The following is a 55,414-nucleotide window of genomic DNA, read 5'->3' on the forward strand; positions in this document are numbered from 1 at the left end:
CCGCGCCGCTACGACGAGCCGCGCCGCCCGGAGGAGCCGCGCCGCTACGGGGAGCCGCGTCGGCAGGAGGAGGGCGAGTCGTACCACCGGGCCGAGCCGACGGACCGGCCGGCGCTGCCGGTGGGCGGCGTCCCGGTGCCGGACGAGTGGCGCCCGCCGCGCCCGCGCGGTCAGCAGGCCGAACCCGCGCCCGAACGGACCGGTCGGCGCCGGGTCGACGAGCGCTACGGCTACCCGCCGCAGGACGATGCGCCGCGCGCCGGAGGCGCCCCGCCCGGCGACCGCTGGCGCTGACCGGTCAGCCGGCTCGCGTCACTTGTCGATGTCGCCGACCACGAAGAACATCGAACCGAGGATCGCGATCAGGTCCGGCACCAGGCAGCCGGGCAGCAGGGTGGCCAGCGCCTGCACGTTCGCGTACGAGGCGGTGCGCAGTTTCAATCGCCACGGCGTCTTCTCACCCCGGGACACCAGGTAGTAGCCGTTGATGCCGAGCGGGTTCTCCGTCCAGGCGTAGGTGTGCCCCTCCGGCGCCTTGAGCACCTTCGGCAGACGAGTGTTGATCGGCCCGGTGAGCTGGTCCACCCGGTCCAGACACTGCTCGGCGAGGTCCAGCGACGCGTACACCTGGTCCAGCAGCACCTCGAAGCGGGCATGGCAGTCCCCGGCGGTCTTGGTGACCACCGGCACGTCCAGCTCGTCGTACGCCAGGTAGGGGTCGTCGCGGCGCAGGTCCAGGTCGAGCCCGGAGGCGCGGGCCACCGGCCCGGACGCGCCGAACGCGGCGGCGTCGGCGGCGGAGAGCACACCCACGCCCACGGTACGGGCCAGGAAGATCTCGTTGCGCCGGATCAGGTGGTCCAGGTCGGGCAGCCGTCGGCGGACCTCGCCGATCGCCGCGCGGGCCCGACCGGTCCAGCCGTACGGCACCTCCTCCTTGAGGCCACCGACCCGGTTGAACATGTAGTGGATCCGGCCACCGGAGACCTCCTCCATCACCGCCTGGATGGTCTCCCGTTCCCGGAAGGCGTAGAAGATCGGCGTGATCGCCCCGATCTCCAACGGGTACGAGCCGAGGAACATCAGGTGGTTGAGCACCCGGTTCAACTCGGCGAGGGCCATCCGCAGCCAGGTGGCCCGCTCCGGCACCTCCATGCCCATCAGGCGTTCCACCGCGAGCACCACACCCAGCTCGTTGGAGAACGCCGAGAGCCAGTCGTGCCTGTTGGCCAGCACGATGATCTGCCGGTAGTCGCGCACCTCGAAGAGCTTCTCCGCCCCCCGGTGCATGTAACCGACGATCGGTTCGCAGGCGACCACCCGCTCGCCGTCGAGCACCAGCTTCAACCGCAGCACACCGTGCGTGGAGGGGTGCTGCGGGCCGATGTTCAGCACCATGTCGGTGCCGAGCTGCTGATCGCCGGTGCCGGCGACCAGGCCGGCCCCGGTGCCGACGGTCAGTTCACGGAGGTCCCCGGCGTCGGTGGTCATGCCCGTCATCGTGCCACGGCCGGGCCGAGCGGGATGCCGACCGGTTGGCGCAACCACAGGTGCCCACCGAGCCCGGCCGGGTCGGTCAGCTCGGCGACCGCCGACGCGGCGGCCAGCGCCCGCACGTACCCCGCCGGGTCGGTGCCGGCCATGCTCAGCGGCGGTCGGCCGCCGTCGGCCCCGAGCGCCCGCAGCGCCTCGGCCTGCGAGACCAGGGAGTACGCACACCTGGCGACCGCCGCACCGGCGGAGGCGACGGAGTCCATGGCCACGTGGGCGGTCACGTCACTCGACCCGTCCGGCACCGGAGGCACCTGCCGCCCAGCCCGGTAACCGGTCAACGTCCCGTCGACAGGCCGTGCGTCCCTCAGGTGCCCGTAGTCGACGGCCAGCGCCAGACCGCATTCGATCCTGCCTATCGCGTCGGCCCACGCCTCATCTCTGCTGCGGCCGATCTCGGCTCGAAGGTGGTCACTGTGGGGGGTTTCGGGGCAGCCCGGCCGGCTCCGGGCGGTCAGGCTTGATCCCTGCGCCGGCCGGGCTGCCCCGAAACCCGACTCGCTCTCGCTTGTCGGGTCTGTCCCGGCCACCCCCGGACTCGGGTCACTGTCCGTGCTGGGCGGGCTCGCGGGGTTCAGCCACCACTTCGTCAACCAGTCGAGATCAGCGGGACTGACCAGGTCACCGATCGTCTCTGTGCCGCTCTCGGGGTCGACCAGCAGGTATCGCCAGCCGTCCTCGGTGTGTGCCGCTATGTCCAGGGGGACGTTGTCAAGCCACTCGGTGGCCAGTAGCACTCCGGTGATCTTGGTTGGGATCTCGGCTGTCCAGTTGATCTCTTGGGGCAGGTTTTTCGGGCGGTGGGCGTACTCGACCGCTGTGAAGCGGATTCGTTCCGCGAGCGGGGGTCGGACGGCGACCGACGACGGCTCGTCGGGTGACAGACGGGCGGACGCCGTGGGGGTCGGGGTTTCCGGGGAGCCCGCCCGCGGAGGGATCAAGCCTGACCGCCCGGAGCGGGTGGGCTCCCCGGAAACCCCCACCGTGCCCTCGACGGCGGTAGCGGTTCGGACGAGCCCCAGCAGGGCCCGTAACAGCTCCCCACGCCCCGCCCCCACGTCGACCACGTCAAGTCGCGAGGGGTGCCCGAGGGCGGCGTCCACCTCCGTGACAAGGCGCAGCAGGGCGGTGGCGAAGGCCGGTGAGGCGTGCACGCTGGTGCGGAAGTGGTCGGCCGGCCCGGTGCCGGCGACGAAGAAGCCACCCGGCCCGTAGAGGGCTCGGCTCATGGCGTCCCGCCAGGCGATCGACATCAACCTACTCCGATTCGGCCCACGTCACGATCATCCGCGCCGTCCCGCTCGGCAGCGGAGGGGCGCGCGGTGATCAGTTGCTGAAAAGTAGGCCAGGAAAGCTCCCAACACCTACTTTTCATCATTTGATCAAGGTGGGCTCCCCGGAACCTTTGTTCAGGCCTGGAAGTAGTGCCCTTCGTCCAGGTCCGCGATCAGGCCGGGGTGGACGGGGGACCAGCCCAGCAGTTCGCGTGTGAGCGCGGCTGACGTCGGGTTGTCCATCTGCGCGAACGACCCGAGGAAGCCGAAGAAGTTGTCTGCCTCGTCGGGGCTGATGCTGCGGACCGGGATGTCCAGGTTGCGGCCGATGGCGGTGGCGATCTGCCGGAAGGAGACTCCTTCGTCGGCGGCTGCGTGCAGGCGTGCACCGGCCGGGGCCTTTTCCAGGGCGAGCCGGTAGAGCTCGGCCGCGTCGAGCGTGTGCACGGCCGGCCACCGGTTGGTGCCCTCGCCGACGTATGCGGCGTACCCGTGCTGCCGGGCGGCAGCGATGATGGCGGTGATGAAGCCATAGTGGTCGAGCGTGCTGTGCACGGTGGGCGCGAGCCGGACGATGGAGGAGCGCACACCGCGGGCGGCGAGGTCGACGACGAAGTTCTCCGCGTCGATCCGGTAGCCGCTCGGGAAGGCGTCGCGCTCGGTGCCGGGGCGACCGACGATGCCGCCCATCGCGAGCATGGCTGTCCCGCTGGTGCCGACCAGGGGTTTGCCGGAGCCGTCCAGGCCGTCGGCGAGTGCCCCGAGGGCGGCCAGGTCGGTTTCGGCTGCGCCGGCCATGTCGCCGTTGATCATGAGGTCGTGGCGGAACGCCAGGTGGATCACCCCGTCGGAGGCGGCGGCTTCTTGCCGAAGCACGTCGAGGTCGGACAGGTCGCCGCGGCGTACGTCAGCGCCGAGCTTCTCGATCGCGGCGGCGGACGTGTCGGAGCGGGCCAGGCCGACGACGTCGTGTCCGGCGGAGAGCAGTGCCGGCACGACTGCGGAGCCGAGATGGCCGGAGGCGCCGGTGATGAATACACGCATTGTCGTTCCTTCGTGGGTAGGGATCATGTCACCTTGCGACATAACCGTACCTCGCGATGTCGCAAGGTGACATGGGTCGACGAAAATAATGTCGCAGCGTGACATCGGTTACTATCGCCGCATGGCTCGCTGGCAACCAGATGCGCGCGGCCGCTTGGACGCGGCCGCCTTCGACCTGTTCCGCGAGCGCGGCTTCGAACAGACAACTGTCGCCGACATCGCCGCCCGTGCCGGCCTCGACAAACGCACCTTCTATCGACACTTCGGCGACAAACGCGAGGTGCTCTTCAGCGGCAGCGAGCACCTGGAGGAGGTCCTGGTCAAGGCGGTGGCCGAGACGGGCGCCGCCCCCTTCGAGGCGGTCGTCGCCGCGTTCCGCCGGGCGGCGGCGGAAGTCTTCGCCGACCGCCGTGAGCTGGTCCGGGTGCGCCAGTCGATCATTGAGAGCAGCCCCGAGCTGCAGGAACGTGAGCTGCGGAAAACGGGCTCGATGGTGGTCGCGGTCACCGCTGCCCTACGCGCCAGGGGCGTCGGCGAGACCACGGCCACGTTGGCCACCGAGTCCGGTGTCACGGTCTTCCGGGTCGCGTACGCCCGCTGGGTCGCGCTCGACAGCGACGTCTCGCTCGCCGACCTGATCGCCGAGGTGGCCACCGAACTACGCACGATCACGTCGGCCCCGGCCTGAGCCCGACCGGTCACCACCGAGCCCTTCCTTCGGTGGTGAACGTTTTCACACTCCTGTTTCGGCCCAGTGGCGCGGGCGCATACTTGCGATCGACCGGTACCCCTTCTCGAGGACTGGATCGTCGTCATGAGCGCACCGCTGCGCCCGCGCCCGGCCGCCCAGTTTGGGCCCGCCACACCGCGGGACCGCGCCGTCACCGGCGCCCCACCTTCCCGTCTGCTCACCGTCGGCGTCGTCGGCGCCGGTCGGGTCGGTGCCGTCCTGGGCGCCGCGCTCGCCGCCGCCGGGCACCGGGTGGTGGCCGTGGCGGGCGACTCCGGGGCCAGCCGCGCTCGTCTCGCCCTGCTGCTGCCCGAGGTGCCGCGCAGCCGGGTCACCTCCGTCGCCCGCGCCGCCACCGACCTGCTGCTGATCGCGGTGCCGGACGACGCGCTGGCCGGAGTCGTCGCCGACCTCGCCGAGCGGAAAGCCCTGCACCCGGGCCAGGTGGTCGCCCACACCTCCGGCGCGCACGGCCTGACCGTGCTGTCGCCGGCCGTCGCGGTCGGCGCCCGCCCGCTGGCCCTGCACCCCGCCATGACCTTCACCGGTACGCCGGACGACCTGCCCCGCTTGGCCGGCATCTCGTACGGGGTGACCGCCCCGGCGGAGCTGCGCCCGCTTGCTGTCCGGCTGGTCGCCGACCTGGGTGGCGTGCCCGAGTGGGTGGCCGAGTCGGACCGCCCGCTCTACCACGCCGCGCTGGCCCACGGCGCCAACCACCTGGTGACCCTCGTGAACGAGGCGACCGACCGGCTGCGCGACGCCGGGGTGGCCCGGCCGGAGAAGGTGCTCGCCCCGCTGCTGCGGGCCGCCCTGGAAAACGCGCTGCGGCTCGGCGACGACGCGTTGACCGGCCCGGTCTCCCGAGGCGACGCGGGCACCGTCCAGCGGCACCTGGCCCGGCTGGCCGCCACCGCGCCGGAATCCGTCCCCGCCTACCTCGCGTTGGCCCGGCGTACCGCCGACCGGGCGATCGCCGCCGGCCGGCTACGGCCGGTGGACGCGCAGTCGCTGCTCGGCGTGTTCGCCGACACCGCCCGGGAGGTGGCCGCATGACACAGCTCGTCCACACGCGCGCCGAGCTGGCCGAGGCTCGGGCCGGGCTGAAGGGCACGGTCGGGGTCGTGATGACCATGGGTGCCCTGCACTCCGGGCACGAGACGTTGCTGCGTACGGCCCGGGAGCAGGCCGACCACGTGCTGGTTACGGTCTTCGTGAACCCGTTGCAGTTCGGGCCGAACGAGGACTTCGACCGTTATCCGCGCACCCTCGACGCCGATCTGGAGGTGTGCCGGCGGGCGGGCGCGGATCTCGTCTTCGCCCCGTCGGTGGCCGACATGTATCCGGACGGCCAGCCCCGCGTACGCCTCGACCCGGGCCCGCTCGGCGCGGAGTTGGAGGGCGCGAGCCGTCCCGGCTTCTTCCACGGGGTGCTCACCGTGGTGCTGAAGTTGCTCCAGCTCACCCGGCCGGACCTGACGTTCTTCGGCGAGAAGGACTACCAGCAGCTCACCCTGGTCCGGCGGATGGCCCGGGACCTGGACGTGCCGGTCGAGGTGGTCGGCGTGCCGACCGTCCGGGAGCCGGACGGGTTGGCGCTGTCCAGCCGCAACCGCTATCTGAGCGAGTCGGAGCGGGCCGCGGCGCTGAGCCTGTCCGCCGCGTTGCGGGCCGGCGCGCGGGCCGCCGAGGACGGCCTGGACGCGGGAGCGGTGCTGACCGCCGCCCACGCCGCGTTCGGCGCCGGCGCGCCGGGTGCGCGCCTCGACTACCTGGTGCTCACCGACCCCGAGTTGGAGCCGGGGCCGGTCAGCGGGCCGGCGCGGCTGGTGATCGCCGCCTGGGTGGGCGCCACCCGGCTGATCGACAACGCGGCGATCCACCTCGCCCCCCGCCCCTGACCGGGCCGCACCACCCTCCACCACTTCGTGAAAGGCCACCCCGATGCTGCGGACCATGCTCAAGTCGAAGATCCACCGGGCCACGGTGACCCAGGCCGACCTGCACTACGTCGGTTCGGTGACGGTGGACGAGGATCTGCTCGACGCCGCCGACCTGCTCCCCGGCGAGCAGGTGGCGATCGTGGACATCACCAACGGCGCACGGCTGGAGACGTACGTGATTCCCGGCGTGCGGGGCAGTGGCGTGATCGGCATCAACGGTGCCGCCGCACACCTGGTGCACCCCGGTGACCTGGTCATCCTGATCTCGTACGCCCAGATGGACGACGCCGAGGCACGCTCGTACCGCCCCCGGGTGGTGCACGTGGACACCGACAACCGGGTGCTCGAGCTGGGTGTCGACCCGGCCGCGGTGGCTCCCGGCACGGCCGGCCACCCGGTGCCCAGCCCGTTGGCCGTGGCCGGAGTCTGATCCCGCACGAGGCGATTCCGGTCTGTCACCGGAAGGTCATTTCCGGTTACCCTTGGCGCGCTGGCGAAAGCCGGTCGGTGGCTGGGGGAGGCCGCTTTGCGCAGTGCCAGGACGACCGTGTTCGCCGCTGCCGTGACGGCAGTGCTGCTGGTGGGCTGCGCCGGGTCGGGTGACCTGGACGGTGACCTGACCGACGACTGGGCGGCGCTGCCGCAGGCGTCGGCGTTCACCCCGGCCGCGGGTGTCTGCCAGGCCGCCGACTTCACCGATGTGGTCACCCTCGCCGCCTACGAGCCGGTGGACTGCGCCGGCCCACACCGGCTGGAAACGGTGCATGTGGGGGCGTTCCCGGTCGAGCGGGCGAGTGCGCCGGCGGGTGGCTCGGCGGAGTTGCGGGGCGCGTTCACCGAGTGCGACACCCGGGCGACCGGGTACGTGGGCGACGACTGGCGGGCCGGCCGGCTGCGGTTGTCGGTGGCGTTGCCCTCGGGGCCGGGCTGGGCGGCCGGTTCCCGGTGGTTCCGGTGTGACCTCACCGAGCTGACAACTGTCGAGGCCGCGGCCACAGTCGTGGCCCGGTCGGGCAGCCTGCGGGACGCGTTGAAGGGGGCGGCCGGGCTGCGGCTCGGTTGCCAGCAGACCCGTACCGGGGCCGGTGCCGGGGTGCGGACGCTGATCCCGGTGGAGTGCGCGCAGAAGCACGACGCGGAGTTCGTCGGGGTGTGGCGCGCGCCGGACATGGCGTATCCGACCCGGGACGCCGACTGGGCGCCGCTCTACGACGGCTGTCGCAGCGTCCTCGGCCGCTACGTGGGCGTGCCGGACGACGTCAACCTGCGCTTTCGTAGCGGGTTGGTGGTCCGCCCGCCGGGCGCGGGGCGCTGGCGGGTCGGTGACCGGGGTGTCCGCTGCTACCTGTGGCTCAGCGACCGTACGGTGACCGCCTCGCTGAGGGGCACCGGCCCGGCCGGCCTTCCGGTCCGGACGAAGTGACCACCGGCTGACGGTCGGCGCGGCGCCGGACGGGGTAGCCCAAAACACTCGTCCCGCCCCCGCCGCCCCGGCCGAGGATGGTTCGGGTTGACTGGGGGGATGGACCTTCCAACCGTCGACCTGCCGGCCCTGCCCGCGTTGCTGGCCGCGCCCGCGCCCGGCTGGGTGGAGACCACCGACGTGATCGTGGTGGGTTCCGGGGTGGCCGGGTTGACCGCGGCGCTGCACCTGCGTGAGGCGGGCCTGCACGTCACGGTGGTCACCAAGGTCAACATCGACGACGGCTCGACGCGGTGGGCGCAGGGCGGCATCGCCGCCGTGCTCGACCCGACGGACACTCCGGCGGCGCATGCCCGCGACACCCAGATCGCCGGGGTCGGGCTCTGCGACCCGGCGGCGGTCCAGGTGCTGGTCGAGGAGGGCCCGACCCGGCTGCGGGAGCTGATGCGCATCGGTGCCGAGTTCGATCGCCATCCGGACGGCTCGTTGATGCTGACCCGCGAGGGCGGGCACCGGGCGGACCGGATCGTGCACGCCGGTGGTGACGCCACCGGCGCGGAGGTGCAGCGGGCCCTGCACGCCGCGGTGCAGCGCGACCCGTGGATCCGGCTTGTCGAACACGCCCTGGTCCTGGACCTGCTGCGGGCGCCGGGCGACGGCCCGAACGGGCTCGGCCCGGCCTGCGGAATCACCCTGCACGTGCTCGGCGAGGGCAGTGAGGACGGCGTCGGCGCGCTGCTGGCCCGGGCGGTGGTGCTCGCCACCGGCGGGATGGGGCAGATCTTCGCGGCCACCACCAATCCGGCCGTCTCCACCGGCGACGGGGTGGCGCTGGCGATACGGGCCGGCGCGGCGGTGACCGACGTGGAGTTCGTCCAGTTCCATCCGACCGCCCTGATCACGCCGCCCGGCGCGGGAGTGCCAGGTGCCGGGCACGCGCAGCAGCCGCTGGTCTCCGAGGCGCTGCGCGGTGAGGGCGCGTACCTGGTGGACGCGGACGGTAAGCGGTTCATGGTGGGCCAGCACGAGTTGGCCGAGCTGGCACCCCGGGACGTGGTGGCCAAGGGCATCCACCGGGTGATGCTGGCCACCGGCGCGGACCACGTCTTCCTCGATGCGCGGCACCTGGGCGGGGACTTCCTGGCCGGTCGGTTCCCCACGATCGTGGCGTCCTGCCTGGCGATCGGCGTGGACCCGGCGACCGACCTGATCCCGGTGGCGCCGGCCGCCCACTACGCCTCCGGCGGTGTCCGCACCGACCTGCGCGGCCGCACCACGATCCCCGGCCTGTACGCCTGCGGCGAGGTGGCCTGCACGGGTGTGCACGGCGCGAACCGGCTGGCCAGCAACTCGCTGCTGGAGGGCCTGGTCTTCTCCCGGCGGATCGCCGAGGACATCGCGGCCGGCCTGCCCGAGCAGGTGCACCCGGCGGACACCGGCGCCTGGCGCGGGGGTGCGGGCTGGGTGCTGCCCGCGGCGGCGACGCCGACCCTGCAACGGGCGATGACCCGGGGGGCCGGGGTGCTCCGGTCCGCGGCGACGCTTGCCGGGGCGGCCGGGACGCTGCGGGAGTTGGGCGTTGCCCGGGGCCGGCCCCGGCTCGCCGACTGGGAGGCGACAAACCTGCTCACCGTGGCGTCGACGCTTGTCGCCGCCGCGTACGCGCGTGGTGAGACCCGCGGTTGTCACTGGCGGGAGGACTTCCCGACGGCCGACGAGCGGTGGCTCGGTCACCTGGTCGGGTCGGTCGGGGCGGAGGGCCGGGTGGGCCAACTGTGGGAGGGGAACTCATGACGGGGTCGACAGAGGCGGCGTTGCGGGCGGCCGGGCTGGATCCGGCGCGGGTGCGGCAGGTGATCGAGACCGCGCTGGTCGAGGATCTGGGCCCCGACTTCCTGGACGTGACGAGCGTGGCCACCATTCCGGCGGAGCAGACCGACACCGCCGACCTGGTGGCCCGCGCTGATGGTGTGCTGGCCGGGATGGCGGTGGCCGCCGCCGTGTTCGAGCTGGTGGGCGAGGTGACCGGCTTCGGTCGTACCGTCGAGGTGTCGGTGTTGGCCCGCGACGGCGAGCGGGTGGCCCGCGGTGTGGTGCTGGCGACGGTGACCGGCCCGACCCGGCTGCTGCTGACGGCCGAGCGGACGGCGCTGAACCTGCTCTGCCGGATGTCCGGGGTGGCCACCCACACCCGCGCCTGGGCGGACGCGCTGGCCGGTACGAAGGCGATGGTGTTGGACACCCGTAAGACGACGCCGGGTCTGCGGGCGTTGGAGAAGTACGCCGTGCGGGCCGGTGGGGGCACCAACAAGCGGATGGGCCTCTACGACGTGGCCATGATCAAGGACAACCACAAGCTGGCGGCCGGGGGCATCACGCCGGCGTACCGGCGGGTCCGGGAGGCGTTCCCGGAAGTGCCGGTGCAGGTCGAGGTGACGACCGTCGACGAGGCGGTCGAGGCGGTGGAGGCCGGGGCGGATTTCCTGCTCTGCGACAACATGACGCCCGAGACGTTGGCCGAGGCGGTGGCCGCGGTGGGTGACCGGGCGGAGTTGGAGGCGACCGGGGGGCTGACCCTGGAGGTGGCGGGTCGTTATGCGGCGACCGGCGTCGACTTCCTCTCGGTGGGCGCGTTGACCCACTCGTCGCCGATCCTGGACATCGCGCTGGACCTGCGGACCGAATAGCGGGCTGAGGCCGGCGTCTCAGACGGTGGTGAGCGAGCTGGCGGCCAGGTTGAAGATCACCCGGTTCTCGGTGTCCTGCCGGCCGTCCAGGCCGTACTTGGCGCGGAAGAGCTCCAGCACCCGGTTGTAGATCTCCGGCGGCAGCTCGTCGGCCTCGCCGATGGCGAAGATCTCGCCGGCCGCCTCGGGCCGGTCCAGCACGACGGTGAGCCCGGCCAGGCCGTGCCGGGCCACGTTGCGGACCAGGTCGGTGCCAGCGATGTACCAGTCGCCGTCGGAGCGTACGTAGAGCGCGTCGCAGGTTTCCAGGTCCCGACCGGCCTGGCGCAGGCAGAGCCGCAGCGTGAGGCAGGCCGCCAGGTCCTCCAGCGGAGCGGTGTCCCACAACTCGGCGAACCGGTCGTCGACGAACTCGCCCAACGGGGTCGAGACGAACGCCTCGATCTGCTGCGTGTCGAAGGTGCTGCCCTGCACCGGGAAGAACGAGATGAAGGCCTTGCCGTCCCAGCGGTACATCTGCACGGAGGGGGCTGCGCTGTAGACCCGGACCTGAAGCCGGGCGCGGGCCGACTCGGGCAACTCCTCGCTGAGCCGGGCGAGGTGCCACAGGTTGTTGAGGATGGCGACCGAGGCGTCCCGTCGGCGCAGCTCCTCAGCGCGCAGCCGGACCGCCGGCGAGTCCGGGTCGAGCAGCAGCACCTTGACGACGGCGCCGTTGGCGAGCGCGGAGCGCAGCGCGGCCACGAACCGGGCCGCGTACGGGCCCTCCAGCATGCTGGTCCAGGTCTCCAGGATGGCCACGATCTCGCGGGACTGGGCGACCCGTTCGATCAGGGCGTCCCGGTCCAGGCGGGGGTGCTCGATGATGCTCACCGTCTGGAGTTCGCGGAAGAGCGGATTGAGCACCACGTACGTCAGCAGCGTCATGATCAGCGCGGCGCCGATGTTGAGGTAGAGGTCGCCGGCGAAGCTGCCGGTCTCCCGAACGGACGCCCGCCAGGCCTGCACGACCATCCAGATCGCGCCGCCGGCCAACGCGATCAGCACGAACACGTGTCGTCGACGACGGCGCAGGGTGTTGCGGCCCCGCATCCACCACGTCCCCGACATGTCCGCTCCCCGTCCGGCCCCGCCGTGGATTGATCCATGCTCATGTCGCGATACGACAAGGATACGGTCCGTCGCCCGGTCCGCACCCGCCCGTACGGTCGTTGTCTAGGCTGCGTGCGTGCTGCTCTGCATCGACATCGGAAACACCAACACCGTGCTGGCGACCTTCGACGGCGACAAGCTCGTGCACTCCTGGCGGATCAAGACCGATGCCCGCTCGACGGCGGACGAATTGGGCCTCATGTTCCGGGGCCTGCTCGCCGGGGACAACGTCGAGATCACCGGCGTGGCCGCCTGCTCGACAGTGCCTGCCGCGCTGCGCTCGCTGCGTACCATGCTCGGCCGTTACTACGCGGACCTGCCGAGCGTGATCGTCGAGCCGGGCGTACGGACCGGGGTGCAGTTGGCGATCGACAATCCGAAGGAGGTGGGCGCCGACCGGGTGGTGAACACGCTTGCCGCGTACTCCCTCTACGGCGGGCCGTCGATCGTCGTGGACTTCGGCACCACCACGAACTTCGACGTGATCAGCGGTCGGGGCGAGTTCCTCGGCGGGGCGTTCGCCCCGGGCATCGAGATCTCCTTCGACGCGTTGGCCGCCCGCGCCGCCCAGCTACGCAAGGTCGAGGCCACCAAGCCCCGTTCGGTGATCGGCAAGAACACCGTGGAGTGCCTCCAGGCCGGCCTCTACTTCGGGTTCGCCGGGCAGGTGGACCGCATCGTCGAGCGGATGACCGAGGAGTTGGGCGAGGTGAAGGCGGTGATCGCCACCGGTGGCCTGGCCTCCCTGGTGATCAACGAGTGCCGCACCATCACCCACCACGAGCCGATGATCACGCTGATCGGCCTCCGGATGGTCTACGACCGCAACCTGTGACCCGTCAGTGCCGCCGGGCGCGCAGCACCAACGTCCGGTACGGCAGCTCGACGGTCTCCCGCCCGGCCAGGTCGGGATGGGTGTCGAGGAGTGCGCCCAGCTCCCGCTCCACCCGTTGCTGGTCCTCGCCGGAGGCGGTGAGCCAGTACGAGCGGGTACGGACCATGCCGAGCACCTCGTCCGGGGTGAGGGTCGTCCGGTGCACGAACTCGCGTGCCTCGACCTCGCCGAACGCGGGGCCGAGGTCGGTGCTCTTCTCGACCAGGTCGGCGGACTTGTCGTCGAGGTGGGCGATCCGGCCCAGCTCCGCCACCCAGCCGACACTGTCGTCCCGAATGTTCCAGATGGGGGCGAAGATGCCGCCGGGGCGGAGCACCCGGGCGATCTCGGCGTGCGCCGGCTCCCGATCGAACCAGTGGTACGCGGTGCCGACCAGCACCGCGTCCGCCGTCGCGTCGGGCAGCGGCACCTCCTCGGCGCTGCCCGCCAGCGCCGTCGTGCCCGGGGTGCTCTCGGCGAGCTGCGCCCGCATCCCCGGATCGGGCTCGACGGGTACGACCTCGTGACCCAGCGCCTGCACGTCACGGGTCAGGATGCCGGTGCCCGCCCCGAGATCGACGATCCGGGCGCTGCGCAACCCGTCGAGTGCCCACCGGAGGGCGGATTCCGGATAGTGCGGACGGAACCGGTCGTAACTGCTCGCCGCGGCCCCGAAGGAGAGGGCGTGAGTGTGATCGACCATGACGGGCAGGTTATCCGGTAACAGCCCCCGGACGGCTTGAGTACGCTCGGCCCTGACCCCCTGAATCTTCGTGACGAGGAAGCGTGCCGTGAGCGAGCAGAACGCCGTGCCAGTGGACCCCGCCGACGACCTTCCCGAGCAGATGAAGGTCCGCCGGGAGAAGCGGGACCGGATGCTCGCCGAGGGCGTCGAGCCATACCCGGTCGGTTTTTCCCGGACGACCACCCTGGCGCAGGTCCGGGCCCGCTACGCCGACCTGCCGACCGACACCGCGACCGGCGACCAGGTCGCGGTCACCGGCCGGGTGATCTTCGTACGCAACACCGGCAAGCTGTGCTTCGCGACCCTGCGTGACGGCGACGGCACCGAGTTGCAGGCGATGCTCTCCCTGGACCGGGTCGGTCCGGAGCGGCTGGAGGCGTGGAAGCGCCTGGTCGACCTCGGTGACCATGTCGGCGTCACCGGTGAGGTGATCACCAGCCGTCGGGGTGAGCTGTCGGTGCTGGCGCAGCAGTGGGAGATGACCGCCAAGGCGCTGCGACCGTTGCCGGTGGCGCACAAGCCGCTCTCCGAGGAGGCCCGCGTCCGGCAGCGTTACGTCGACCTGATCGTCCGGCCACAGGCACGGGAGATGGTCCGTACCCGAGCCGCCGCCGTGCGTAGTCTGCGCGATTCACTGCACGGGCAGGGCTTCATCGAGGTGGAAACGCCGATGCTGCAACTGCTGCATGGTGGTGCGACGGCCCGACCGTTCGTGACCCACAGCAATGCGTTGAACACCGATCTGTATCTGCGAATCGCTCCGGAACTGTTTCTCAAGCGCGCTGTGGTTGGCGGCGTCGACCGAGTCTTCGAGATCAACCGCAACTTCCGTAATGAGGGTGTCGACTCTTCGCACTCGCCGGAGTTCGCGATGCTGGAGACGTACCAGGCGTACGGCGACTACGACACGATCGCCGACCTGACCCGTAATCTCGTGCAACAGGCGGCGATCGCGGTCAGCGGTTCGACGGTGGTGACCCACGCCGACGGACGAGAGTTCGACCTGGGTGGCGAGTGGCGGTCGGTGACGCTCTTCGGCGTGCTTTCCGAAGCGCTCGGCGAGGAGGTCACGGTCCGTACCGACCGAACCCGCCTGGTGGAGTACGCGGACAAGGTGGGATTGGCCGTCGACCCGAAGTGGGGGCCGGGCAAGCTGGCCGAGGAACTGTTCGAGGAGTTGGTGGTCCCCAGCCTGGTGGCGCCCACCTTCGTGCAGGACTACCCGGAGGAGACCAGCCCGCTCACCCGGGCCCACCGCAGTGAGCCGGGGCTGGCCGAGAAGTGGGACCTCTACGTGCTCGGTTTCGAGCTGGGCACCGGCTACTCCGAGCTGGTCGACCCGGTCGTGCAGCGGGAGCGGCTGGTGGCCCAGGCGCGGCTCGCGGCCCGTGGCGACGACGAGGCGATGCGCCTCGACGAGGACTTTCTCCGGGCGATGGAGTACGGAATGCCGCCGGCCGGCGGCATGGGAATGGGAATCGACCGGATGTTGATGGCCCTGACCGGCCTCGGAATTCGGGAAACGATCCTCTTCCCGTTGGTCCGCCCGGAGTAGGGGTTCGCCCGGCTCACCCCACGCCGTAACGGCATCCTATTGACGCGGCAAGCACTGCGGGGGTTATTGTGCTCTCGTTAGCAGGAGTGCCCTGCTCGAAAGGAATGTGGGACGTGGCCAAGCAGATCATTCACAAGCTGGTCGATGACCTGGACGGCGGGGACGCGGACGAGACCGTCAAGTTCGCCCTCGACGGCGTTCAGTACGAGATCGACCTGTCGAGTGCCAACGCCGCTAAATTGCGCGACGCTTTTGCCTCGTACGTGGGTGCCGGCACGAAGGTCGGCCGGGGCGGCGTCGTGATCGGTGGGCGGGCTGCCCGTGGTCGGGGTGGCGCGACCGCCGATCGGGAACAGAACAAGGCGATCCGGGAGTGGGCCAAGAAGGCCGGTAAGGACATCTCGGACCGGGGTCGTATCCCGCAGGAGATCGTTGACGAGTACCACGCGAAGCGCTGATCCATCAGCTTTGGTGGCCAGTCGCCACCGCAGGCGACACCGACGCCGGGCCGGAGTAGTTCTCCGGGCCGGCGTCGCCGTGTCCGGGGTGCCGGCCGAGGGCGTGGGGCGGGGAAGCATTTCGTGCCCACCGACGTTGTCCACAACCAGTGGAGCAACTATCCACAGCCTGTGGACAACCCCGTCGCGACCCCCCGGCACCCCCTCCGAGGGCTTCCGGAGCGCTTCCGAGGCCCGGATCGGGCTCCGGTCGTGCCAGTCGGATTTCGCTCTGCGCGTAGCGACAGGACTACCGGAACACCTCCTGAGCGCGGACGGTTGTCCAAAACGACGTGGAACCGACCCAGACCAGAGACACACGACCTCAGCTGAGTCGGTCAACGACGATAGAGTAAGGAGGCACGGACGCCCGTCCCGGACGTTCGTGCACCGGCCCCGCCAAGATCTTGACCATCAAGGCGCACGGCACGTGAGGAGCACGAGGGCATGTTCGAGCGGTTCACCGACCGAGCGCGACGGGTTGTCGTCCTGGCCCAAGAAGAGGCCCGGATGCTCAACCACAACTACATCGGTACGGAACACATCCTGCTGGGCCTGATCCACGAAGGTGAAGGCGTCGCGGCGAAGGCCCTGGAGAGCCTCGGCATCTCCCTGGAGGGCGTCCGCCAGCAGGTCGAGGAGATCATCGGCCAGGGTCAGCAGGCGCCGAGCGGGCACATCCCGTTCACGCCGCGGGCCAAGAAGGTGCTGGAGCTGTCGCTGCGCGAGGCGCTGCAGCTCGGCCACAACTACATCGGCACCGAGCACATCCTGCTCGGGCTGATCCGTGAGGGCGAGGGCGTTGCCGCCCAGGTGCTGGTCAAGCTCGGCGCCGACCTCAACCGGGTCCGCCAGCAGGTGATCCAGCTGCTCTCCGGCTACCAGGGCAAGGAGCCCGCCGCTGCGGGCGCCGCGCCGGGTGAGGCCGCGCCGTCGACAAGCCTGGTGCTGGACCAGTTCGGTCGCAACCTGACGCAGGCCGCCCGCGAGGGCAAGCTCGACCCGGTCATCGGGCGCGAGAAGGAAATCGAGCGGGTCATGCAGGTGCTCTCCCGCCGTACCAAGAACAACCCGGTCCTGATCGGTGAGCCAGGCGTCGGCAAGACCGCCGTGGTGGAGGGGCTTTCCCAGAAGATCATCAAGGGCGAGGTGCCCGAGACTCTCAAGGACAAGCAGCTCTACACGCTCGACCTCGGTGCGCTGGTCGCCGGTTCCCGCTACCGCGGTGACTTCGAGGAGCGCCTCAAGAAGGTGCTCAAGGAGATCCGCACCCGCGGCGACATCATCCTGTTCATCGACGAGATCCACACCCTGGTGGGTGCGGGTGCCGCCGAGGGCGCGATCGACGCCGCGAGCATCCTGAAGCCGATGCTGGCCCGTGGTGAGCTGCAGACCATCGGTGCCACCACCCTGGATGAATACCGCAAGCACCTGGAGAAGGACGCCGCTCTCGAGCGCCGGTTCCAGCCGATCCAGGTGGGTGAGCCGTCGCTGGCGCACACCATCGAGATCCTCAAGGGCCTGCGCGACCGGTACGAGGCGCACCACCGGGTCTCGATCACCGATGCCGCCCTGGTGGCGGCCGCGACGCTCGCCGACCGGTACATCTCCGACCGCTTCCTGCCGGACAAGGCGATCGACCTGATCGACGAGGCCGGCGCCCGGATGCGGATCCGTCGGATGACCGCGCCGCCAGACCTGCGTGACTTCGACGAGCGCATCGCCCAGGTGCGTCGCGACAAGGAGTCCGCGATCGACGCTCAGGACTTCGAGCGTGCCGCGCAGCTGCGTGACAAGGAGAAGCAACTCCTCGGTCAGAAGGCGCAGCGGGAGAAGGAGTGGAAGGCCGGTGACCTGGACGTCGTCAGCGAGGTTGACGACGAGCAGATCGCCGAGGTGCTCGGCAACTGGACCGGCATCCCGGTCTACAAGCTGACCGAGGAGGAGACCTCCCGCCTGCTGCGCATGGAGGACGAGCTGCACAAGCGCGTCATCGGCCAGGAGGACGCGGTCAAGGCGGTCTCGAAGGCGATCCGGCGTACCCGGGCCGGCCTGAAGGACCCGAAGCGCCCGTCGGGCTCGTTCATCTTCGCCGGCCCGTCCGGTGTCGGTAAGACCGAGCTGTCCAAGGCGCTCGCCGAGTTCCTCTTCGGCAGCGAGGATGCCCTCATCCAGCTGGACATGTCCGAGTTCCACGACCGTTACACGGTCTCCCGGCTCGTGGGTGCCCCTCCCGGCTACGTCGGTTACGACGAGGGCGGGCAGCTGACCGAGAAGGTGCGGCGTCGGCCGTTCTCGGTGGTCCTCTTCGACGAGATCGAGAAGGCCCACCCGGACGTCTTCAACACGCTGCTCCAGATCCTGGAGGACGGTCGGCTCACCGACGGTCAGGGTCGGATCGTGGACTTCAAGAACACGGTCATCATCCTGACCACCAACCTGGGCACCCGTGACGTCGCCAAGGCGGTGTCGCTGGGCTTCCAGCAGTCGGAGGACTCCGAGTCCAACTACGACCGGATGAAGCAGAAGGTCAACGACGAGCTCAAGCAGCACTTCCGGCCTGAGTTCCTCAACCGGATCGACGACACCATCGTCTTCCACCAGCTGCGTCAGAGCGAGATCCTCTCGATCGTGGACATCATGATCCAGCGGATCGAGGGCCAGCTGCGCAACAAGGACATGGGTCTGGAGCTGACCGACAACGCCAAGAAGTACCTGGCGGCGAAGGGCTTCGACCCGGTGCTCGGTGCCCGTCCGCTTCGTCGCACGATCCAGCGCGACATCGAGGACAACCTCTCCGAGCGCATCCTGTTCAACGAGCTGACCCCGGGTCAGATCGTCGTGGTGGACTGCGAGGGCGACCCGAACGACATCGACAAGTCCAAGCTCGTCTTCCGGGGCGCGGAGAAGCCTGTCGAAGTTCCGGACGCCGTGCCGGCCGACCTCGGTGGCACCGCCGCTGGCACCGCTGCAGCGGCCACGGACGAGGTGGCATAACCAGCAGCAAGGGCGGGGCCCCGGTGGCGTGAGCCACCGGGGCCCCGCCTTCTTTGCGCCACCCCACAGGACCCACATGCCCGTGCCTGCCCGCGCTGCGTGCCTGCCGGCGTTGCGTGCCTGCCGGCGTTGCGTGCCTGCCGGCGTTGCGTGCCTGTCGGCGCTGCGTGCCTGCCGGCGCTGCGTGCCTGCCGGCGCTGCGTGCCTGTGGGCGCTGCGTGCGGCGCCAGCGGGCGGGGGCGGGGCACGGTGCGGTGCGGCGGCGCGCGGTGCGGCGGGGGCGCGGCGGCGCGGCCGGCCGGGGGTGGTTCAGGTGGTCAGGTCGGCGGTGGGGTGGGAGGGGCCGTCGCCGGCGAGGCGGAAGGAATCGGTGCCGGCTGGTTCGACCAGCCCGTCCTGCACCAGGCCGGCCAGGGCTCGGGCGCGCTGCACGTCATCGGTCCAGACCTGGTCCAGCCGTTGGTGCGGCACCGGACCGGTGGTCTCCCGAAGCACTTTGAGTAGCAGGCCGCGTACCTGCCGGTCGGTGCCCGCGTACCGCTGGGGTCGGCGGGTTGGCCCCGTTGGGGCCTCCTGGCCGGAGGCCCGCCACGCGCAGGTCGACTCGACCGGGCAGGCCGTGCAGCGCGGTGAGCGGGCGGTGCAGATGACCGCGCCCAGCTCCATGAACGCGGCGCTGGCCAGCGCCGCCGCGGCCGGTTCCGCCGGGAGTAGCTCTTCGGTGGCGACCAGGTCGGCCGGTCGGGTGACCGGCCCGGCGTCCGGCTCGCCGGCTACCGCCCGGCAGACCACCCGCCGTACGTTGGTGTCGACCACCGGGTGCCGGTGCCCGTACGCGAACGCTGCCACCGCCCGTGCCGTGTACGTGCCGACTCCCGGCAGGGCCAGTAGTTGTTCCAGGCGGTCCGGCACCCGGCCGCCGTGTCGGTCGACGATCGCTACCGCGCATTCTCGCAGCCGGACGGCCCGACGGGGGTAGCCGAGGCGTCCCCACATCCGGATCGCCTCGGCGGGGGTGTCCGCCGCCAACGCTGCCGGATCCGGCCAGCGGGTCAGCCACGCCTGCCAGGCCGGCACCACCCGGACCACAGGTGTCTGTTGAAGCATGACCTCGCTGACCAGGATGGCCCACGGGCTGGTGTCCGGCGCCCGCCAGGGGAGGTCACGGGCGTGTTGCTGGAACCACCTGCTGACCACTGTGGCGAAATCGGGTTGAGTCATGGCATCCCGATGATGTCACGCGCCGTGGTCCCGCTGGGTGGGCGGCTCGGGCGGGGTGTCACGGTGGCGCTGCCCGGATCGGAGAGAATGCGCGGATGAACGAGCTCGCGATCACCGTCATCGGTCCGGACCGGCCGGGCATCGTGGCCGACGTCGCCGAGGTGTTGGCTCGACTGGGCGCGAACCTCACCGACAGCACGATGACGCGGCTGCGGGGGCATTTCGCGATGACCCTGATCTGTACCGGGCCGGCCGCCGCCGAGGTTGAGGCCGCGCTGGCGCCGCTGGCCGCCGAGGGTCAACTGCTGGCGACGGTACGCGCGGTCACGCCCGACGGCGAGGTGCCCGTGGCGGGTGAACCGTACGTGCTGGCGGTGCACGGTTCGGACCGGATGGGCATCGTCGCGGCGATGACCCGGGTGCTCGTCGATGCCGGCGGAAATGTCACGGACCTGAGCACCCGCTTGGCGGGTTCGCTCTACGTGGTGGTGGCCGAGGTCGAGTTGCCGGCCGGCGTGGCCGACGCGCTTGTGGACCGGCTGCACCGGACGGCTGCCGAGCTGGGCGTGGAGGTCACGCTCCGGCCTGCGGACCCGGACCTGTTGTGAGCGGCGCGGAGAGCGTGCCGGCCGCCGAGACGTACGCGGGTCTGGGCGGCTGGACACCGGAGGCGCTCGTCGTGTCGGGTGCGGTGCGGGCGGTGTTGTCCGCCCCGCACCCGGTGTTGAGTCGGGCCGCCGATGAGGTCGATCCGACGGCGGACGAGACAGTCCAGCTCGCAGCCGATCTGGTCGCGACGATGCGGGTTTCGCCGGGCTGTGTCGGGTTGGCCGCGCCGCAGGTCGGGGTGGGTGCTCGGGTCTTCGCCGTCGACGTGACCGGGCACCCGAAGGCGGTGACGGTGCACGGGACCTTCGTGCTGTGCAACGCCCGCGTGGTGGAGGCGACCCGGTGGAAACCGGGCCGGGAGGGCTGTATGTCGGTGCCGGACCTGACCGGTGATGTGAAGCGGGCCAGCCGGCTGGTGGTGGAGGGTGACCTGCCGGGCACCGGCGGGCCGGTCCGGTTGGTGACCGACGGCTTCGAGGCGCGGGCCTTGCAGCACGAGATCGACCACTGCGCGGGGCTGCTTTTTCTGGATCGGGTGGCCGGTGCGCACGCCGTCTACCAGCGCAAGGTCTACCTCTGAGCGGGTGGCGGACGATCGGTGTGTCCGTCCATGGTGGATGGTTGTGCTGGCGTCCCGGCGGGGCTCCGGCGCGTCGCGTCGTACTGGCGGGCGCAGCGCGACTACGGTGGGGGGCATCATGCGTCTGACGGTCGGCCCCCTGCCACCCGCTGTGTACTGGCGGCGTCGCGTCGTCGTACTCGGAGCGGGGCTTCTCTTCCTGATTGTCCTGCTCTATTCCTGCACCAACTCGGGTCGCTCCGACGACGACTCGAAGGCCGCGGGGTCGCCGACGGCCACGCCCACCGGGACGACCGGTCCCGGCGGGCCGGTGTTGACGCCACAGACGGGGACTCCGCGGCCGTCCGCGTCGGGCGACGCCGGCGCGACGAACCCGGATGCGACGACCCCGAGCCCCGCGATCACCAGCAACGACCCTCCGCCGGATGCGGTGGGCGGTTCGGTGGACGACGGCACCTGCACCGACGCGGAGATCCGCGTGGTCTCGATGGCGAGCCCGACCTCGGTCCAGCGCGGGGCGGTGGTCGACCTGCAACTCAAGATCAAAAACACCTCCGACCGGACGTGCAGCCGCAACGTCGGCGCCGACCTGCAGGAGATCTTCATCAAGTCCGGTGCCGAGAAGGTCTGGTCCTCGGACACCTGCGGAAAGGTCCAAGGCTCGGACGTGGTGTCCTTCACGCCGAACATCGAGCGCTCCTACCAGGTGCCCTGGAACGGGCGGGACACCAGCCGGTGTGACGGTCAGCTGGCCGGTGGGCCATTCCCGCCGGTCGGGTCGTACGAGGTGTTCGCCCGGGTCGGCACGAAGCTCAGCGCGCCGGTGAAGCTCACCGTCACTGGCTGAGCCAGGTCAGACGTACCGTTCCAGGATCGACGCCTCGGCGAGCCGGGACAGCCCTTCCCGGACACCGCGTGCCCGGGCGTCACCGACCCCCTCGACGGCCTGCAGGTCCTCCACGGTCGCGCCCAGCAGTCGTTGCAGGCTGCCGAAATGCACCACCAGGCGGTCGACCACCGCCACCGGCAGCCGTGGCACCTTGGCCAGCAGCCGGAAGCCGCGAGGGCTGACCGCCGCGTCCAGCGCGTCGGACGCGGCCGGGTAACCGATCGCCTTGGCCACCGACACCAGATCGATCAGCTCGGTGGCACCGAGCAGGTCCAGCTCGACAAGTGCCTCGTCCAGGGTGCGCGACTTGCGGCCGACCGGCAGGTAGTCGCGGATGACAAGCGTCCGGTCGGCGTCCACGCCGGCCATCAACTCGTCGAGTTGCAGGGCCAGCAGGCGGCCGTCGGTGCCCAGCTCGACCACGTAGCCGGCGATCTCGTCGGCGATCCGGCGAACCATCTCCAGGCGCTGCACCACGGCCACCGCGTCCCGGACGGTGACGAGATCCTCGATCTCCAGTGCGGAGAGCGTGCCGGAGACCTCGTCGAGCCGGAGCTTGTAGCGCTCCAGGGTGGCGAGCGCCTGGTTGGCGCGGGAGAGGATCGCCGCCGAGTCGTCGAGCACGTGCCGTTGACCGTTGACGTAGAGGCTGATGATCCGCATGGACTGGCTGACCGAGATGACCGGGTAGCCGGTCTGCCGGGCCACCCGCTCGGCGGTGCGGTGTCGGGTGCCGGACTCTTCGGTCGGGATGGACGGGTCGGGCATCAGGTGCACGGCCGCCCGGACGATCCTGGTGCCGTCGCTGGAGAGCACGACGGCGCCGTCCATCTTGCACAACTCCCGGACCCGCGTCGCGGAGAACTCCACGTCCAGCGGGAAACCGCCGGTGCACAGGCCCTCGACGACCTTGTCGTAGCCCAGCACGATGAGCGCACCCGTGCGGCCACGCAGAATGCGCTCCAACCCGTCGCGCAGGGCGGTGCCAGGGGCCATCAGGGCGAGGTTGGCGCGCAGTGGGTCCCCGGCGCTCCCGGCGGCCCCCGCCGTCACGCTCACGCTGATCGGGCGGGCGGGCGAGCCCACGGCGCCGGTGCGGGCCTGGGGCGGCGCGCTGGCGGGCTTGGTGGTATCGCGGTCGATCGGCACGGACACAGTCTACGGACTGCCGTGCGGTGGGTGCTGTCGTGGTTACTGTGATGTGTCACGATGCGGCCCTTCCAACCCGTTTCCCGCTTGCGGCGTGCTGTCCGGTTTTGCCGTCCCCGTCGGCACGGTGGGTCACTCGGCGGACGCGCGGGCCGCATGGTGCAGGGCCGAACGGACGTCCGTGACCTCGGTCACCCGCATCTGCTCGGGACCGGCGCCGGTGCTCGCCGGGCCGCAACCGGGCGGCACCAGTGCCATCTTGAACCCCAGCCGGGCCGCCTCGGCCAGCCGGCGGGGCACCGCCCCGACCCGACGCACCTCGCCGGTCAGACCCACCTCGCCGATCGCCACCAGGTGCGGCGCGATGGCCAGGTTGAGCCCGCCGGAGGCGACGGCCAACGCCACCGCGAGATCCGCGGCCGGCTCCACCACCCGGATGCCGCCGACCGTGGCGGCGAAGACCTCGCGGTCGTGCAGGGTCAGCCGCTCGGTGCGCCGTTGCAGCACCGCGAGCACCATCGCCAGTCGTGCCGAGTCGAGGCCGGAGACGGTGCGCCGGGGAGAACCGGCCACCGTCGCGCCGATCAGCGCCTGCACCTCGGTGACCAGGGCCCGTCGCCCCTCCATGGCCACCGTGACGCAGGTGCCCGGGACCGGCTCCGCGTAGCGGGTCAGGAACAGCCCGGACGGGTCGGCCAGACTGCTGATGCCGCCCTCGTGCATCTCGAAGCAGCCGACCTCGTCGGCCGCGCCGAACCGGTTCTTCACACCGCGCACCAGGCGCAGCGAGGAGTGCTTGTCACCCTCGAAGTGCAACACCACGTCGACCAGGTGCTCCAGCACCCGCGGCCCGGCCACCTGGCCGTCCTTGGTGACGTGCCCGACCAGCACGGTGGCGATGCCCCGCTCCTTGGCGACCGAGACCAGCGCGGCGGTGACCGCGCGCACCTGGGTCACCCCACCGGGCACCCCCTCGGTGCCGGTGGTCGAGATGGTCTGCACCGAGTCGAGCACCAGCAGGCCCGGCTTGACCGCGTCGAGGTGCCCGAGCACCGACCCGAGGTCGCTCTCCGCCGCGAGGTAGAGCCTGTCGTGCAGGGTGCCCATCCGCTCGGCGCGCAGGCGCACCTGACTGACCGACTCTTCCCCACTGACCACCAGCGACGGGCTGCCGGCACCGGCCGCCCAGTGCTGGGCCACGTCGAGCAGCAGGGTCGACTTGCCGACGCCGGGCTCGCCGGCGAGCAGCACCACGGCACCGGGCACGAGACCGCCGCCGAGCACCCGATCGAGCTCGCTCACCCCGGTGGGCACGGCGCGGGCCGGGGCGGCGCTGATGGTGGCGATCGGCCGGGCCGGCTCGGACGGAAGCCGGGAGCTGACCACCCGGCCGGCCACGGTCGGGCCGGTCACCGTGCTCTCGACCACCGCGCCCCACTCGCCGCACTCCGGGCAGCGCCCCACCCACTTGGGCGGCTGGTGCCCGCAGGCGTCGCACTCGTAGGCCGGGCGCGGCTCGCGGGCGGCGGACCGGCCACGGGCGGCGCCGGCCGTGGCGCCACGCGAAGGAGTCGATCGGGAGGTGGTCACATCAGGACGCTAGCCCTCTCGTACGACGAAAACACCCCGGCGTGGTGGTCACCACGCCGGGGCGTCCGTCGATACGGAGGTCGTGTCACCCGTGGGTCGTGCCGCCCTCGTCGCCCTCGTAGCCGCCCTCGCGCTCGATGAGCGGCGAGGGCGGCGCCGCCGGGGTGAGCGGCACCGCGATCGGCGCCTGGCCGGTCACCGTGTTGCCGTTGCCGAAGTCGAAGGTCACCGAGACGTTCTGGCCGGAGCGCAGCGCCTCGGTCAGGCCGATCAGCCGCAGCTGCGAGGTGGCCTCGGAGTTGAGCTGGATGTAGCTCAGCGGAGCCAGCTCGATCCGGGCCAGCTGGCCGGGGGCGGCCGGGCTGGCCGAGCCCGACGCCCGCGCCGACTCCGGGGCGGACGGCGTGGCCGAGGACGAGCCGGTCTCGGACGGGGTCGCCGACGGGCTGGCCGAGCCGGACGCGGGCGTCGACGGGCTCTGCGAGCCGGACGGAGACGCGCTGCCGGACGGGGACAAGCTGGCCGAGGCGGAGGCGGACTCCGAGGCGGTCGGCGTCGCGCTCGCCGAGCCGTCGCTGATCCGCACCTCGCGAGCGGTCTCGGGGGCGACGGTGACGGTGACGGTGACCGTCTGCTTCGAGTCGTTGTAGATCACGGCGTTCAGCGGAGCGTCCTGGCCGGCCCGGTAGCCCTCGGTGCCCGGGTAATCCACAAGCAGGCCGCGAACCGAGAAGGATCCGTTGTTGGTGGTGAGGTTGACGCCCTGGATCGACGGCTCCTTCAACGCGGTCTCGGCGATCTGACCGGTGCCGCATCCGGACGCCAGCAGGCCGGTTGCCGCAATCCCGGACAGCAACAGGGCCGCCCGCCGGGATCCCCTGATCGAGCGCGTCACGTCGGTCCTCCTCGTCACAATCCCCACCCGGGCCGCACGCCCGGGCACGGTGGCCATACCCGCGCAGACCGCGCTCCAGGGTAGTTGGGGCTGATCGAGGCCCGCACGCGGACCCGGCAATGCCACCTGGCCGGGTGCCGCTCACACCACCCGACCGCTCGCCACCAGCAGGACCACGTCGATCAGGGCCACCAACATGACCGCCCGGAAGGCCGCCACCGGCCGCCGGCCGGCCCGGACCGCCGAGCGTCCCGCGTACCAGCTCAGTGCCGGCACCACGGCGGCCGTGCCGACCGCGGCCAGCCCGACCGCCGACGGCGGCCCGGGTGGCCCGAGGACCAGGGTCGCGGTCGCCGCGAGGAGCAGACCGGCCGCCGCCGCCCGGCTGCCGGTGGACCCCAGCCGATGTGGCAGGCCGCGCACACCGGTCCGGGCGTCGTCGGCCAGGTCGGGAAGCACGTTGGCGAAGTGCGCGCCGGCCCCCAGGCAGGCCGCCGCCACCAGCAGCCAGGTGGGTGGGGCCGGCTGACCGGGCAGCGCGAGCACCACGAAGGCGGGCAGCGCGCCGAAGGAAACGGCGTACGGCACCACCGAGAAGGCGGTGGCCTTGAGTGGCCAGTCGTAGAGCAGCGCCGAGATCAGGGCGACGGTCAACCAGAACGCCGCCGTCGGGTTCGTGGTCAGCGCCAGCAGCGGACAGGCCACCGCGGCCGCCGCCGCGGCCCAGGCCGTGGTGCGCCGGCCGACCGCGCCGGCGGCGACCGGTTTGTCGGTACGCCCCACGGTGGCGTCCCGCTCGGCGTCCAGCGCGTCGTTGGTCCAGCCCACGGCGAGCTGGCTGGCCAGCACGGCGAGCACCACCGAGACGATTCCCGACGGCCGGTGGCCCACTCCCCACGCCAGCAGACCGGCGACCGTGGTCACCGCCGCGGCCGGTTCCGGGTGGCTCGCTCTGACCAGCCCTAACACCCTCGGCGACATAAGGGAAGTCTGGTCGTTACCGAGCAGTCGTGCCACTCTCGGTGCCATGCGAGACGTGGCTGCGTCCGCGGCGTCCACCGGCCCCCGGGTGCTGCCGCGAAACGACCCGCGCCAGTACGACGACCTGGCCGGTGAGTGGTGGCGGCCGGATGGCGCGTTCGCGATGCTGCACTGGCTGGCCGCTGCCCGCGCGGCGCTGGTGCCACCGGCGACCCGCCCCGGCGAGCTGCTGGTGGACCTGGGCTGCGGCGCCGGCCTGCTCGCGCCGCACCTGACCGGCAAGGGCTACCGCCACGTCGGTGTTGATCTGACCCGCTCGGCGTTGCTCCAGGCGGCCGAGCACGGAGTACGCGTCGTCCAGGGTGATGCGACAGCGGTCCCGCTCCCGGACGGTTGCGCCGACGTGGTCTCCGCGGGCGAGTTGCTGGAGCACGTGCCGGCCTGGCCGCGGGTGGTCGCCGAGGCGTGCCGGCTGCTGCGTCCGGGCGGCCTGTTGGTGCTGGACACCCTGAACGACACGGCACTGGCCCGGCTCGTCGCGGTACGGATCGCCGAGCGGCTGCCGACGGTGCCGCGCGGCATCCACGATCCACGGTTGTTCGTGGACGCGCGGGAGTTGGTGGCCGAGTGCGCCCGGCACGGCGTCGACCTGCGGGTGCGCGGCATCCGTCCGCAGGTGGGCGGCCTGGTGGCCTGGTTGCTGCGGCGAGCCCGCACGGGCCGGCCGGGCACGACGCCGGCCGGCCGCGGTCCGCGCATCGTGCCGACCCCGTCCACCGCGGTGCTCTACCAGGGGTGGGGGGTCCGAAACGGATAGTCGGGCCGGGACGGGGTACGGCACTGTGAGAAGGAGGCGACATGACGGTGCATGCGCTTGAGGCGGCCCGCCGGTTGGCGCCGCGGTTCGCCGCGCGGGCCGCGCAGCACGACCGGGACGGTTCCTTTCCGGTGGACGACTTCCGCGATCTGCGGGAGGCCGGCCTGTTCGGGTTGATGGTGCCCCGCGCGCTGGGAGGCATGGGAGCCACCTTCGCCGAGTACGCCGCAGTGGCCACTGAGCTTGCCCGGGGCAACGGGGCGACCGCCCTGGTGTTCAACATGCACGCCTCGGTGACCGGCGCGCTCGGCGCGGTCACCGAGGAACTGGCCGAGGCGTTGGGTGTCCCGGACGAGGCGCTGGCCGCCCGGGACCGCCTGCTCACCGCCGCCGCCGAGGGCTCCTGGTACGCGGTCGCGATGAGCGAGCGGGGGGCCGGCGCCCGACTGTCCCAACTGAGCACGGTCTACGAGGCCACCGACGAGGGCTGGCATCTCAAGGGCAGCAAGACCTTCTGTTCCGGTGCCGGCCACGCCGACGGTTACCTGGTGGCGGCGCGCAGCGTGGCCGACCAGTCGGTGGTCTCGCAGTTCCTGGTGCCGGCCGGCGACGGCCTGACCGTGGAGCCGACCTGGGACGCGCTCGGCATGCGCGCCACCTCCTCGCACGACCTGCACCTGGACGTCACGGTGCCCACGGACCGGCTGCTCGGCGGGGTCGAGGGCCTGGCGTTGGTGGTGGCCCAGTTGATGCCGCACTGGCTGGTGGCCAGCTACGCGGCCGTCTACGTGGGGGTCGCCCGGGCGGCGATCGACGCGGCGGTCGAGCACCTCAACGAGCGCCGGCTGGCCGGTCTGCCGGCGGTGCGGGCCCGACTGGGCCGGGCGGACGCGGCCACGGCGGCCGCCCAACTTGTGGTCGCCGAGGCGGCCCGCCGGGTGGACGAGCTGCCGGGCGACGAGGAGACCAACCGCTGGGTGTGGCGGGCGAAGCTGCTCGCCGGCACCACGGCCGCGGAGGTGGCCGCGTCGGTGCTGGAGGCGGCGGGCACCTCGGCGACCCGCCGTGGCCACCCGTTGGAGCGGCTCTACCGGGATGCCCGCTGCGGGTCACTGCACCCGGCCACGTCGGACGTCTGCGCCGACTGGCTCGGCATCGCCGCCCTGGGTGGCGACCCGGATCGTGACGGATCGGCACCGCGTTGGTGAGCCGGCCGTACGAGGCTCGCAGGAAAGATCGGCCAGCCGAGGCGGCTGGTGGGACGGCCAGGGGGAGGACAGCATCTGACGAGAGGTGGGGATCGTGTCCGTACCAGTGATCGCGGGGCTCGGGGCTGCGCAGCCGCCGTCCGCTTCGCAGGACGAGTTGTGGGAGGGCTTCTTCTCCCGGCACTTCTCCGGCACCACCCGGTCGTTGGCCCAACGGATCTTCGCCAACTCGGGGGTGACCCGGCGGCAGGCCGCGGTCAATCCCCTGCTGGAGGACGTCTCGGACTGGCCGACCGAGCGCCGGATGCGCCGCTACCAGGTGGAGGCGCTGCCGTTGGGCAAGGAGGCGGTGGGCCGCGCGTTGACCGCCGCCGGGTTGGGCGCCGGTGACATCGGGCTGTTCATCGTCTGCTCCTGCACCGGCTACGCCACCCCGGGGCTGGACATCCTGCTCGCCCGGGATCTCGGCATGGCGGCGGACACCCAGCGGATGGTCATCGGCCACATGGGCTGTTACGCGGCGCTGCCGGGGCTCGGCGCGGCGAGTGACTTCGTCACCGCGCGGGGGCGGCCGGCGCTGCTGCTCTGCGCGGAGCTGACCAGCCTGCACATCCAGCCGTCAAGTGCCAGGGTGGACACCCAGCAGATCGTCTCGCACGCGCTCTTCTCGGACGCCGCGGTCGCCGCCGTGGTTGTGCCGGGTGGTCCGGGGTACGCGTTACGCGAGGTCACCTCGGTCACCGACACCTCGACCGCCGACCACATGACCTGGGACGTCACCGATGCCGGCTTCCGGATGGGGCTGTCGCCGAAGGTGCCGCAGGTGCTGTCGAAACACGTACGCGGGTTGGTCGACGACCTGTTGGCCCGGCACGGCGTCACCAGTTCCGAGGTGGATGGTTGGGCTGTGCACCCGGGCGGGCCGCGGATCCTCAACGTGGTGGAGCGGGAGTTGGCCCTCCCCCCGGAGGGGCTGGCGGCGTCCCGGGCGACGCTCGACGAGCACGGTAACTGCTCGTCGCCGACCGTGTTGCTGATCCTGGACCGGTTGGGCCGCTCGACGCCGGCGGCTCGACGCGTCGTCATGCTGGCGTTCGGCCCCGGCCTCACCCTCTACGCCGCCCTGCTGGATCGACAGGAGTAAACATCCGCCGGTGCCGGCGTTACGCTCGACGGATGGGTGCGACGGTGGACGAGCGGCTGCGCTCGGCGGTGCTGTTCGGCGCGACGGTGGCCGTCCTGGTCGCCGGTGGCTGGTGGTGGCGATCGGCCGCGCCGTCCCCGGTGTCCCCACCGGCTGGTGCGACGGTCGCACCTGCCGTGGGGCCCAGCGTCAGCACACCGTTGGATCGCGCCCTGGTCCGCGGTGGTGAGCTGACCGCGCGGGTCGGCGGAGAGACGGGGGCGGTCGTCCGGGCGGTGGATGTCCCGCGGGCGGTGATCGACCCGGCCAGCGGTGAGATCACCGACATCGAGGGTGATCCGAGCTGGCTCTTCTTCCAGGGCGAGTTGCCCGCGTTCCGCGAGACGATCTGGCAGGAGCGGGCGGTGCTCGTGCCGAGACAGCGCGTCGTCCGGCAGGCGGGAGGCGGCGACTCCCGCTACCTGCTGCAGTACCGGTGCACCAGGCTGGGCACCCTGTCGGTGACGGTCTTCGAGGCCGAGTCGGCCGGGCCGTCCGAGATCGACTGCGACGGCACGATCACCAGCGCCGAGGTGTTCTCGCACGGCAGGCCGTTCCGGGTGTCGCTGTCGACGGTCGGGGTGCGTGAGATCGACTTCGAGGCGCAACTCGTCGGCCTGCCCCGCTAGCCTCGTGGCGTCAGCCGGCGAGGGCGCTCAGGTCGCCCCGGTAGGAGTCGACTGTGCCCAGGTCGGGCAGCACCCGGGTCACTGTGCCGGCGCGGTCGACGAGCAGCGCGGTCAGGGCTCCGGGGCGGACCGGTTGGCCCAGGAACGACCGCAGTCCGCCGGCGGGGTCGGCCAGCGCCCGGACGCCCTTGCTCGCCGGTGACGGGGTCGCGACCGCCCGCCCTCCGGCGACGGTGATCACCGCTACTCCCGGAGGCGCGGCCGCCACTGCCTCGTCGACCCGCTCGGGGCAGGGGCAGCCGTCCACCAGAATGATCATGGCGGGCAGCAGGCCGCGCAGCGGCACCGGCGCCTGGGCGGCGTCGACCAGGTCCAGCGCGGGCAATGCCCGGCCGGCGACGGTCGCCGGAGGCGCGTACGGGGCCGGAGTCGCTCGGTCGGTGCTCCGGCTGGCGCGGGGCCAGGCGACGGCGAGCAGGCCGGCCATCGTGGTGAGCAGGGCGACAAGCAGCACCAGCGCTGGCAGGGCCAGGCGGCCGGGGCGGTCGCCGGCGGCGCGGCGCAGCTCGCGACGAAGCTGGGCGGCCTCGTCAGCGAGCGCGGAGGCGTCGTCCGGGACCACGATGCGGCCCCACTCGGGCGGTAGGCCGGGCAGGCCGTCGGCTGGCCCGTGACCCTCGGCATCCGGCTTGCCCATCGGACCTCCTGGAAGGGGCTCGAGAGCGGTGTGCGGCTCGGCCTCCAGGGTCCCGCACCAGGGGCACCTCCCGCTACACCTGGGCGCATTCCCGCCGGCCGCGATACCATGGGAGGAGCGCATAGCCCTTGATCTCGACGTTCTGTTCACCCGTGCCGGGCAGTCATCCGCACGTTACGGAGCGTGTTCGAACCATTGGTTTGACCGCCTGTCAAGCTGAAGCAAGACCTCTCACAGGGCCCCTGAGCTGCGCCAACGGTCAGGACATCGGTGAGACATCGGTGCCTGAGCGTGTTACCCTAGACACAGCGAAAGGGGTTTCGAACCTATGGTTTTCAGTGTCGGCGAGACCGTTGTCTACCCCCACCACGGGGCCGCACTCATCGAGGCAATCGAGACTCGGGTCATCAAGGGCGAGCCTAAGCAATACCTCGTCCTGAGGGTCGCGCAGGGTGACCTGACTGTCCGGGTGCCGGCCGAGAACGCCGAGATCGTGGGCGTGCGTGAGGTGGTCGGCGAAGAGGGCCTCGGTAAGGTCTTCGACGTTCTGCGGGCTCCGCACACCGAGGAGCCGACCAACTGGTCGCGGCGTTACAAGGCTAATTTGGAAAAGCTGGCCTCCGGCAACCCGCTGAAGGTCGCCGAGGTCGTGCGTGACCTGTGGCGCCGGGAGCGGGAGCGGGGCCTCTCTGCGGGCGAGAAGCGGATGCTTGCCAAGGCCCGCGACATTCTCGTCGGTGAGGTCGCGCTGGCCGAGAAGAGCACCAAGGATGAGGCGGAGACGCTGCTCGACAAGGTCCTCACCGAGGCCTAGTCCGCACAGCATCGTCGTCCCACCACACAGCGAAGAAACCACTGAGGACCGCGACGTGACCGCGCAGCTCAACCCGCGCGGTGACGTCGCGGTCCTCGTGCCTGCGGCGGGTGCCGGCGTACGGCTCGGCCCCGGCCGACCCAAGGCGCTGCGCCTGCTCGCTGGCGAGCCACTGTTGGTGCATGCCGTGCGTCGACTGGCCGCCGCGCCGTCGGTGCACACGATCGTGGTGGCCGCGCCGGTCGCCGACGTGCAGGCAGTCCGTGAGTTGCTGGCCCCGGTCGCACCGGTGATCGTGGTCGCCGGCGGTGCGGAACGGCAGGCGTCGGTGGCCGCCGCGCTGGCCGCGGTGCCCGCCGGTCCGACGATCGTCCTGGTGCATGACGCCGCCCGCGCGCTCACCCCACCCGAACTCGTCGAATCCGTCGCGGCGGCGGTTCGCGACGGACGGGACGCGGTGATCCCGGTGCTGCCGGTCGTCGACACGATCAAAGAAGTCGGCGCCGGCGAGGTGGTGCTCGGCACCGTCGACCGTTCCGCCCTGCGCGCGGTGCAGACCCCGCAGGGTTTCCGCCGGGCCGTCCTCAGCGCCGCGCACGCCGCGGCCGGCGACCCCCTCACCGACGACGCCGGGTTGGTCGAGAAACAGGGCGTTACGGTGACCTGCGTGCCGGGCTCGGAGTACGCCCTGAAAATCACCAGACCGTTCGACCTGGCGCTGGCCGAGCACCTGCTTGGCGCCTCCGGTTGACGCGTACCCTCTGCTCATGATCGTTCCCCGGGTGGCCATCGGCACCGACGTGCACGCGTTCGAGCCCGGCCGGCCCTGCTGGGTCGCGGGCCTGCTCTGGCCCGACCAGGACGGCCTCGCCGGGCACTCGGACGCCGACGTGGTCGCGCACGCCGCCTGCAACGCGCTGCTCTCCGCCGCCGGTCTCGGTGATCTCGGCTCTGCCTTCGGGGTGGACCAGCCGGAGTGGGCCGGCGCGTCCGGGGTGGCGCTGCTGACCGAGACGGCCCGCCGGGTGCGCGCCAGCGGCCTGGAGATCGGCAACGTGTCGGTGCAGGTCATCGGCAACCGACCCAAGATCGGCCGCCGTCGGGCAGAGGCCCAGGAGGTGCTGTCCGCGGCCGTCGGCGCCCCGGTCACCGTCTCCGCCGCGACCACCGACGGGCTTGGCTTCACCGGCCGCGAGGAAGGGCTGGCCGGTGTCGCGGTGGCCCTGGTGTACGACGCGTCGGCCGCCTAAGCTCGCCGCGATGTCCAGCGACCCAGTCCCCGACCGTTCCGCCGCCGACGGCTACCTTCAGCGGGCCCAACTTCTCGCCGAGCTCGGCCGCCACGACGAGGCGGTCGGTGAGCTGACCTACGGGTTGGCCCTGCAACCGGATGACGTGGACGCGCTCACCGCGCTGGCCCGGGTGCACCTGGCCGCCGGCCGTCCGGCCGAGGCGCTCGCCGCCGCGGACACCGCCGTGGCTGCCGCACCGGAGGCTTTCCCGCCGCTTGTCGTCAAGGGCATGGCGCTGGCCGACCTGGAGCGTTACCCCGAGTCGGCGGCCACCGCCGACCGGATCCTCGCCCTCGGCCCGGCCGACGCGTACGCCCAGTGGAGCGCGGCGGCGCTCCTGGCGGACGCCCGCAACGGCCAGCCGGCGCTGAACGCGGCCTGGCGTGGCGTCGAACTGGCACCGGAGGAGCCGCAGGCGCACCTGGTGCTCAGCCTGGTCGCCGCCCGGCTGAACCTGTTCGACCTGGCCGAGCGGGCCTACCGGGAGGCGTTGCGGCTCGACCCGCGCGTCGCCGAGGCTGGGCACGACGTGGGTGTCCTGCGGTTGGAGCAACGCCGTTGGTCGCAGGCGTTGGCGCGGGTCGCCGAGACTGTCACGATCACCCCGAGCCGCATCGACTCGCCGCGGACGCTCGCGCACGGCCTGCATCGCCTGGTGCTCTACGGGGCGGGCTGGTCGCTGGTGGCGGCGGTGCTGGTGGCCTTCGCGGCGCCGGCGAGCGGCGGCTTCTCCCGCGTCCTGGCGGTGCTCGCCGCGCTCACCGGGGCGATCGTCGTCTGGCAGCTCGCGGCCCGGTTGCCGGGGCTGACCCGGACCGTCCTGCCGGCCCTGCTGCACTCCGACCGGGCGATCGCGCTGTCGATCTACGCCGTGGCGGCCGCGCCGCTGCTGCTGCTGGTGTACGCGGTGGTCGGCTCCCCGTGGCCCCTGGTGCTGGCCATCGCCGCCACGGCGGTAGCCGAGTTCGCCATCTTCACCAGAACCGCATTCCGCTAGCCACGACGCGCCCACGTCCAGGCGTATCCCTCGTCTTCGCAGGTGTTGGCGGCGTCGCAGAGATCCAGGGGGCGGAAGGTGTCGACCATGACGGCCAACTCGTCGAAGTAGTCGGCCCCGATGGAACGCTCGGCGGCACCCGGCTGGGGGCCGTGGGTGAAACCGGACGGGTGTAGCGAGATCGATCCCTGCTCGATGCCGGAGCCGCGGCGGGCCTCGTAGTTGCCGCCGGTGTAGAAGAGCATCTCGTCGGAGTCGACGTTGTGGTGGTTGTACGGCACCGGGATCGAGTCCGGGTGGTAGTCGACCTTGCGGGGCACGAACGAGCAGATGACGAAGTTGGGGCCCTGGAAGGTCTGGTGCACCGGCGGGGGCTGGTGGATGCGGCCGGTGATCGGCTCGAAGTCGTGGATGGAGAAGGCCCACGGGTAGAGGTGGCCGTCCCAGCCGACCACGTCGAACGGGTGGTTGGCGTAGACGTAGCGGGTCCAACCACGCCGGTGGCGGACCAGCACCTCGACCTCTTCGCCGTCGACGAGCAGCGGGCCGTCGGGGCCGCGGACGTCGCGCTCGCAGTACGGCGAGTGCTCCAGGAACTGCCCGCGGACGGAGAGGTAGCGCTTGGGTGGGCCGATGTGGCCGGAGGCCTCGACGGTGAGCAGCCGGACCGGTTGGTCGCCGGTGGGCACCAGCCGGTGGATGGTCGAGGTGGGGATGACGACGTAGTCGCCGGCGACCGCGTCCAGCGCCCCGAACGGGGACTCGACCCGCAGGGTGCCCGACTCGACGTAGAGGCAGTGGTCGCCGGTGGCGTCGCGGAACAGCGGCGAGGGCCGGTCGGCGAGCACGTACCCGATCCGGACGTCGTCGTTGGCGAGCAGGTACTGCCGGCCGAGGATCGGGTCGGCGCCGCCGGTGTCCAGCTTGTGGGTGCGCAGGTGGCGGGGCTTGAGCGGCAGGTTCGGGGCTCTGGTGAACGCGGGCGGGGTGAACACGTCGGCGGCCAGGATCGCGGTGGGCGCGTGCCGGTGGTAGAGCAGGGACGAGTCGGAGGAGAAGCCCTCCTGGCCCATCAGCTCCTCGGCGTAGAGGCTGCCGTCGGGCTGACGGAACTGGGTGTGGCGCTTGCGCGGCACCTCGCCGACGCTGCGGTAATACGGCATTTCGCCTCCCGATATGTCCCGTCCACCGGCCAGGTGTGTCCGATAATCGGACGTTGTTGTCCGTTCCTCGTAGCGTCCCGTACATTCTTGTTCCGTGTCAACGCAGGTGCCCGCACTCCTGACCGGCCTGGTGGACGACGCTGCCGTCTTCCCGCCGGGCAGCGCCACGCTGCACGACGCCCTGGCCGCCCACCGCCAGCACCGCGCCGCCTGGTACGCCGACCTGGTCGGCCCGCTGCTGGTTCCCGCCTCGACCGTCGCGGCCGGCGAGCTGAGCGGTCTCGTCGACGGGGGCGAGGGTCTGGTGATCGGTCTCATCGGGGACACCGGTGTCGGTCGTCTGCCCCTCGCGCTCTCGTTCCTCGCCCCCGACGGCGTCACCGCGCGGCAGGTCGAGGTGGCGGTCGCCAAGCGTGGCGAGGACCCGCTGCCCGGAATCGCCGAGCTGCTGCGGCTGACCGACGCGCTACCGGGCGTGGAGACCGTCTACGCCGAGCTTCCGTTGACCTTCGGGCTGACCGGCGCGCTTGACGCGATCGCCGCCGCGCGCGCCGACGGTGTGCCGATCGCCGCCAAGTTCCGCACCGGCGGACTGGCCGCCGAACTGTTCCCCACCCCGGCCGAGCTGGCCGCGGTGATCTGCGCCTGCCGGGACCGGGATCTGCCGTTCAAGCTCACCGCCGGGCTGCACCAGGCGGTCCGCCACCTCGACCCGGAGACCGGCTTCACCCACCACGGGTACGCGAACGTGCTGGCCGCGACGCTGGCCGCCGCCGACGGCGAGGGTGTGGCCCGGGTCGGCGAGCTGTTGACGGCGCTCGACCCGCGCCCCCTGTTGGAGCGCGCGACGACACGGCTGCACTTACCTCGTCCACTCTGGGTCGGCTTCGGCTCGTGCAGCATCCTGGAACCACTTACCGATCTGATCCGGCTGGGGCTGGTGAACGGGGGCTACGACGCATGACCTGGGTGACCGGCGTTGACGGTTCGCCGTACGGGGTGACGAACCTGCCGTACGGGGTCTTCCGGCGCGACGGGGGCCGGCCGCGGATCGGCGTACGGATCGGGTCGTGGGTGTTCGACCTGGCCGCCGCGGAGACCGCGGAGCTGGTGCTGGCCGCCGGTGCGTTGTGCCGACCCACCCTCAACGAGTTCATGGCGCTGGGGCGTCCGCAGTGGGTCGCGGTGCGGCAGCGGATCACCGAGCTGTTGACCGACCCGACGCACCGGGCCGCCGTGGAGCCGATGCTTGTGCCCCTCGACGACGTGGAGCTGGTGCTCCCGATCGAGGTGGCCGACTACGTCGACTTCTACTCCTCCGAGCACCACGCGTCGAACGTCGGGCAGATCTTCCGCCCCGGTCAGCCGCCGCTGCTGCCCAACTGGAAGCACCTACCGATCGGCTACCACGGGCGGGCCGGCACGGTTGTCGTCTCCGGCACGCCGGTGACCCGGCCGACCGGCCAGCGGGCCTCCGCCGAGGGCCCGGTCACCGGCCCGTCGGTACGCCTCGACATCGAGGCCGAGGTCGGTTTCGTGGTGGGCGTACCCAGCCGGTTGGGTGATCGGGTGTCGGTCGACGACTTCGCCGACCACGTCTTCGGGGTGGTGCTCGTCAACGACTGGTCGGCCCGGGACATCCAGGCCTGGGAGTACCAGCCGCTCGGCCCGTTCCTCGGCAAGTCGTTCGCCACCTCGGTCTCGGCCTGGGTGACGCCCCTGGACGCGCTCGGCGACGCCTTCGTGCCGGCCCCCGACCAGGACCCGCCGGTGGTCGACTACCTGCGCGACGTGCCGCACCTGGGTCTGGACCTCCGGCTGGCGGTGGAGTGGAACGGCGCGCTGGTGAGTGAGCCGCCGTTCGCCACCATGTACTGGACGCCGGCACAGCAGTTGGCCCACCTCACCGTCAACGGCGCGGCACTGCGCACCGGCGACCTGTACGCCTCCGGCACCGTCTCCGGCCCCGACCGCGCGCAGGTCGGCTCGTTCCTGGAGTTGTCCTGGGGTGGGGCCGAGCCGGTCCCGGTGGGCGACGAGAGCCGCACGTTTCTGGCCGACGGCGACACGGTGACCATCACCGCCACCGCTCCCGGCCCGGACGGCACCACAATCGCCCTGGGCGAGGTCAGCGGCACCATTCGTCCGGCCCACTGAACGGTCGCATTCCATTCGTCTCGTGCACGGCACCGGTTATCGCACAGCCGGTGCGATAACCGGCCCGGGTTGACCCGTTGATCGTCCGGATCCCGTTGCCTCGCCGCGCGATCCGAGCCGGGCTCAACCCGGCTGCCAGCGGTGGGGCATCCATCGCACACGGAGGTAACGACGATGCACGAACTTGCGGGCGCGATCTGGCGTACCAGCAGCCGTTCCAACGACCAGGGGCTCTGCGTGGAAGTGGCGGACAACCTGGTCGACGTCCATGGTCTGGTCGCGATCCGCGACTCCAAGGACCAGGCCGGCCCCACACTCGCGGTCAGCCCGCCTGGGTGGACGGCGTTCATCGGCGCGATTCGAGTCGGTCGCTTCGAACACTGACCGGAGAATCGGCACCGGTCGGCGACGGCCGGTACCGAGCAATGGTCCAATCGGACAGTGTGGCCTCCGGGAGGTGGAAAATCCGTCCCGGGGGCCACGGCCGGCCCTCACTCCGCGTACCGTCGGGGATACGGGAGGCTGGCATGTCGACGGTGGCGGTTACCAGGTTCATCGAGGCGCACGCTGTCGATGTCTGGTGTCTGCTGACCGACCTACCCGGTCGCGCGGCCCGGCTGACCGCCGCCGGCCCGATCGAGGTGCTCACCCCGGGTCCGTTCGGGCCGGGCACCGCCTGGCGTGAGGAGCGATCCCAGCCTGGCGGCGGCACGCTCACCGAAGAGTTCCTGGTGGTGGAGGCAGTCGCCCCACACCGGTTGGTGCTCTGTTCCTCGGGTGCCGGCGTGGACTACCGGATCACCTGGAGTCTGCGGCAGGTCAAGCGTCGCCGCCGAGGTTGCACGGCGGTCACCGTCACCCACGAGGCCGTGCCGACCGCTCCGTACGGTCGGGTGGTGGCGCTGCTGCTCGGCGGCCTCGCCGCGCGGGCGGTCGAGGTGGCACTCGGGCGCGACCTGGCCGACCTGGCCGTGGCGGCCGGTGCCGGCGCCGTCGAAGCCGCCTGAGCACCTGACGGTCACCTCCGCCTTCCGCCTCCGCGCGTGGTCGCCGTGACCTGCGCGGGGTCCGGCCGGTTCCGCTGGGTAGGGTGCCGGGCGGAGGTGCGGCATGGGGATCCCGAGAGGCCGACGACGGGTCGTGATGGCGGTCGCGGCGCTGCTCGCGACCGTGGCCGTCGCGGTCATCGCCTATCGGGTGCTCGCGCCGGCCGAGGTGAGCACTGTGGCCCACGCCGAGTACCCACCGCCGGCCCAACCGGCCGCCGGTGTGGTCGGTCGGCTGCCGGTCGCCCCGTTGATCGTGGACGGGAGACTGCGGGTGTACGCCGCACACCGCCAGGTCTACGCCGACCGGCCGGTCGACGGTCGGCACCGGACCACCCCGTACTGGTCGTACCGGCGCTGGCCGGCGGAGTTGACCGGGGTGGTGGCCAGCGGCAGGACGGTGGTCAGTCGCTGGTCCGACGGGAAACTTGTCGCGCTCGACGCGCCCACCGGTCGGGTGCTCTGGCGGGCCGACGGCCCGGAGCCCGCCGAGAGTGAGGCGGTGGCACGTCGTACCGGTGCGGCCACCGTCTGGGACCCGCGCGGGCTGCACCTCGCCGACCTCTCGGACGGCCGCGCGGTGGTGGTGGCGAGCGGCGACGCCGAGGCGCGCGGGGTCGAGGTGAGCGGCGGTCAGCAGTTGTGGCGGGCCGAGTTGCCCGGCCGGTGCCGCAGCGACCTCGGCACCACCGCCAGCGGACAGCTGATCGGTCTGGACCGGTGCGCCGGGCCCGCGACCGTCGAGTTCCGGGACGCGGCGACCGGCGTGGTGCACAAACGGTGGCGACCGCCGGGTGGCCCGGACGAGTTGGTGGTGACTCCGCTCGGATGTCGTACCGGCCGGTCGGACTGCCCGGCCCTGCGCACCTCCGGACCGGGCGACGCGGCCGGTCGGGGATGGCTGGTGGGCCCCGGCGAGCCGGTCGCTGCCCCCGTGCTCGATCCGGCCGGGGCCACGGTGGTGGATGACCAGGTTGTCGTGGTGCTCGACGGAGCGGTGGTGGGTCGGTCGGCGCGTACGGGTGCCGAGCTGTGGCGGTCGGCGGATCTCGGCGCGGTGCGGGTCCTGGCCGTGCAGCCCGGCCGGGCGCACCTGCTGACCGAAGCCAACAGCCTGGTGACGCTGGACCCGGTGACCGGCAGACAACTGTCCCGCTTCTCGCTGAACGTCGGACGGGACGGGACGGGCTGGGTGCCCGGGGCGGTGGGGGCCGAGGGCGGCTACGTCGCGGTGGAACGTCTCCGCCGGCCGGTCGACCCTGCCGCGGACGACAGGCGCTACTACCTGACCGCCGAAGCGGTGATCCTGGCCGCCACCTGATCGTGGTGTCTCCGGTGCCCGGAAATCCGAACCGTACATACCCTTTGTCGGTAAAAGGTATGTTTTTCATGGTTCAGGTTTCCTCGGGAAGGGGTCGACGCATGGGCAGGACAGCAGCCAACTACCTCGTGGGTGGCGCACTGGCCGCCGCGGCGAGCCTCGCACTCGCGGTTCCGCCGGTGCTCGACGTCGATCCCGCGTCGGCGCGCGGGTTCACTGCCGCCCGGGTCGCGCCGTCGGCGGACACCGGCGTCACCTTCGAGATCCTGCCGGCGTCACCGACGCCCACGCCGACGCAACCCGCACCACCGACGCCCACGCCGACGCAACCCGCACCACCTACGACTGCGCCACCCCAGCCCACGCCCAGCCACGGTGGTCACCTGCCGGTCACCGGTTCCGGCGGGTCGACGTTGCTGCTTCTCGGACTGGGCGTGATCCTGCTGATCGTCGGTGGCCTCGCCGCCCGTCGGTGGCGGCGAGTGTGACGTACGCCGGCCGTCGGCGGTTGGCGGAGGCCCGCCGCCGGCGGCCGATGCGCGGTACGGCAGCCGGTGTGTCATCGTCCGGCCGGGACACGCTCCCGTGGCCTGCCGGTCGGAGGTCGAGGGGACTGGCGGGATCGGCGGCGGACCAGCACCGCGAGGCCGACGAGGAGCAGGAGGCCCGCGACGGCCGCCGCCACGGTCCAGCCGGACGTCATCCGGGAGATGACGCTGCCCCGCTTGCCGACCTGACCCGCATCGGGAAACTGGATCTGCGCGCTGACGCCGCGCTTCACCAGCCCGCTCTCCAGGTTCACCTCGATCTTCCAGGGCCCGTTCGGCAACGCCGCCGGTAGCCGGGCGATGACCTGCCCGGAGCCACCCGGCGGTAGCGTGACGCCCTGGCCGACCTGGAATGGGCCGGCCCGGCTGTCGGCTGGTCCGTCGCTGAGGGTGACCGAGCCGGTCAGGTCGATGGCACGGCCGCCGGTGTTGGTGACCTGGGCGGTCACCGAGGGCTCGCCCTCGGGGCTGCGGGCCGGGCGAAGCTCGCCGATCGAGAAGTCGGAGACCGGCTCACCCCCGGGGCCGATGTCGAGGTACGTCCGGACGCCGACCCGGTGGATCTGGGTGACCTCCCCGTCGGAGCGGGGCGCGGAGGTGGCGGACGCCCAGATCACCCCGTACCGCTCGCCTCGCGAGGCGGCCGGCGGCACCACGATGGTGGCCAGAACCCGGGCCTCGCCCCACGCTTTCACCTCGACAGCCGAGGTGTCGAGGGTGATCCAGGAGGTCAGCTCGTTGGCCGCGCGGCCCTCGCCGAATGTGAACTCGGACCCCTCCACGCTCGCCGCCGCCGGGTAGACGTCGATGCGGCGGGCCTCGTCGGTGCGATTGGCGATCAATAGTTGCCGTTTGATTGTGGTGCCCGGCGGCAGGTGATCGACGATGTAGCGCAACGCCCGGGGGTCGTCGCGGCGATTGGTGGGTGCCTCCAGCAGCCGGATTCCGAGGCGGTCGTCGGCGTCTGGCTCGGCCGCGCCGGCCCGGGTCGACAGACCCGGACCGGCGAGGGAGAGCAGCGCCAGTGCGACCGCGACGGTCGACCGGCCGTGGCGGCTAGGCCACCGAATGCGTCACCGTGCCGGTGTAGACGCCCGCGATGCTGTCCAGCGGCACGTTCACGATCAGGGTCGGGTTCCAGGTCGCGGTGTTACCGCCGGTGCCGCCGGTGTGGGTGAACGCGGTGACCGGGGTGACGTTGTCAAGCGCTTCCGCGGCGGCGGCGTTGGCCTGACCGGGCGTGAAGGTGCCGGTGCCGGTGGTCGCCGTCGCCGGGCCGGACCAGTAGTCGATCTCCGATGCGAGTACCGTCTCCTCGGGCGTGCCACCGCCGGTCTGGAAGTTCGTGGCCGTCACCGTGGCGACCCAGGAGGCGTCCGCCGCACCCCGGGAGTCGGTGACCGTGACCGCGCCGAGTTGGCCGGTGATGACGCTGCCGGGCGCGCCGCCGCCCAGGTCGGCCGTGGCCGGCGCGACGATGTCGAGGGTGCCCGCCTCCACCTCGAAGGTGACGGTCGTGTCGTCGGTGGGCGCGGCGGCGGCCGGTGCGGCGAGGAAGCCCACCATCGCGGCGGCGGCCGCTCCGGCGAGACAGATCTTGGCAGTACGCACTGTTTGTTACCCCGTTCTCGAAGTGAGCCGGTGTGATTCCTCGATACAACCGGCTACTTCGGAAGATAGGGCAGTTAGCGGGTGTAAGCGGACAAACCGAACTTATGGCCCGATCCGAGTCAGGTCAGTGCCGACTCGGCGGCGGCCAGGAACGCGTCGTTCTCGGCGGGGGTGCCGATGGTGACCCGGACCCCGTCCCCGGCGAACGGCCGCACGATCACGCCACGCGCCTCACACGCCTTGCCGAACGCCACGGCCCGCTCGCCCAGCGGCAGCCAGACGAAGTTGGCCTGGCTCGTCGGCACCTCGGGCACGAACTTGCGCAACGCCTCACTGACCCGGTCCCGCTCGGCGACGACCAGGGCGCAGCGGCGCTCCATCTCCGTCACCTGTGCCAGCGCGGCGAGCGCCCCGGCCTGGGCCGCAGTGCTGCTGGAGAACGGGGTCGCCACCTTGCGGATGGCCGCGGCCACCACCGGCTGGGCAACCAGCCAGCCCATCCGCAGGCCGGCCAGACCCCACGCCTTGGACAGGGTGCGCAACACCGCCACGTTCGGCCGGTCCAGGTAGTCGAGACCGTCCGGCACCTCCGGGTCGGTGACGAACTCCCGGTACGCCTCGTCGATCACCACAAGCACGTCGTCCGGCACCGCGTCGAGGAACCGGTCCAGCTCGGCCCGGCGCACCGCCGTACCGGTGGGGTTGTTCGGGTTGCAGACGAAGATCACCCGGGTCCGGTCGGTCACCGCCGCGGCCATCGCCGCCAGATCGTGCCCGTGCCCGGCGTCGTTGGGCACCCGCACGCTCGTCGCGCCGCTGGTCGCCACGATGATCGGGTACGCCTCGAAGGACCGCCACGAGTAGAGCACCTCGTCGCCGGGCAGGCAGGTGGCCCGGACCAGGTGCTCGGCGAGCGCCACCGACCCGCAGCCGGTGGCGATCCGGTCGGCGTGCACCCCGTACCGCTCGGCAAGCGCGTCACGCAGCGCGACCACGCCCATGTCCGGGTAGCGGTGCGAGGTGGTGATCGCCTCGGTGACCGCCTCCACCACGCCCGGCAGCGGGCCGTACGGCACCTCGTTGCTGGCCAGCTTGATGGCCTCCGGCAGGCCCAACTCCCGCGCCAGGTCGGCGGGACTGCGCCCCGGCACGTAGTTGGGCAGCGCGTCCAGGTCGGCGCGGGTCAGCCGCAGCGCCGGCTGGTGACGTCCGGAGTCGGTCATGGGGTGTCTCCCGAGGGCTGGTTGCGGTCGTTCGAGGGGGTGGAGTCGTGCGGAACTTCGACGACGACCGTCTGCGCGCGCTTGTCGTGCAGCGCCTGACGCAGCGGATGGTCGAAGAGCGGGGAGAGGGCGTCGACGAGTTGCAGCACCAGACCGATCCCGGCGCAGTACCAGAGCAGAGTGGGCAGACCCAGCGTGCTCCACCGGCTCAGCGACCGACCCATGCCCAGCGGCTGGTCGGCGGCGATCGGCACCGCCCGGATCCGCATCAGCCGCTTGCCGACGGTCTGCCCGTTGGCGGCCATGGCCGGCACCTCGTACGCCAACCAGAGCGCGGCGGCGACCAGCAGGATCACCAGCAGGAGCGAATCGGCCTGCGGGCCGGGCAACGGCAGGCCCTCTCTGGAGGTCTCGCCCCGCGCCGCCCGCCGGAAGACCTCCTGCCAGTACGGGGCCCACTCCTGCGCCAGACGCCAGACGAACCAGCCGTTGGCCACGATGTTCAGCGCGAAGACGAGGCCGAAGTCGATCAGCCGGGCAACGAACCGGCGGCCGTAACCGGCCAGCACGAGGCCGTGCGGCCGTGGCTCGGGCGGTCGCACCGGCACACCCGGGTGGCCGGGCGGGGGCGCCCAGCCCGGTTGGCCACCCGGAGGCGCCCAGCCCGGTGGATTGCCCTGCGGACCCCAACCAGGCGGGCCGGCGGCCGGTCCCCAGCCTGGACCGGGGCCGGGCTGCGGGCCGTACCCCGGTGGTGGGCCGTACCCCGGTGGTGGGCCCTGCTGCGGCGGCCCGCCGGGCACGGCGGTCGCCGGGTCCGAGGTGCCCACCGCCACGGGTGCGGTCGGGGTGACCGGCGCGGGCGGCGGCTCGACCGGCGGAGGGCCGTCCGGCGGGGTGGCATCGACGGGGATGGGCGCGCCGAGCCAACCCTCGCCGTCCCAGTAACGCCGGGTGTCGGTGTCGGCCGGGTCCACATACCAGCCGGGTTGAACGCTCACGCCGCCGCTCCGCTTCGCTGCTTGATGGTTCGCTCGCTGCGCTCGCTCACGCCGCCGCTCCGCTTCGCTGCCTGCTGTTTCGGTCGTTGCGCTCGCTCACGAGGACACCTTAACGACGACCGTCTCGGCGAACTTGTCGTGGAGGCACTGCTGCCACGGCTTGTCCCAGAGCTGCCACAGCCCGTCGACGTAGGTGCCGGCCGGGACCAACGAGGCCCCCAGGAACTGCACGAGCCAGCGCCGGCCGGCCATCCGCCGGTCCAGCGTGCGGGTCGGGTCGATCGGCACCACGCGCAGCTTCAGCACCTTCTTGCCGAGCGTCTGACCGTCGCGCTTGAGGTACTCCACGTGGTAGAGCCAGTAGAGCCCGAGCGCCACGACGAAAAGCCCGAGCTGGAGCAGCAGGATCGGCAGGAGGAACTCGACGAAGAAGGTCGCCATGTCGGGCTCCACCAGCGTGCCGTCCCGGTTGGTCCGGGTGATCTCGGTGAGCATCCGCCACCAGAGGACGAGGAAGAACGGCAGGAACAGCACGAGCGACACGACGCTGGCCAACGCCGTGTCGATCAGCCAGGCGAGCAGCCGGTCGCCGAAGCTCGCCAGCGGCTGACCACCCGGGCTCAGTGTCGGCGGCAGCGGGCCGGGTGGTCCGGCGGGCCACGGTGGCGGGGCGTACCCGGGCGGGGCGTACTGCGGCGGGACAGCGTACCCGTGGGGGTGCGGTCCGGGCTGCGGCGCGACGCCGCCGGCGGCGGGCTGAGGCCCACCGGCCGGCGGCGTCGGGTACGACGGAGGCTGCGTCACGCTCGCAAGTGTTACAGGTTGCCGCGGGCTTCCTGCTCCCGCTCGATGGCCTGGAAGAGCGCCTTGAAGTTGCCCTTGCCGAAGCCCAGCGAGCCGTGCCGCTCGATCAGCTCGAAGAAGACCGTCGGGCGGTCCTGCACCGGCTTGGTGAAGATCTGGAGCAGGTAGCCGTCCTCGTCCCGGTCGACCAGGATCTTGCGGGCCTTCAGCTCCTCGATCGGCACCCGCACCTTGCCGATGCGGGCGCGCAGCTCGGGGTCCTCGTAGTACGAGTCCGGGGTGTCCAGGAACTCCACCCCGGCGGCCCGCATCGCGTCGACGCTGGCCAGGATGTCGTTGGTGGCGACGGCGATGTGCTGCGCGCCGGGGCCCTGGTAGAACTCCAGGTACTCGTCGATCTGGGACTTCTTGCGGGCGATCGCCGGCTCGTTGAGCGGGAACTTCACCTTCCGGGTGCCGTTCGCGACGACCTTGCTCATCAGCGCCGAGTAGTCGGTGGCGATGTCGTCGCCGACGAACTCCGCCATGTTGGAGAAGCCCATCACCCGCTTGTAGAACTCGACCCACTCGTCCATCCGGCCCAGCTCCACGTTGCCGACCACGTGGTCGACGGCCTGGAAGAAGCGCTTCGGCTGGATGCCGGCGTCGATCATCGGCTGCCGGTTCACGATCGGGCCGCGAGCGGCGAAGCCGGGCAGGAACGGGCCGGTGTAGCGGGACCTGTCGACGAGGGTGTGCCGGGTGTCGCCGTACGCGGCGATGGCGGCCATCCGGACGGTGCCGTGCTCGTCGGTCACCTCGTGCGGCTCCACGACGCTGGCGGCGCCCTGCGCGATGGCGTGCGCGTACGCGGCGTCGACGTCCGGCACCTCCAGCGCGATGTCGCTGATCCCGTCGCTGTGCTTCGCCACGTGCTCGGCGCCGTCGGCGTCCGGGCGCACCGCGCCGGTCAGCACGAACCGGGCCGAGCCGCTGGTGAGCACGTACTGGGCGTGGTCCCGGTAACCCTGCTCGGGGCCGCGGTACGCCACGCAGGTCATGCCGAACGCGGTGGAGTAGTAGTGCGCCGCCTGCTTGGCGTTGCCGACCAGGAAGTGCACGTGGTCGAGGCCCCGGACCGGGAACGGGTCGTGGCTGATGTCGTGGTCGACAGCGCCGACGAGCCGGTCGACGTCGACGTCCTCGGTCGACTGGGGTCGGTCGATCGCCTGGGTCATGGTGGGCTCCCTCGCGTACCGGCCGGCCTCGTGGGCCGCCGTGGTCGGTTCTTACCGGGAGGATCGCTGCCCCGGCACCGGGTGGGCAACTGTGACCAGAAATGCTGGTCAGGTTGCGCATTCGGTATGGTCTGGGTCCATGGATGGTGAGCAGAATGTACAGCTCGATGTCCTCGACGTGCGCCTGATCGAACTGCTCGCCGAGGAGCCCCGGATCGGGGTGCTGGAGTGCTCCCGCCGGCTCGGGGTGGCCCGCGGCACCGTGCAGGCCCGGCTGGACAAGCTCATCGACCGGGGCGTCATCGGCGGCTTCGGCCCGGAGATCGCACCGGCCGCGATCGGGTTCGGGGTGACCAGCTTCGTCACCCTGGAGATCAGCCAGCGGCACGGCCACGACCCGGTCACCGCCCACCTCGCCGCCATCCCCGAGGTGCTGGAGGCGCACACCATCACCGGCTCCAGCGACCTGCTCTGCCGGATCGTGGCCCGCTCCAACACCGACCTGCAACGGGTCATCGACCAGATCGTCTCCTCGGCCGGCATCACCCGGGCCTCGACGATCATCGCGCTGGCCGAGCAGATCCCGTACCGCACGCTGCCGCTGGTACGCAGCGCCGTGCGGGGGTCCTCGTAACACCTTCGGGCGCAGAAAGCGCGGCGACACGGCGGCGCGGGCGTACGGAAGATCCGGGATCGTGGCTACGGTGTGCGGGTGGCGAAGGGGAGCGTGCGCGGCGGGCTGCTGCTCGGCCTCGCCGTGGTCGTCGCGCTCGCCGCGACCGGCGTGTGGAACCCCTTCCCCGGCCTGTGGGACTGGGTGGACCGCAGTGAACCCATCTCCGAGCCGGACGTGGTCTGGCAGCAACGGATCGGCGGCACCCCGCGCAGCGTGACGATCGCCGGCGACGCCGTCGTGGTCGAGCAGCGTACCCGGGTGGAAGCCCGCAGCCTGGCCACCGGCACCCAGCTCTGGGAGCGCAAGGCGGACTGGTCGGCGGTCGCGGGCGGTGACCGGGACGCGGTCGTCGCCGTGGGCAAGCTCCTGGTCAAGGGGTACGAGCTGCTCGACCCGGCCACCGGGGCGACCCGTCGACGCGACGCCGACGCGGTGGCCGTCTGGACGTACCGCAACCTGCTCCTCGACGCCCGCTGCACGGACGCCACCGACTGCACCCTGAGCGCCTGGGACCCACGCGGCACCACGCCACTCTGGACGGCGTTCCTGCCCGGCGTGCACAGCGGCCTGCTCGCCGACAACCCCGGCCTGCGCGGCACCCGTCGGCTCACCGCCACCCGCATCGACGACGGGGTGGCCGGGGCGGAACCAGCGCCACCGCTGCTCGGCTTCCCCGTGGACGGTCGGGTGCACGTCGTCGACACCGCCACCGGTCGCGTGTTGCAGAACGTCGAACCCGGACGGGACGAGCGGCTGTCCGTGGTGGGCGGCCGGATGTTGCGGATCGCCGCCCGATCCCAGGACGGCACCTGTTACTTCGCCATCTCCGCCCGGGACCCGGCGACCGGTCAGGAGGCCTGGCAGCGCGCCGGGGTCAACCTGCGGACCGCCGACAGTGCCGGCTGCGTGCAGCGCGAAGATCCGCAGGGCGCGCGGAACGTGCTGATCGGTGTCGGCCCGGACAGCCGCGAGGCGGTCGTCGACGGGTACGACGGCCGGCTGCTCTGGGTCGGCGAAGCGGGCACCAAGCTGATCGCTGTCGACGACCGCTACGCGGTGTTCCGCGCCGCCGACAAACGGTCGGTGGTCGCCCGTCAGCTCGGCACCGACCGGGTGCTGTGGACCCGGCCCGCCACCGGCAAGGCCACCGCCGCGCTGACCCCGTACGCGGCGGTGGTCACCGACGAGAAGCCGTCCCGGTTGGTCGCTGTGGACCCGCGCAACGGGCGGGAGTTGGCCATGCTGCGTACCTCGGCGAACGCCCTCGCCGTCGGGTCGCAGGGCATGATCATCGGCGAGGGACGCGAGATCGGCTACGTCCGCTTCGGCGCTGCCGGGGGCTCACCGGCCCGCCCGCCCGGCGACGGCGGGACCCCCGGGCCGGGCGGCACCGGCCCCGGCGGACCGAACAACGGCGACTGCGGGCCGAAGGGCGAACTGTGCCCCGACCCGGACGGCGGCAAGGACGGCTGAGGGCCTGGTCACCCGCTGGATGAGCGGGCGGCGGGCCCGCGGGATGAGAGCGGCGTCCCAGGACCCGCCCGGCGGGTGGGAGTGATCGACCGGTCTGCCCTAGGCTTGCCGCTCATGAGCAGTGCCGCCGCATTCTCGTACGCCCCCCTGCTGCCGACCGGCCCGGACCAGACGGACTATCGCCTGGTCACCGACGAGGGCGTCGACGTCGTACACGGCCCGGGAGGCCGTCGGTTCCTCACCGTGGAACCGGCCGCGCTCACCGCGCTGACCGCCGAGGCGATGCACGACATCGCGCACTTCCTCCGCCCCGCGCACCTGGCCCAGCTCCGGGCGATCATCGACGACCCGGCCGCCTCGCCGAACGACAGGTTCGTCGCGCTGGACCTGCTCCGCAACGCCAACATCGCCGCCGGCGGGGTGCTGCCGATGTGCCAGGACACCGGCACCGCGATCGTGATGGGCAAGCGCGGCCGGCACGTGCTCACCGACGGCGCGGACGCCGAGGCCATCTCCCGGGGCGTCTACCAGGCCTACACCAAGCTCAACCTGCGCTACTCCCAACTCGCCCCGCTGACCATGTGGGACGAGCGGAACACCGGCAGCAACCTGCCGGCCCAGGTCGAGCTGTACGCCGAGGACCCGGACGGGCACCCCGACGCGTACAAGTTCCTGTTCATGGCCAAGGGCGGTGGCTCGGCCAACAAGTCGTACCTCTACCAGGAGACAAAGGCGCTGCTCAACCCGACGCGGATGATGCAGTTCCTGGAGGAGAAGCTGCGGCTGATCGGCACCGCCGCCTGCCCGCCGTACCACCTGGCCATCGTCATCGGCGGCACCTCCGCCGAGTACGCCCTGAAGACCGCGAAGTACGCCAGCGCGAAGTATCTCGACGCGCTGCCCACCTCCGGCTCGATGAGCGCGCACGGCTTCCGCGACCTGGAGCTGGAGGCGGAGGTGCTGGAGTTGACCCGCAACTTCGGCATCGGGGCCCAGTTCGGCGGCCGGTACTTCTGCCACGACGTACGGGTGGTCCGGCTGCCCCGGCACGGCGCGTCTTGCCCGGTGGCGATCGCCGTCTCCTGTTCGGCAGACCGGCAGGCGGTCGCCAAGATCACCCCGTCGGGTGTGTGGCTGGAGCGACTGGAAACCGACCCGGCGCGGTTCCTGCCCGACGTCACCGACGACGCGCTCGACGCCGAGCTTGTCGTCCGGGTCGACCTGAACCGGCCGATGGACGAGATCCGCGCCGAGCTGTCCAAGTACCCGGTGAAGACCCGGCTGTCACTGTCCGGCCCGCTCGTGGTGGCCCGGGACATCGCGCACGCGAAGATCGCCGAGCGGCTGGACGCCGGTGAGCCGATGCCGCAGTACCTGCGCGACCACGCGGTCTACTACGCCGGCCCCGCGAAGACCCCCGAGGGCTACGCCTCCGGCTCCTTCGGCCCGACCACGGCCGGCCGGATGGACGCCTACGTGGAGCAGTTCCAGGCCGCCGGCGGCTCCCAGGTGATGCTCGCCAAGGGCAACCGGTCCGGCCAGGTGACCCGTTCCTGCCAGCAGCACGGCGGTTTCTACCTCGGCTCCATCGGCGGGCCCGCCGCCCGCCTCGCCCAGGACTGCATCAAGCACGTCGAGGTGCTCGAATACGCGGAGCTGGGCATGGAGGCGGTCTGGAAGATCGAGGTGGAGGACTTCCCCGCCTTCATCGTGGTCGACGACAAGGGCAACGACTTCTTCGCCGAGGTCACCAAGCCGGTGCTCACCGTCGGCCGCCGCTGACCCGACCGGCACGGGGAGGGGCGTCGAGCGAATCCGCTCGACGCCCCTCCTGTCGCCCGTGCTGTACCGACATCGGTGCGCCCGCCCCCGGTGGGGGTGATGGGACGTGCGCACCGCCCCCGTCGGATGCCGTCACCGACAACCCGGAGTGAGTGTCCGATGGACCGCTGCCGATCCGCTCTCACATCGCTATCGCCTGACTGAGCCGATCTGTGACCGCCGGACTACGCTGCTGAAAGTCGGGCCAGTGATGCGGGGGAGCAGATGCGGTTCGGGATCCTGGGGCCTCTGCGGGTCGGCGGTGGCGAGGCCACTGTCACCGCTGGTCGAGACCGGATCGTGCTCGCCACGCTGCTGCTACGGGCCGGCCGGCTCGTGCCGGTGGACGAGCTTGTCGACGCGGTGTGGGAGGAACGCCCCCCGGCGACCGCCCGGGCCCAACTGCAGACCTGTGTGTCGCGACTGCGACGCCGGTTCGCCGAACTGGGGCTGACACCGGAGGCCATCGTCACCGATCCGGCGGGGTACGGCGTCCGTACCGGGCCGGACGACCTGGACGTCGAGGTCTTCGCCAGGGGTGTGGAGGCGGCCCGTGCCGCCGCCGACGCCGGTTGGCTGGACGACGCGCGGACGGGATACCGCGCCGCCCTGGCGCTGTGGCGCGGGCCGGCCCTCGGCGGTATCCCGAGCCGGAGCGTCCGCCGCCGCGCGCAGGCCCTCGACGAGCAGCGCCTGACCGCGTTGGAGGAGTGCGTCGACGTCGAGCTGCGTCTCGGCCGAGGCGCCGAGTTGATCGACGAACTCACCGAGAGCGTCGACCAGCATCCGCTGCGGGAGCGACTGCGCGGCCAACTGATGCTCGCCCTCTCCTCGGTCGGTCGACAGGCCGACGCGCTCGGCGTCTACCGGGAGGGTCGGCGGTCCTACGCCGACGAACTGGGCATCGAACCGGGCGCCGAGCTCCAGAAGCTGCACCAACGCGTACTCGCCGGCGATCTGGTCCTGGCCGGCCGGGCGTCGTCGCCGATCCAGCCGGTCCGCTCGCTGCCCCGGGCGATCGGCGACTTCACAGGTCGGCAGCAGACGCTGGCCCGCCTGGTAAAGGACGTGGAGGCCGGCGCGCGCATCCAACTCATCGACGGAATGGCCGGCAGCGGTAAGACCACCCTCGCGGTGCACGTCGCCACCGCCCTCGCCAACGACTACCCGGACGCCCAGCTCTACATCGACCTGCACGGGCACAGCGAGCGCACCCCCCTGACACCCGCCGCGGCGGTGGCCACACTGCTGCGGCAGCTCGGTCTGCCGGCCGAGCGGGTGCCGACGAACCAGGACGACCGGTTGGCGCTCTGGCGCACCGAGCTGGCCGGCCGACGCGCCCTGCTGGTGCTCGACAACGCGGCCACCGCCGACCAGGTGACACCCCTGCTGCCAAACGGCTCGCACTGCCTGGTCCTGATCACCAGCCGTCGCCGGTTGGTCGGGGTGGACGAGGGCCGACCGTCCTCACTGCCCGTACTCGACACGGACGAGGCGATCGAGCTGCTCGGGCACGTGGTCGGCATCGACCGGGTGGCGGCCGAACCGGAGGCGGCCACCGAGGTCGTCCGCCGTTGCGGCCACCTGCCACTCGCCATCCGGCTGGCCGGCGCCCGACTGGCGCACCGGCCCCGTTGGCGCATCGCCGACCTGGCCGAGCGGCTGATGAGCCGACCCGACCCGTTGGCCGAGTTCGAAGCGGGCGACAGGTCCGTCGCGCGGGCCTTCGCCCTGTCGTACGCCCAGGTGTCGCCGACGGCGCAGCGTGCGTTCCGGCTGCTCGGCCTGCACCCGGGGGTACGGTTCGACAACTCGGTCGCCGCCGTCCTCGCCGAACTGCCCCTGCCCGACGCCCAGGACCTGCTCGACGAGTTGGTCGACGCGAACCTGGTGGAGGAGGCCGAGCCGGGTCGGTACCGGTTGCACGACCTGGTCCGGGAGTACGCGCGAACCCTGGTGTCCGAGCCGGGTCGGGAGGTCGAGCGGCGGGACGGCATCGAACGTCTGCTCGACCACCATCTGCACGTCGCCACGTCGATCGCCCGCAAGAAGGAGCTCTCCTCGCTCCACTCGCTGATCGTGATGGCGGAACCGCTCCGCCCCGACCTGGTCGCGCTCGTCGCCGAGCAGGGCCAGGCCTGGCTCGACGAGAACCTGGCCGCGTGGTCCGCCCTGGTCCGGTTGGCGGAGACCGAGGCATTCCCCCGCTACTGCTGGCAGTTGGCGAGGGCGTGCTGGTTCGCCCAGTTCGAGGGCGGTCGGCTGGATGAGCTGATCGAGACACACACCATCGGCCTGCGCGCCGCCGAGGCGTTGGGCGACGACCGGGCAGTGGCGACGGTGCTCAACTATCTGGCCTCGGCCCACTACCGGCTGGGTGATTTTCCCGAGTCGATCCGGGTCATGGAGAGGTCACTCGGGATCTTCCGCGAGCTGGGTCTGCGCAGCGAATTCCGCAACTCGCTCGGCAACCTGGGCAGCTCCTACGCCGCCAACTTCGAGTTTCGCCGCGCCCGGGAGTGCTTCGACGAGGCCCGCGCGGTGGCGACGCGGATGCGCGACAAGCAAGCGCTGACGAACGAACTCAACAACCTGTCGATGACCCTGCTGCTGTGGGGACAGCTCGACGAGGCGCTGCTCGTTGCCCGACGGCACCTGGGCATCGCACGGGAGGTCGGCGGCCCGCGCCGGATCGGCAACGCCCTCGGGCATCTCGGGATGATCCGGCATCGGATGGGTGATGTGGGACCGGCCAGCCGGTTGCTGCAAGTCGCTCTGCGTTTCAAGCGGCAGATGGGCACCCGGTTCGGTGAGGGTGAGGTGTTGAACGAGATCGGGATGATGGAACGGGAGGCTGGGCGTCCGGAACAGGCCGCCGACCTGCACCGCGCGGCACTTGTCGCGATGACCGAGGTGGGCGACCGCGTCGCCCAGTGCGGCTCGCGCAACCTGCTGGCCCGAGCCATCCTGGACCAGGGGGACGTGACAAGCGCCCTCGACCTGCATCGCCGGGTGCTCGCCGACGCCACAGGGCTGGGGGCCCGAAACGAGCAGGGCCGGGCGCTGACAGGCATCGCCCGCTGCCTGCTCGCGAGCGACCCGGCGGCGGCGCGCGCGCACCTGACCCGGGCGCTGTTCCTGTTCCGCCAGATCGAGTCGCCGGACCAGCACGAGGTGCAACGGCTGCTCGCCGAGTTGGGCTGACGGATCATCTGCGAGTCGGCCACGGGCGCGGCAGGATGGTACGTGTGACGACTCCAGAGGCGACCGGTTACCGGATCGAACGCGACTCGATGGGCGAGGTGGAAGTGCCCGCCGAGGCGCTGTGGCGGGCACAGACCCAGCGGGCGGTGCAGAACTTCCCGATCTCCGGCCGGGGCATCGAACCGGCCCAGATCAAGGCGCTCGCCCAGATCAAGGGCGCGGCGGCCGAGGTCAACGGCGAGCTGGGCGTGATCGAGGCCAACGTGGCCGCCGCCATCGCCGCCGCCGCCGCGCACGTGGCCGACGGTGGCTACGACGACCAGTTCCCGGTGGACGTCTTCCAGACCGGTTCGGGCACCTCGTCGAACATGAACGCCAACGAGGTGATCGCCACCCTGGCCGGCCGGGAACTGGGCTCACCCGTGCATCCGAACGATCACGTCAACGCCTCCCAGTCCAGCAACGACGTCTTCCCGTCCTCGATCCACCTGGCCGCCACCCAGTTCATCGTGGAGGACCTGCTGCCGTCGCTGGGCCACCTGGCCGCGGCGTTGGCGGCCAAGGCGGCGGAGTTCGAGACGGTGGTCAAGGCCGGACGCACCCACCTGATGGACGCCACCCCGGTCACCCTGGGCCAGGAGTTCGGCGGGTACGCCGCCCAGGTCCGCTACGGCATGGAGCGGCTGGAAGGCGCGTTGCCCCGGCTGGCCGAGCTGCCACTGGGTGGCACCGCCGTCGGCACCGGGATCAACACCCCACTCGGCTTCGCCGCTGCCGTGATCGGCAAGCTACGCGAGTCGACCGGGCTGCCACTGTCCGAGGCGCGCAACCACTTCGAGGCGCAGGGTGCCCGGGACGCGCTCGTGGAGACGTCGGGGCAGCTCCGTACCGTGGCGGTCGGCCTTTACAAGATCGCCAACGACATCCGGTGGATGGGTTCCGGTCCGCGTGCCGGCCTCCGCGAACTGCGTATCCCCGACCTCCAGCCCGGCTCGTCGATCATGCCCGGCAAGGTCAACCCGGTGGTCGCCGAGGCGATGCGGCAGGTCTGCGCACAGGTGATCGGCAACGACGCGACGGTCGGCTTCGCCGGCTCCCAGGGCGACTTCGAGCTGAACGTGATGCTCCCCGTGATGGGCCGCAACCTGTTGGAGTCGATTCGGCTGCTCTCCGCGGTGAGCCGGCTCTTCGCCGACCGGCTGGTGGCCGGCCTGGTCGCGGACGCCGAGGTCTGCCTGGCGTACGCCGAAGGCTCACCGTCGATCGTCACCCCACTCAACCGCTACCTGGGATACGACGAGGCCGCCTCGATCGCCAAGGAGGCGCTGGCCAAGCAGGTCTCCATCCGCGAGGTGGTGATCTCCCGGGGCCACGTCGACTCCGGCAAGCTCACCGAGACCCAGCTCGACGAGACGCTCGACCTGCTCCGGATGACCCACCCCTGACCCTGCTGAGCGCTGCCCGGCCGCGCCCGGCCGTGGTCTGTCCCGCTCAGGGCATGTGCCGTGGTCTGTCCCGCTCAGGGCATGTGCCGTGGTCTGTCCCGCTCAGGGCATGTGCCGTGGTCTCGCCCAGCCGAGAAAGCGGGTGAAGAGCGCGGCGGGGTCCGGGCCGTCGTGGGGGTTCAGGCGGTACAGGTCGGCAGCCGCCTCGTACAGGACCCCGCACAGGTAGACGCTCAACCCGATCCGGTCGTGCGCGTACTCCCGGCGCAGGGTGAGCCGCGCGACCGGGCACGGCCACGGCGCGGCGCAGACCCGGCAGAGCCACAGCGGGCGCAGGGCCAGGTGCTGTCGAGGTGGAGTCGTGGCGCGGTCGTCCGAGGCGGTCCGGGACATGCGGCGGCCTTCCTTTCGACCTGAATCGTTTGTGGCATCACGCCGCGCTCCCCGCGCGTCCCGGGCGGGGCTGTGCGTCCCGGGCGGGGCTGTGCGTCCCGGGCCGGGCTGCGCGTCCGGGCCGGACCAAGATCGCGCTCGAACCAGGATGTAGTGGTTTCCGCAGGCGAGGAGCCCACTGTTTCCACGATCGAGCGCGATCTTGCGCGGTCAGTCGGGGTGGTCGGCGTGATGGGGATCTGGGAGGTGGGACCGCCCGGCACGGGGGAGCGGGCGGTCCCGTGCGGC

Annotated in this window: 52 protein-coding genes and 1 pseudogene; 34 read left to right on the forward strand and 19 right to left on the reverse strand. The window is 71.8% G+C overall.

Annotation, left to right across the window (positions count from 1 at the left end; translation table 11 throughout):
• Positions 1-294: pseudogene (locus ACLQ29_RS12505) on the forward strand (hypothetical protein); the annotation flags it as partial.
• A gap of 18 nt (positions 295-312) precedes the next feature.
• Here the strand turns inward: ACLQ29_RS12505 and ACLQ29_RS12510 are convergent.
• The 3 genes from ACLQ29_RS12510 to ACLQ29_RS12520 form a co-directional block, all read right to left on the reverse strand.
• Positions 313-1,500 carry an NADH-quinone oxidoreductase subunit D gene (locus ACLQ29_RS12510; RefSeq protein ID WP_354882539.1) on the reverse strand — a complete coding sequence of 396 codons (1,188 nt, stop codon included), beginning with the start codon at positions 1,498-1,500 and terminating at the stop codon, positions 313-315.
• Positions 1,497-2,804: an SAM-dependent methyltransferase gene (locus ACLQ29_RS12515; protein WP_425771765.1), complete on the reverse strand. Its 1,308-nt coding sequence runs from the start codon at positions 2,802-2,804 to the stop codon at positions 1,497-1,499. The genes ACLQ29_RS12510 and ACLQ29_RS12515 overlap by 4 nt, the downstream gene beginning before the upstream one ends.
• A gap of 156 nt (positions 2,805-2,960) precedes the next feature.
• Entirely contained in the window at positions 2,961-3,869 is a 909-nt protein-coding gene (locus tag ACLQ29_RS12520; RefSeq protein ID WP_425771766.1) for an SDR family oxidoreductase, read from the reverse strand.
• 121 nt (positions 3,870-3,990) lie between these two features.
• Here ACLQ29_RS12520 and ACLQ29_RS12525 point away from each other — a divergent pair, with 121 nt between their 5' ends.
• The 7 genes from ACLQ29_RS12525 to nadC all read left to right on the forward strand — a co-directional run bounded on the left by ACLQ29_RS12525 (position 3,991) and on the right by nadC (position 10,652).
• On the forward strand, positions 3,991-4,557 hold the full coding sequence (locus ACLQ29_RS12525; RefSeq protein WP_425771767.1) for a TetR/AcrR family transcriptional regulator: 567 nt from the start codon (positions 3,991-3,993) through the stop codon (positions 4,555-4,557).
• 126 nt (positions 4,558-4,683) lie between these two features.
• Positions 4,684-5,655 carry a Rossmann-like and DUF2520 domain-containing protein gene (locus ACLQ29_RS12530; RefSeq protein ID WP_425771768.1) on the forward strand — a complete coding sequence of 324 codons (972 nt, stop codon included), beginning with the start codon at positions 4,684-4,686 and terminating at the stop codon, positions 5,653-5,655.
• Positions 5,652-6,500 (forward strand): pantoate--beta-alanine ligase, encoded by an 849-nt coding sequence (gene panC, locus ACLQ29_RS12535; protein WP_425771769.1) that lies wholly within the window; start codon positions 5,652-5,654, stop codon positions 6,498-6,500. The genes ACLQ29_RS12530 and panC overlap by 4 nt, the downstream gene beginning before the upstream one ends.
• A 43-nt stretch (positions 6,501-6,543) precedes the next feature.
• Positions 6,544-6,972 carry an aspartate 1-decarboxylase gene (gene panD / locus ACLQ29_RS12540; RefSeq protein ID WP_425771770.1) on the forward strand — a complete coding sequence of 143 codons (429 nt, stop codon included), beginning with the start codon at positions 6,544-6,546 and terminating at the stop codon, positions 6,970-6,972.
• 96 nt (positions 6,973-7,068) lie between these two features.
• The gene (locus tag ACLQ29_RS12545; protein WP_425771771.1) at positions 7,069-7,965 is read left to right on the forward strand and encodes a septum formation family protein; all 897 of its coding nucleotides are present in this window, start codon (positions 7,069-7,071) and stop codon (positions 7,963-7,965) included.
• 99 nt (positions 7,966-8,064) lie between these two features.
• Positions 8,065-9,759, forward strand: coding sequence for an L-aspartate oxidase (locus tag ACLQ29_RS12550; RefSeq protein WP_425771772.1), 1,695 nt, complete (start codon positions 8,065-8,067; stop codon positions 9,757-9,759).
• Positions 9,756-10,652 carry a carboxylating nicotinate-nucleotide diphosphorylase gene (gene nadC, locus ACLQ29_RS12555; RefSeq protein ID WP_425771773.1) on the forward strand — a complete coding sequence of 299 codons (897 nt, stop codon included), beginning with the start codon at positions 9,756-9,758 and terminating at the stop codon, positions 10,650-10,652. Before ACLQ29_RS12550 ends, nadC begins: the two co-directional genes overlap by 4 nt.
• A gap of 18 nt (positions 10,653-10,670) precedes the next feature.
• Here nadC and ACLQ29_RS12560 read toward each other — a convergent pair whose 3' ends face one another.
• Positions 10,671-11,762: a hypothetical protein gene (locus ACLQ29_RS12560; RefSeq protein WP_425771774.1), complete on the reverse strand. Its 1,092-nt coding sequence runs from the start codon at positions 11,760-11,762 to the stop codon at positions 10,671-10,673.
• A gap of 118 nt (positions 11,763-11,880) precedes the next feature.
• On the opposite strand from ACLQ29_RS12560, the gene ACLQ29_RS12565 reads away from it, so the two are divergent.
• Positions 11,881-12,639, forward strand: a complete 759-nt coding sequence (locus ACLQ29_RS12565; protein ID WP_357404064.1) for a type III pantothenate kinase — start codon at positions 11,881-11,883, stop codon at positions 12,637-12,639.
• Positions 12,640-12,643: 4 nt separating this feature from the next.
• Here the strand turns inward: ACLQ29_RS12565 and ACLQ29_RS12570 are convergent, their stop codons facing one another.
• The gene (locus tag ACLQ29_RS12570; protein WP_425771775.1) at positions 12,644-13,381 is read right to left on the reverse strand and encodes a class I SAM-dependent methyltransferase; all 738 of its coding nucleotides are present in this window, start codon (positions 13,379-13,381) and stop codon (positions 12,644-12,646) included.
• Between the two features lie 88 nt (positions 13,382-13,469).
• Here ACLQ29_RS12570 and lysS point away from each other — a divergent pair, with 88 nt between their 5' ends.
• The 3 genes from lysS to ACLQ29_RS12585 all read left to right on the forward strand — a co-directional run bounded on the left by lysS (position 13,470) and on the right by ACLQ29_RS12585 (position 18,472).
• The gene (gene lysS / locus ACLQ29_RS12575) at positions 13,470-14,978 is read left to right on the forward strand and encodes a lysine--tRNA ligase (RefSeq protein WP_425771776.1); all 1,509 of its coding nucleotides are present in this window, start codon (positions 13,470-13,472) and stop codon (positions 14,976-14,978) included.
• Between the two features lie 113 nt (positions 14,979-15,091).
• The gene (locus ACLQ29_RS12580; RefSeq protein WP_110563841.1) at positions 15,092-15,436 is read left to right on the forward strand and encodes a histone-like nucleoid-structuring protein Lsr2; all 345 of its coding nucleotides are present in this window, start codon (positions 15,092-15,094) and stop codon (positions 15,434-15,436) included.
• Positions 15,437-15,922: 486 nt separating this feature from the next.
• On the forward strand, positions 15,923-18,472 hold the full coding sequence (locus tag ACLQ29_RS12585; protein ID WP_393369486.1) for an ATP-dependent Clp protease ATP-binding subunit: 2,550 nt from the start codon (positions 15,923-15,925) through the stop codon (positions 18,470-18,472).
• 309 nt (positions 18,473-18,781) lie between these two features.
• Here the strand turns inward: ACLQ29_RS12585 and ACLQ29_RS12590 are convergent, their stop codons facing one another.
• Positions 18,782-19,693 carry an A/G-specific adenine glycosylase gene (locus ACLQ29_RS12590; RefSeq protein WP_425771777.1) on the reverse strand — a complete coding sequence of 304 codons (912 nt, stop codon included), beginning with the start codon at positions 19,691-19,693 and terminating at the stop codon, positions 18,782-18,784.
• A 95-nt stretch (positions 19,694-19,788) separates the two neighbouring features.
• On the opposite strand from ACLQ29_RS12590, the gene ACLQ29_RS12595 reads away from it, so the two are divergent.
• The 3 genes from ACLQ29_RS12595 (at position 19,789) to ACLQ29_RS12605 (ending at position 21,729) form a co-directional block, all read left to right on the forward strand.
• On the forward strand, positions 19,789-20,301 hold the full coding sequence (locus ACLQ29_RS12595) for a glycine cleavage system protein R (protein WP_425771778.1): 513 nt from the start codon (positions 19,789-19,791) through the stop codon (positions 20,299-20,301).
• Positions 20,298-20,882 carry a peptide deformylase gene (locus ACLQ29_RS12600; RefSeq protein WP_425771779.1) on the forward strand — a complete coding sequence of 195 codons (585 nt, stop codon included), beginning with the start codon at positions 20,298-20,300 and terminating at the stop codon, positions 20,880-20,882. Before ACLQ29_RS12595 ends, ACLQ29_RS12600 begins: the two co-directional genes overlap by 4 nt.
• Before the next feature lie 118 nt (positions 20,883-21,000).
• A complete protein-coding gene (locus ACLQ29_RS12605; RefSeq protein ID WP_425771780.1) occupies positions 21,001-21,729 on the forward strand; it encodes a hypothetical protein in 729 nt (242 codons plus the stop codon).
• 6 nt (positions 21,730-21,735) lie between these two features.
• On the opposite strand, the gene disA is transcribed toward ACLQ29_RS12605, so the two are convergent.
• The 4 genes from disA to ACLQ29_RS12625 form a co-directional block, all read right to left on the reverse strand.
• On the reverse strand, positions 21,736-22,920 hold the full coding sequence (disA, locus tag ACLQ29_RS12610; RefSeq protein ID WP_393369498.1) for a DNA integrity scanning diadenylate cyclase DisA: 1,185 nt from the start codon (positions 22,918-22,920) through the stop codon (positions 21,736-21,738).
• A 132-nt stretch (positions 22,921-23,052) separates the two neighbouring features.
• Positions 23,053-24,510, reverse strand: a complete 1,458-nt coding sequence (gene radA, locus ACLQ29_RS12615) for a DNA repair protein RadA (protein ID WP_393369501.1) — start codon at positions 24,508-24,510, stop codon at positions 23,053-23,055.
• 85 nt (positions 24,511-24,595) lie between these two features.
• Positions 24,596-25,405 carry a hypothetical protein gene (locus ACLQ29_RS12620; protein WP_425771781.1) on the reverse strand — a complete coding sequence of 270 codons (810 nt, stop codon included), beginning with the start codon at positions 25,403-25,405 and terminating at the stop codon, positions 24,596-24,598.
• 141 nt (positions 25,406-25,546) lie between these two features.
• On the reverse strand, positions 25,547-26,386 hold the full coding sequence (locus tag ACLQ29_RS12625; RefSeq protein WP_393369507.1) for a UbiA family prenyltransferase: 840 nt from the start codon (positions 26,384-26,386) through the stop codon (positions 25,547-25,549).
• A gap of 46 nt (positions 26,387-26,432) precedes the next feature.
• Here ACLQ29_RS12625 and ACLQ29_RS12630 point away from each other — a divergent pair, with 46 nt between their 5' ends.
• The 4 genes from ACLQ29_RS12630 (at position 26,433) to ACLQ29_RS12645 (ending at position 30,223) form a co-directional block, all read left to right on the forward strand.
• Positions 26,433-27,203: a methyltransferase domain-containing protein gene (locus tag ACLQ29_RS12630; protein ID WP_425771782.1), complete on the forward strand. Its 771-nt coding sequence runs from the start codon at positions 26,433-26,435 to the stop codon at positions 27,201-27,203.
• Between the two features lie 41 nt (positions 27,204-27,244).
• Entirely contained in the window at positions 27,245-28,411 is a 1,167-nt protein-coding gene (locus tag ACLQ29_RS12635) for an acyl-CoA dehydrogenase family protein (RefSeq protein WP_425771783.1), read from the forward strand.
• Between the two features lie 94 nt (positions 28,412-28,505).
• The gene (locus ACLQ29_RS12640) at positions 28,506-29,555 is read left to right on the forward strand and encodes a type III polyketide synthase (RefSeq protein ID WP_393369514.1); all 1,050 of its coding nucleotides are present in this window, start codon (positions 28,506-28,508) and stop codon (positions 29,553-29,555) included.
• A gap of 32 nt (positions 29,556-29,587) precedes the next feature.
• A complete protein-coding gene (locus ACLQ29_RS12645) occupies positions 29,588-30,223 on the forward strand; it encodes a hypothetical protein (protein ID WP_425771784.1) in 636 nt (211 codons plus the stop codon).
• A gap of 10 nt (positions 30,224-30,233) precedes the next feature.
• Here the strand turns inward: ACLQ29_RS12645 and ACLQ29_RS12650 are convergent, their stop codons facing one another.
• Complete coding sequence (locus ACLQ29_RS12650; RefSeq protein WP_425771785.1) at positions 30,234-30,920, reverse strand: hypothetical protein; 687 nt, start codon at positions 30,918-30,920, stop codon at positions 30,234-30,236.
• Positions 30,921-31,248: 328 nt separating this feature from the next.
• Between ACLQ29_RS12650 and ACLQ29_RS12655 the strand changes: the two genes are divergently transcribed.
• From ACLQ29_RS12655 to ACLQ29_RS12670, 4 genes are read left to right on the forward strand one after another with little or no spacing between them, the layout of a single operon-like run.
• A complete protein-coding gene (locus tag ACLQ29_RS12655; RefSeq protein WP_007073334.1) occupies positions 31,249-31,734 on the forward strand; it encodes a CarD family transcriptional regulator in 486 nt (161 codons plus the stop codon).
• A 55-nt stretch (positions 31,735-31,789) separates the two neighbouring features.
• Positions 31,790-32,485 carry a 2-C-methyl-D-erythritol 4-phosphate cytidylyltransferase gene (gene ispD, locus ACLQ29_RS12660; RefSeq protein WP_425771786.1) on the forward strand — a complete coding sequence of 232 codons (696 nt, stop codon included), beginning with the start codon at positions 31,790-31,792 and terminating at the stop codon, positions 32,483-32,485.
• A gap of 16 nt (positions 32,486-32,501) precedes the next feature.
• On the forward strand, positions 32,502-32,984 hold the full coding sequence (ispF, locus tag ACLQ29_RS12665) for a 2-C-methyl-D-erythritol 2,4-cyclodiphosphate synthase (RefSeq protein ID WP_425771787.1): 483 nt from the start codon (positions 32,502-32,504) through the stop codon (positions 32,982-32,984).
• A 10-nt stretch (positions 32,985-32,994) separates the two neighbouring features.
• Entirely contained in the window at positions 32,995-34,023 is a 1,029-nt protein-coding gene (locus ACLQ29_RS12670) for a tetratricopeptide repeat protein (protein WP_425771788.1), read from the forward strand.
• Here the strand turns inward: ACLQ29_RS12670 and ACLQ29_RS12675 are convergent.
• The gene (locus ACLQ29_RS12675) at positions 34,020-35,186 is read right to left on the reverse strand and encodes a homogentisate 1,2-dioxygenase (RefSeq protein ID WP_425771789.1); all 1,167 of its coding nucleotides are present in this window, start codon (positions 35,184-35,186) and stop codon (positions 34,020-34,022) included. The two genes, ACLQ29_RS12670 and ACLQ29_RS12675, sit on opposite strands and share 4 nt — an antisense overlap.
• A 94-nt stretch (positions 35,187-35,280) precedes the next feature.
• Here ACLQ29_RS12675 and ACLQ29_RS12680 point away from each other — a divergent pair, with 94 nt between their 5' ends.
• The 6 genes from ACLQ29_RS12680 to ACLQ29_RS12705 all read left to right on the forward strand — a co-directional run bounded on the left by ACLQ29_RS12680 (position 35,281) and on the right by ACLQ29_RS12705 (position 40,198).
• Complete coding sequence (locus ACLQ29_RS12680) at positions 35,281-36,150, forward strand: hypothetical protein (protein WP_425771790.1); 870 nt, start codon at positions 35,281-35,283, stop codon at positions 36,148-36,150.
• Positions 36,147-37,343, forward strand: coding sequence for a fumarylacetoacetase (gene fahA / locus ACLQ29_RS12685; protein ID WP_425771791.1), 1,197 nt, complete (start codon positions 36,147-36,149; stop codon positions 37,341-37,343). Before ACLQ29_RS12680 ends, fahA begins: the two co-directional genes overlap by 4 nt.
• A gap of 174 nt (positions 37,344-37,517) precedes the next feature.
• Positions 37,518-37,727 carry a DUF397 domain-containing protein gene (locus ACLQ29_RS12690; RefSeq protein ID WP_393369539.1) on the forward strand — a complete coding sequence of 70 codons (210 nt, stop codon included), beginning with the start codon at positions 37,518-37,520 and terminating at the stop codon, positions 37,725-37,727.
• A gap of 143 nt (positions 37,728-37,870) precedes the next feature.
• Complete coding sequence (locus ACLQ29_RS12695) at positions 37,871-38,350, forward strand: SRPBCC family protein (RefSeq protein WP_425771792.1); 480 nt, start codon at positions 37,871-37,873, stop codon at positions 38,348-38,350.
• A 103-nt stretch (positions 38,351-38,453) separates the two neighbouring features.
• Complete coding sequence (locus ACLQ29_RS12700) at positions 38,454-39,710, forward strand: PQQ-binding-like beta-propeller repeat protein (protein ID WP_425771793.1); 1,257 nt, start codon at positions 38,454-38,456, stop codon at positions 39,708-39,710.
• Positions 39,711-39,811: 101 nt separating this feature from the next.
• A complete protein-coding gene (locus ACLQ29_RS12705; protein WP_425771794.1) occupies positions 39,812-40,198 on the forward strand; it encodes an LPXTG cell wall anchor domain-containing protein in 387 nt (128 codons plus the stop codon).
• A gap of 71 nt (positions 40,199-40,269) precedes the next feature.
• On the opposite strand, the gene ACLQ29_RS12710 is transcribed toward ACLQ29_RS12705, so the two are convergent.
• The 6 genes from ACLQ29_RS12710 to hppD all read right to left on the reverse strand — a co-directional run bounded on the left by ACLQ29_RS12710 (position 40,270) and on the right by hppD (position 46,114).
• Positions 40,270-41,154: a hypothetical protein gene (locus ACLQ29_RS12710; RefSeq protein ID WP_425771795.1), complete on the reverse strand. Its 885-nt coding sequence runs from the start codon at positions 41,152-41,154 to the stop codon at positions 40,270-40,272.
• 160 nt (positions 41,155-41,314) lie between these two features.
• Entirely contained in the window at positions 41,315-41,869 is a 555-nt protein-coding gene (locus tag ACLQ29_RS12715) for a hypothetical protein (protein WP_425771796.1), read from the reverse strand.
• A gap of 119 nt (positions 41,870-41,988) precedes the next feature.
• The gene (gene hisC / locus ACLQ29_RS12720) at positions 41,989-43,092 is read right to left on the reverse strand and encodes a histidinol-phosphate transaminase (protein ID WP_425771797.1); all 1,104 of its coding nucleotides are present in this window, start codon (positions 43,090-43,092) and stop codon (positions 41,989-41,991) included.
• Positions 43,089-44,093 carry an RDD family protein gene (locus ACLQ29_RS12725; RefSeq protein WP_425771798.1) on the reverse strand — a complete coding sequence of 335 codons (1,005 nt, stop codon included), beginning with the start codon at positions 44,091-44,093 and terminating at the stop codon, positions 43,089-43,091. The genes hisC and ACLQ29_RS12725 overlap by 4 nt, the downstream gene beginning before the upstream one ends.
• 96 nt (positions 44,094-44,189) lie before the next feature.
• The gene (locus tag ACLQ29_RS12730) at positions 44,190-44,897 is read right to left on the reverse strand and encodes an RDD family protein (protein WP_425771799.1); all 708 of its coding nucleotides are present in this window, start codon (positions 44,895-44,897) and stop codon (positions 44,190-44,192) included.
• An 11-nt stretch (positions 44,898-44,908) separates the two neighbouring features.
• Positions 44,909-46,114, reverse strand: a complete 1,206-nt coding sequence (gene hppD / locus ACLQ29_RS12735) for a 4-hydroxyphenylpyruvate dioxygenase (RefSeq protein WP_425771800.1) — start codon at positions 46,112-46,114, stop codon at positions 44,909-44,911.
• 139 nt (positions 46,115-46,253) lie between these two features.
• Between hppD and ACLQ29_RS12740 the strand changes: the two genes are divergently transcribed.
• From ACLQ29_RS12740 to ACLQ29_RS12760, 5 genes are all read left to right on the forward strand, one after another.
• Positions 46,254-46,748 (forward strand): Lrp/AsnC family transcriptional regulator, encoded by a 495-nt coding sequence (locus ACLQ29_RS12740; protein ID WP_425771801.1) that lies wholly within the window; start codon positions 46,254-46,256, stop codon positions 46,746-46,748.
• Positions 46,749-46,820: 72 nt separating this feature from the next.
• Positions 46,821-48,263 (forward strand): PQQ-binding-like beta-propeller repeat protein, encoded by a 1,443-nt coding sequence (locus ACLQ29_RS12745; RefSeq protein ID WP_425771802.1) that lies wholly within the window; start codon positions 46,821-46,823, stop codon positions 48,261-48,263.
• 114 nt (positions 48,264-48,377) lie between these two features.
• Positions 48,378-50,045: a fumarate hydratase gene (locus tag ACLQ29_RS12750; protein WP_425771803.1), complete on the forward strand. Its 1,668-nt coding sequence runs from the start codon at positions 48,378-48,380 to the stop codon at positions 50,043-50,045.
• Positions 50,046-50,309: 264 nt separating this feature from the next.
• Positions 50,310-53,288, forward strand: coding sequence for a BTAD domain-containing putative transcriptional regulator (locus tag ACLQ29_RS12755; protein WP_425771804.1), 2,979 nt, complete (start codon positions 50,310-50,312; stop codon positions 53,286-53,288).
• A 35-nt stretch (positions 53,289-53,323) separates the two neighbouring features.
• The gene (locus ACLQ29_RS12760; protein ID WP_425771805.1) at positions 53,324-54,733 is read left to right on the forward strand and encodes a class II fumarate hydratase; all 1,410 of its coding nucleotides are present in this window, start codon (positions 53,324-53,326) and stop codon (positions 54,731-54,733) included.
• 102 nt (positions 54,734-54,835) lie between these two features.
• Here ACLQ29_RS12760 and ACLQ29_RS12765 read toward each other — a convergent pair whose 3' ends face one another.
• Positions 54,836-55,126, reverse strand: a complete 291-nt coding sequence (locus ACLQ29_RS12765) for a hypothetical protein (RefSeq protein ID WP_425771806.1) — start codon at positions 55,124-55,126, stop codon at positions 54,836-54,838.
• Between the last annotated feature and the right edge of the window lie 288 nt (positions 55,127-55,414).

This window comes from Micromonospora sp. DT228 (assembly GCF_049841595.1).
GTDB lineage: Bacteria > Actinomycetota > Actinomycetes > Mycobacteriales > Micromonosporaceae > Micromonospora.

Excerpts from the sequence above, each read along its gene's own strand:
- ACLQ29_RS12520 (WP_425771766.1), bottom strand. The coding sequence starts at position 3,869 with ATGCGTGTATTCATCACCGGCGCCTCCGGCCATCTCGGCTCCGCAGTC.
- ACLQ29_RS12560 (WP_425771774.1), bottom strand. The coding sequence starts at position 11,762 with ATGTCGGGGACGTGGTGGATGCGGGGCCGCAACACCCTGCGCCGTCGT.
- ACLQ29_RS12510 (WP_354882539.1), bottom strand. The coding sequence starts at position 1,500 with ATGACGGGCATGACCACCGACGCCGGGGACCTCCGTGAACTGACCGTC.
- hppD (WP_425771800.1), bottom strand. The coding sequence starts at position 46,114 with ATGACCCAGGCGATCGACCGACCCCAGTCGACCGAGGACGTCGACGTC.
- ACLQ29_RS12605 (WP_425771780.1), top strand. The coding sequence starts at position 21,001 with ATGCGTCTGACGGTCGGCCCCCTGCCACCCGCTGTGTACTGGCGGCGT.
- ACLQ29_RS12585 (WP_393369486.1), top strand. The coding sequence starts at position 15,923 with ATGTTCGAGCGGTTCACCGACCGAGCGCGACGGGTTGTCGTCCTGGCC.
- panD (WP_425771770.1), top strand. The coding sequence starts at position 6,544 with ATGCTGCGGACCATGCTCAAGTCGAAGATCCACCGGGCCACGGTGACC.
- ACLQ29_RS12645 (WP_425771784.1), top strand. The coding sequence starts at position 29,588 with ATGGGTGCGACGGTGGACGAGCGGCTGCGCTCGGCGGTGCTGTTCGGC.
- ACLQ29_RS12675 (WP_425771789.1), bottom strand. The coding sequence starts at position 35,186 with ATGCCGTATTACCGCAGCGTCGGCGAGGTGCCGCGCAAGCGCCACACC.
- ACLQ29_RS12655 (WP_007073334.1), top strand. The coding sequence starts at position 31,249 with ATGGTTTTCAGTGTCGGCGAGACCGTTGTCTACCCCCACCACGGGGCC.
- ACLQ29_RS12625 (WP_393369507.1), bottom strand. The coding sequence starts at position 26,386 with ATGTCGCCGAGGGTGTTAGGGCTGGTCAGAGCGAGCCACCCGGAACCG.
- ACLQ29_RS12595 (WP_425771778.1), top strand. The coding sequence starts at position 19,789 with ATGAACGAGCTCGCGATCACCGTCATCGGTCCGGACCGGCCGGGCATC.
- ACLQ29_RS12765 (WP_425771806.1), bottom strand. The coding sequence starts at position 55,126 with ATGTCCCGGACCGCCTCGGACGACCGCGCCACGACTCCACCTCGACAG.
- nadC (WP_425771773.1), top strand. The coding sequence starts at position 9,756 with ATGACGGGGTCGACAGAGGCGGCGTTGCGGGCGGCCGGGCTGGATCCG.
- ACLQ29_RS12695 (WP_425771792.1), top strand. The coding sequence starts at position 37,871 with ATGTCGACGGTGGCGGTTACCAGGTTCATCGAGGCGCACGCTGTCGAT.
- ACLQ29_RS12700 (WP_425771793.1), top strand. The coding sequence starts at position 38,454 with ATGGGGATCCCGAGAGGCCGACGACGGGTCGTGATGGCGGTCGCGGCG.
- ACLQ29_RS12635 (WP_425771783.1), top strand. The coding sequence starts at position 27,245 with ATGACGGTGCATGCGCTTGAGGCGGCCCGCCGGTTGGCGCCGCGGTTC.
- ACLQ29_RS12740 (WP_425771801.1), top strand. The coding sequence starts at position 46,254 with ATGGATGGTGAGCAGAATGTACAGCTCGATGTCCTCGACGTGCGCCTG.
- ACLQ29_RS12705 (WP_425771794.1), top strand. The coding sequence starts at position 39,812 with ATGGGCAGGACAGCAGCCAACTACCTCGTGGGTGGCGCACTGGCCGCC.
- ispF (WP_425771787.1), top strand. The coding sequence starts at position 32,502 with ATGATCGTTCCCCGGGTGGCCATCGGCACCGACGTGCACGCGTTCGAG.
- ACLQ29_RS12515 (WP_425771765.1), bottom strand. The coding sequence starts at position 2,804 with ATGTCGATCGCCTGGCGGGACGCCATGAGCCGAGCCCTCTACGGGCCG.
- ACLQ29_RS12590 (WP_425771777.1), bottom strand. The coding sequence starts at position 19,693 with ATGACTCAACCCGATTTCGCCACAGTGGTCAGCAGGTGGTTCCAGCAA.
- ACLQ29_RS12690 (WP_393369539.1), top strand. The coding sequence starts at position 37,518 with ATGCACGAACTTGCGGGCGCGATCTGGCGTACCAGCAGCCGTTCCAAC.
- ACLQ29_RS12760 (WP_425771805.1), top strand. The coding sequence starts at position 53,324 with ATGGTACGTGTGACGACTCCAGAGGCGACCGGTTACCGGATCGAACGC.
- hisC (WP_425771797.1), bottom strand. The coding sequence starts at position 43,092 with ATGACCGACTCCGGACGTCACCAGCCGGCGCTGCGGCTGACCCGCGCC.
- ACLQ29_RS12570 (WP_425771775.1), bottom strand. The coding sequence starts at position 13,381 with ATGGTCGATCACACTCACGCCCTCTCCTTCGGGGCCGCGGCGAGCAGT.
- ACLQ29_RS12550 (WP_425771772.1), top strand. The coding sequence starts at position 8,065 with ATGGACCTTCCAACCGTCGACCTGCCGGCCCTGCCCGCGTTGCTGGCC.
- panC (WP_425771769.1), top strand. The coding sequence starts at position 5,652 with ATGACACAGCTCGTCCACACGCGCGCCGAGCTGGCCGAGGCTCGGGCC.
- ACLQ29_RS12525 (WP_425771767.1), top strand. The coding sequence starts at position 3,991 with ATGGCTCGCTGGCAACCAGATGCGCGCGGCCGCTTGGACGCGGCCGCC.
- ACLQ29_RS12670 (WP_425771788.1), top strand. The coding sequence starts at position 32,995 with ATGTCCAGCGACCCAGTCCCCGACCGTTCCGCCGCCGACGGCTACCTT.
- ACLQ29_RS12755 (WP_425771804.1), top strand. The coding sequence starts at position 50,310 with ATGCGGTTCGGGATCCTGGGGCCTCTGCGGGTCGGCGGTGGCGAGGCC.
- ACLQ29_RS12530 (WP_425771768.1), top strand. The coding sequence starts at position 4,684 with ATGAGCGCACCGCTGCGCCCGCGCCCGGCCGCCCAGTTTGGGCCCGCC.
- fahA (WP_425771791.1), top strand. The coding sequence starts at position 36,147 with ATGACCTGGGTGACCGGCGTTGACGGTTCGCCGTACGGGGTGACGAAC.
- ACLQ29_RS12750 (WP_425771803.1), top strand. The coding sequence starts at position 48,378 with ATGAGCAGTGCCGCCGCATTCTCGTACGCCCCCCTGCTGCCGACCGGC.
- ACLQ29_RS12630 (WP_425771782.1), top strand. The coding sequence starts at position 26,433 with ATGCGAGACGTGGCTGCGTCCGCGGCGTCCACCGGCCCCCGGGTGCTG.
- ACLQ29_RS12650 (WP_425771785.1), bottom strand. The coding sequence starts at position 30,920 with ATGGGCAAGCCGGATGCCGAGGGTCACGGGCCAGCCGACGGCCTGCCC.